The following is a 57,671-nucleotide window of genomic DNA, read 5'->3' as shown; positions in this document are numbered from 1 at the left end:
CACGGCGAAGACGGCGGCGAGCAGCGCCACACGGAGCACGTCCATGCCGAGCGGTGCGACGGGAAGGTCGCGGGCGATGCGGCGGCGGCGAGCGATGAGGCGGGCGGTGGCCGTGGCGACGACGACGAGGCCGATCACCGTCCACACGAGCCAGGCGGGAACGAAAGCCGTCTGGCTGAAGCGCACAAGCCACGAGTCGAGGGGCAGGTTCACGGATCCGGCGCGGCCCAGCAGCTGCCACTGGATTCCGGCGATCACCAGCAGCCCCGAGAGCGTCAGGACGAATCCGGGCAGTCCGACGTACGCGACGAGAACGCCGTAGATGAGCCCCGTCAGTGCGCCGGCGGCGAGGGCGACGACAACGGCGAGGGTGAGTGGCCACTCCCACTGCATGACGCCCACCGCCACCGTTGCAGCGGCGAGCCCGCTGACGGATCCCACCGAGAGATCGATCTGCCCGACGAGCAGCACGACCACGATGCCGAGGGCGATGATGCCGGTCGACACCGACTGCAGAGCGAGGTTGACGAGGTTCTCGGCACTCCAGAACGTCGGGGCGGCGGCGCCCAGCGCGAGCCAGACGACGGCGAGGGCGACGAGGACAGGAACGATGGGGCGTTCCCCGTCGCGGAACTGCTGCCACAGCGCGCTGAGCGTCATCGGGGGTTCCTTCCGAAGCGGGAGTCGGCAGGGGCTGTGGCTCCGGTGATGGCTCCCAGCAGCTCTTCGCTGCTCGTCTCTGCGGCGTCGAAGACATCGACGAGGTGTCCCAGGCGCAGCACGGCGATCCGGTCGGCGACGGCGAGAACGTCGGTGATCGCGTGGCTGGCGATGACGACCGCGTGCCCTTGGGCGCGGAGTCGCCCGATGAGGGTGAGGATCTGTGCGGTCTGGCGGACCCCCAGGCCTGTCGTGGGTTCGTCGAGCAGGATGACGCGCGGATCGCTGAGCAGGGTGCGGGCGATGGCCACGCTGCGCTGCTGCCCTCCGGAGAGCGCGTCGACGGGGACGCGGACATCGGGGATCCGCGCACCGAGGCTCTCCAGTCGGATGCGCGCCTCGTGCTCCATCTCGACTTCGTCGAGGAATCCACCATGGGTCACCTCATGACCGAGATACAGGTTCTCGACCGCGTCGAGGTTGCCGCAGAGCGCGAGCGATTGCGGGCACGCGGCGATGCCGAACCGGCGCGCCTCGGCGGGGGATCGCAGCGCGACAGCGCTTCCGTCGATCAGGACGCGACCGGAGGCGGGCGCGATCGCTCCCGACATCACGCCGATCAGCGTGGATTTTCCGGCGCCATTATCTCCCATCAGTGCGAGGACCTCACCGGCGCGCACCTCCAGATCGACGTGCACGAGGGCGTGCAGCGCGCCGAAGCTGACGTTCACGCCGTGCAGAGCAATGGGGGCGGTCATTCGGAGTCCTCCTCGATGAGGCCGAGATCGATACACGCAGCGGCATACGAGGCCGTGCAGATGTCGTGCACATCGTGCATGCGCCCCTGCACGACCACACGGGCGAGGTCGTCACGGAACGCGACGGTGGGGGCCAGGACGAAGCTGGCCACACCCCGAATGCGGGTGGGGGCCAGCGGGTGCTCGCCGCGGACCAGACGGACGGCCACTTCTGCGGCCGTCCGGGCCTGATCATCTGCGGCCTTCGCGACCGTCATGAGCTGTTCGCCGGCCACGATCCGCTGCACCGCCGACAGCTCGGCATCCTGTCCGGACACGGGAGGAAGCGGATGGATACCTGCCGCGTTGAGCGCGGCGATGGCACCGCCGGCGAGTGCATCGTTCGCGGCGATGACGCCGTCGATGCGTCCGGGGAAGCGGGCGATCTGCGCGGTCGTCCACTCCTGCGCCCGTGCAGAGCTCCAGCCGGGGGTGTCCAGCTCGGCGAGCACCTCGATGCCGCTGCCCTTCAGCGCCTGCAGTGCGCCGGTGCGCAGTGCCGCGGCGTTCGGGTCGGTCGCGGATCCGTTGAGGAGGAGGACCCCGGGATTCGCAGTCCCCGTGCCCTCGATCGCCTCGCGGACGGCGGTGGCCTGCTGTCGGCCGATCAGTGTGGAGTCGAACGACACGTAGGCGGTGACCCCCGGTGCATCGATGAAGCGGTCGTACGCGATCACGAGCGCGTCGTTGCGGGTGGCTGCGGCGACGATGCTGGCCGCGGCGACCGTGTCGACGGCGTCGAGAACGAGCACTTTCGCGCCTCGAGCGAGCATGGTCTCGGCCTGCTCCTGCTGACGCGCCGCATCCGATCCCGCGTTCGCGTACAACAGGCGGCACTCCGGGCAGCGCTGCGCAGCGACGCGCTCGAACATCGGACGGTCTGTGCTCTCGTACCGTGCGGTGTCGGTGTCGGGGAGGAGCAGCGCGATCGTGCCGCCGCGGGGTTCGTCGCCTGTGGCATCCGAGGCGGATGCGCACGCGGAGAGAACGAACGCGGCGGCGAGCAGCGCAGCGATGGCGGTGCGGCGGATCATGTGAGCACCCCCAGCGATCCCCGTTCTCGGGCGAGATCGAGCGCCGCGGTCAGGGCGCCGCGCAGCTCGGACTCCTCACCGAACTCCGAGGCGACCACGTCGGGCGGGCCGCCCGCGGAGGGCAGCACCAGCGCGTCGACGGTACTGCGCACCGCATCGAGGAAGACCGCGCCCGCGTCCGCGAGCGTGCCACCGATGATGACAGCGTCCGGGTCGAGCAGTGTGCACGCGTTGGCGACGGCTGCTCCGAGCGCCCGACCGGTGTCGGCGAGCGCGCGGCGGCATCCGAGGTCGCCGTCGCGGGCGCGTGTGATCACGTCGTCGAGGGTGAGCGGGCCGTGACTCGTGCGCAGCATCGCGAGGATCGCCGCGGATCCGGCGATCGTCTCGAGACAGCCACGACTGCCGCACCGACAGACGGCGCCGTCGGGGTCGACGATCGTGTGGCCGAGTTCGCCGGCGCCACCCTGACGACCGTGCAGGAGGTGACCGTTCAGGACGATACCGGCGCCGATCGTGTGCGAAGCGTGCACGTAGAAGACCGAGTCCCGACCGACACCGCTGCCATAGCGCGCCTCGGCGAGCGCGCCGAGGTTGGCGTCGTTGTCGACGGCGACCGGGACGCCGAGCACGCCCCCGAGAAGCTGTTCGACGACCGCGCCGTCCCAGCCGCGCAGGAGAGCGGTCGAGATGACGGTGCCGGTGCGGACATCGACGGGAGCGGGCACGCCGACGCCGATCGCGAGAAGCTCGTCCGGGGAGGCATCCACGGCCTCGATCATCTCCGCGACCAGCATCCCGGCCCGCTGCAGGCTCATGTCCGCGCGATGATCCGGGGCGAGCGGGAGCGTCTCGGTCGCCAGAATCTGCAGGGAGACATCGGCGAGAGCCACGCGCATCGTGCGAGCGCCGACATCGATCCCGACGACGAGCCCGGACGCGCGGGCGAGGGTGACCAGACGTGCGCGGCGGCCGGATCGGATGGAGGGACTCGTGTCGAGAACGCCGGCGTCGGAGAGCTCGGTGACGATGTTCGAGACGCTGGCGGGGGAGAGGCCGGTGATGCCGGCGAGCTCGACCTGCGTCAGGGCGCCATGCTGCTGCACAGCACGAACGATGCGGGCCCTGTTGGCCTCACGCAACGACGTCTGCGACCCCGGCATCGCTTGTGTCTGGCGCACACTCTGCACGATACCGGCAATCCCACTGAGTTCAGAAGATAACGCAAGTGTCACTTTCTGCGCTGTCTTGAATTTACTTCTTGACATCAAGATGCAGGGAGTCGTTGAATGGCGACAGCGAGAGCGCCCGACGCTCTCCGCACACTGATGTGCGATCGAATCGGCAGAGAAGGCGATGAAAATGCGTAGGCAGAAAGTGATCATGGCCACGGCCGGAGCGGCGGCTCTCGCCCTCGGCCTGGCAGGCTGCACGAATGGTGGATCTGGTGACACGGGGGGAGACACCGGAGGGGACGGCGCCGCATCCGAGGTGGAGGTCTTCACCTGGTGGGCCGCGGGCAGTGAGAAGGCCGGACTCGACGCCCTCGTCGGCGTCTTCAACGAGCAGCACCCTGATGTGGAGTTCATCAACGGTGCCGTCGCTGGCGGTGCGGGATCCGCGGCCAAGGACCTGCTGCAGTCCCGTCTGCAGGCGGGCGACCCGCCGGACACGTTCCAGGCGCATGCCGGAGCGGAACTCCAGGACTACATCGACGCAGGCCAGGTCGAAGACGTCTCCGACCTCTACGACGAGTTCGGTCTTCGCGATGCGTTCCCGAAGGACCTCGTCGATCGGCTGACCGTGGACGGAGCGATCTACTCGATCCCCTCCAACATCCACCGCGCGAACGTCGTCTGGGCGAACCCGGCGGTGCTCACCGAGGCGGGACTCGACCCCGCGGCCGAATACGCCGACCTCGACGCGTGGTTCACCGCGCTCGACGCCGTCAAGGCCACAGGCAAGACCGCGCTCTCGGTCGCGACGACCTGGACCCAGGTGCACCTGCTCGAGACCGTGCTGCTGTCGGAACTGGGCGCCGAGGGATACACGGGCCTCTGGGACGGATCGACCGACTGGAAGGGCGCGGAGGTCACCGACGCGCTCAAGAGCTTCGAGAAGCTCATGACCTACACCAACACCGACCGTGACGGCCTCGACTGGCCGGACGCCACCCAGCAGGTCATCGACGGCCAGGCGGCCTTCAACGTGATGGGCGACTGGGCAGAGGCGGCTTTCGCCGAGGCAGGGCTCTCCTCGCCCGCGGACTACATCTACTTCCCGGTTCCCGGGACGGACGGTGTGTTCGACTTCCTCGCCGACTCGTTCACGCTTCCCGTGGGCGCCCCGCACCCGGACGGTGCGAAGGCATGGCTGGAGACCGTCGGATCGGCGGATGGCCAGGCCGCGTTCAACAAGGCCAAGGGATCCATCCCGGCCCGCACCGACGCCGACACCAGCGACTTCAGCCCGTACCAGAAGACAGCGATCGAGTCGTTCGCCGCAGACACGATCGTCTCCTCGCTGGCACACGGTGCGGCAGCGCCCGTGGCGACCTTGAACAAGGTCTCCGACGCCACCAGCAAGTTCACCACCGGAGCATCCGACCTCGCGACCTTCCAGTCCGAGCTCGCAGCCGCCGTCGGCTGATGCACCCGCTGCCGCCCGGCGCCTCGCCGGGCGGCAGCTCTCCGGAAGGAACACCATGCTGAAACGCCTGAAGAAGGCGGGGCCGCCGCTACTGCTGCTCGCCCCCTCACTGATCCTGCTGGCCGTGTTCGTGTACGGCCTGCTGTACGCGAACTTCCAGACCTCGATCACTGACAATCACACCGCAGCACAGGCGACAGGCCGCAAGCCCACCGTGCTCGTGTGGTTCGACAACTACGTCGAGCTCCTGCAGAGCAGTGCCTTCCAGCACTCGCTCATGAACCTGCTGCTGTTCACCGTCGTGTTCCTCGTCGGCACAATGGTGATCGGCTTCTGCTGGGCGTGGCTCATGGACAAGCCCAGCAAGGGGGAGGGATTCTTCCGCGCGATCTATCTCTTCCCGATGGCCGTCTCGTTCGTGGCATCCGGCGTCGTCTGGCGCTGGCTGCTGAACTCCAATCAGGGCGAGAACGCGAGCGGACTCAACCGTCTGTTCCAGAACCTCGGCCTCGACTTCCTGCAGAACCCCTGGTGGAACGACGTCACCTTCGGCATCATCGCCATCGCCCTTCCTGCGATCTGGCAGCTCGCCGGCTACGTGATGGCACTGTTCCTCGCGGGCTTCCGGGGCATCCCGGATGAGCTGCGCGAAGCCGCCCGCATGGATGGCGCGAGCGAATGGAAGCTGTATCGCTACGTGCTCTTCCCGCAGCTGTCGCCGGTCGCGCTGTCGGCGCTCATCATCATCGGGCACATGTCGCTGAAGTCGTTCGACCTCATCATGTCGATCTCGAAGCCGGCGAACTACCAGACCAAAGTGCCCGCGGTCGACATGTACGTCTTCAAGTCGAGCTTCGACTACGCGAACGCCGCAGCCGTCGGCACCATCCTGCTGGTGATCGTCGCGGTCATCATCGTTCCCTATCTGGTCGCCACCAACCGTCAGGAGAAGCGATGACCACCGCACCCGCCGCGACGGCGACAGAAGCGCTCATCGTCCGGGGCAAGAAAGCCCGGGCCCCGCGTGAGCGGTTCACCCTCTCGCGCACGATCAAGTACGCCGTGATGATCCTGTTCGTCCTGATCGTGCTCACGCCGGTCTACGTGCTGCTCGTGACCAGCTTCAAGGGCGCGGGCGATGCCTCTCCGGTCCGGGCGTGGAACCTGCCGGAGATCTGGACGCTCGACAACTGGGTCGGCGCGTGGAACGCGCTCGCTCCCTCGATCGGACGCTCGTTCCTCATCGTGATCCCGGCAGCGCTCATCTCGGCGATGCTCGGCTCGATGAACGGCTATGTGCTGTCCCTGTGGACGTTCCGGGGCGCGAACCTCGTGTTCACGCTGATCCTGTTCGGCATGTTCATCCCGTACCAGGCCGTCATGATCCCCCTCCTGCAGCTCATGCTGGGGGCGGGGGTGCCCAGCGGCGTGCCGGCGCTCATCCTGCTGCACGTGATCTACGGCATCCCGATCACGACGCTCATCTTCCGCAACTACTACCAGACGGTGCCGAAGGAGCTCATCGAAGCAGGGCGTGTGGATGGTGCCGGGATGCTGCGCACATACTGGTCGGTCGTGCTGCCGATCTCGATCCCGAGCTTCGTGGTCGTGCTGATCTGGCAGTTCACGAACGCGTGGAACGACTTCCTGTTCGCCGTGTTCTTCTCCTCCAGCCAGAACGGCCCTGTGACGTTGGCACTGAACAACCTCGCCAACGGCGCGCTGCTGCAGGACTACGGCATCTCGATGGCCGGTGCTCTGCTCGCCTCTCTGCCGCCGCTGCTCGTGTACATCCTGCTGGGGAAGTACTTCGTCGGCGGGCTCATGTCGGGCTCGGTGAAGGGATAACGCGCGTCGCGCGGCGTCTCGCGCCTCGCGTTGCGCCTCCTCAGCCTTGTGGCCACGTCCACATCGCGGGCGGTCCCAGAAACGCCGCGCGGCTGCAGCGGGGCGGGCGAAATCTGCACACGCGAGTGGGCGAGAGATCTGTACACCTAACGCGCGCCACCCGGATGGTCGGCTGACCGCCCATGGTCCACTGAGCGGATGCTGCACACCGACGCGTTTCTCCGAAGTGCGGCGCTCGCCGCAGGCAACACCCGTGCCCGTGTCGACGGCCCGCGCTTCGAACGTCCGTTCTCAGGGGTGCGGGTACCGCGTGATTCCTGCGTTCGGGACCCCGACTCCCCAGAGGCATGGCTGAGGACGCAGTGTGCACGCTTTGCGCTTCGCCTCAAGCCGGGCCAGTACTTCAGTCATGGCACGGCGCTGGCGCTCTGCGGTGTCCGGGTTCCGACGTGGGAGCGTGATGTGATCCACGTCAGTGCGCATCGACCGGATCAGGCCCCGCGTACGCGCGGTGTGATCGGGCACCGATTGCGCGCGCGGGAGGTCGTCGTTCGGAGCATCCACGGAGTACCGGTCGTTCACCCGGCGGTTGCGTGGGTGCAGGTTCTCGGGGAATGGCCGCACGACGATCTCGTGATCGCCGGGGATCAACTCATCTCCCCTCGCCGACGTCTCGCCACGATTGAACAGCTGTGCGAGGAGGCGGTGCGGGCTCGGCGCCTCACACGCGCGAAGACAGCGATCGCCGAGATGCGGGAGGGAGTGAGTCCGTTCGCGAGACGCAGCTGCGTCTGCTCATCACGCGGGAGGGGCTACCCGAGCCGCAGTTGGCGTACGAGCTCTTCGGGCGACGCCGCGAGTTCATCGCACGCCTGGATCAGGCGTACCCGGAGTTGCGATTGGGGATCGAATACGACGGGCGGCAGCACGCCTTCGACGTGGCCCAGTTCCTACGCGATGCGGATCGCTGGGAGGCCGTTCGCGACGCGGGGCGGCCGGCACTCCGTCTCATCCGAAACGGGCTTGGTCGTCGCGCTGCCGGACTCTGAGCGGTCCCAGAAACTCGGTGCCGGATGCGCAGCTGTGAAGAGTTTCTGGGACCAGCCAAGAAGCTGACTGTCGCGCACCACCGACCGGTCCCAGAAACTCGGCGTCGTGGGTGGCTTCGGCCGGGGGAAGTGGGACCGGACGGGAAAGCGGACCGGAGGGGACGTCGGGGCAGCCGCGAACGGTGAGAGCAGCGCTAAGGGCGGCGAGGCGGACCTGGACGCTCCCGGAGTGCGACGCCGAACGCTATCGGCGGGCGACGCCCGGGTGCGTGGCGAGATACTCGTCGAACGCCTCGCTTGACGTCCGTGCGGGGGTGAAGCCGAAGTCGCGCTTCAGGCGCGTGTTGTCCAGCACCGGACGATAGCGCAGGAAGCGCACCTTCTCTGGGCCATGCACGGTCAGGCGCAGCATCCGACCAATGCGCAGCGCGAGCGACAGCGCGCCCGCCGGAACCGTGAGGAGCGGTTTGCGGAGGCGCGCAGCGATCTCGGTCACGCTCAGGGCGCCGTCGCCCGCGACATTGAAGATCCCGGCGGGACCGTCGGTCGCCGCGTGCACCATCGCCGCCGCCACGTCCTCCACCCAGACGAAGACGAAGGGGGAGTCGGAACCCGCGATGCGAAGGATGCGTGGCCCGTCCCAGAGTGCGGTGATCTGGTTCTGCACGGAAGGACCGAGAATCGTCCCGATGCGGAAGATCACCTGCGAAAGCTCCGGATGCGAGACGCGGTAGCCGGCCAGCATCTCTTCGACGAGCCGCTTGTGGCGTGAGTACGGGAACTCGTCGTTGCCGCGGATCGGCGCGTCCTCCGTGATCCAGGTGGGGTTGTCGGCGTGATACCCGTAGGCCGCACCCGAACTCGACACGACGAGGCGACGCACGCCCGCTTCCGCGCAGGCGGCGAGAACGTGCGCCGACCCCTCGACGTCCACTCGGTGTTCGAGATCGACGTCTCGTCCGGGATTCACGATCGCGGCGAGATGCACGACTGTGTCGATGTCGTAGCGGCGCAGGAGCGGAGCGAGCGCCGCCGCGTCTGTGACGTCTGCGACGACATCGATGACTCCGGGACGCGCGTCCGCGCCGATGCGGACATCACCCGAGACCACGAGCTCCACGTCGTCACGGGCAGCCAGCTGTCGGGCCACGTGCGAACCGAGAAAACCACCTCCGCCGGTGATCAGGATCCGCGTCACGGGCGCGCCTCGGACGCGGTCGTGCCCGTAGTCCTGTGTGCATGCGGGGTCGCGTCGCCCGTGGCACTGCCGGTGCGGCGCTTCGTGTGCCGGGCCCAGAGCCCCGCGAGGATGAGCCCGGCGACGATGTCCCAGATTCCCCACCAACCGGCGACGACGGCCATGCCGCCCAAGCCGCCGAAGAAGGCGAAGACGAGACCGAGGCCGAGACCTGCGTTGCGGATGCCGACCTCGAAGGTGATCGCCTTGCGCTCGCGGGTGCCGAGTCCGCCGAGTACGGCCGTCCCATAGCCGAGAGCGAGCGCGACGGCGTCGTGCAGAGCGACGACCGCGAGCACGACGCCGATGACGCTGAGGAAGACCGCCCAGTTGCCCACGAGCGCGCCCACGATGAACCCGACCAGGGCGATGAGGCTGAACCACTTCACGAACGGTTGCACGCGCGCGGCGAAGCGCGGGAACTTCGCGCGCAGCAGCAGCCCCACGGCGAACGGCAGGCCGATGATCAGGAAGATCTCAAGCAGCATCGTCCAGGGGTTGAGGGCGACCTCGTGCAGCAGGAGGCGCGCCGTCGGATGCAGCGACCCCCAGAACGCGATGCTCAGAGGCATCGCCACGATGTACAGGAGATTGCCGACGGCGGTCATCGACACCGACAGGGCCACATTGCCTCCGGAGCGATGCGTCAGCACCTGTGAGATGTTGCCGGGAGGACAGCACGCCACCAGGATCATCCCGAGCGCCATCGACGGTGTCACCGGCAGCACAAGGGTGAGCAGGAACGTCACCGCCGGCAGCAGGACCAGCTGGGCGCCGATCGCGATCGCGAAGGGCTTCGGATGCTTCGCGACGACCCGGAAGTCGCGCGGCGCCGTATCCAGCGCGATGCCGAGCATGATCAGCCCGAGCACGACATTGAGGATCATCAGGGTGCCGGGAGTGAAGTTCAGCACCACGTCATCGACGTTCATGCGTCCTCCAGCTTCTTCTTCTCGGCGCGCATCGCGCCACGGTAGGCGTCTTTGTTCACGTAATACGACATGCGGTCAAGCCCCAGGTAGTTGTAGCCGCCGGTCACATCCGGCCAGGCCTCGTTCGCGACGCGAGCGCGGAACCGCGAGGCGGCATTCGGAGCTGTGGCGACAGCGCGGAGATAGGTGGCGAGGAGCTCGGCCTGCTCGTATCTGCCCTGCCAGCCGATGCCGGATGCTTCGATCATCCCGACGACGAACAGCCCGTTGAAAGAGGCCGGAAACATGTTGAGGAACAGCCGCGGCGAGGCTCCGCGCCAGGCGAGATGCTCCTTCGCGACGAAGGGGTAGTCCAGTGTGTAGCCGGTGGCGAGGAGGACGAGGTCGTATTCATCGCTGGATCCGTCGCGGAAGTGGACCGTGTGTCCCTCGAAACGGTCGATGTCAGGACGGATGCGCAGGTCGCCCTGGCCGAGATGGTTCAGGATCAGCGTGTTGACGATCGGATGCGACTCGTAGATCTTGTAGTCCGGCTTCGGGAACCCGAAGCGCTCGGGGTCGCCCGTGAAGGCGCGCAGAATGCGCGTGTCGATGAACTGCTTGATCCTCGCGGGCAGGGGCTTGCCCTGATTGAGGGTGTCGCTCGGACGACCGAACAGGTAGCGGGGGACGAAGTAGTAGCCGCGTCGCACACTCATGTCGATCGATGCCGCATGGTGCACGGCGTCCACGGCGATGTCGCATCCGGAGTTGCCGGCGCCGATCAGCAGCACACGCTTTCCAGTGAGCAGAGACGCGTCCTTATAGGCGCTCGTGTGCAGGATCTCGCCGTCGAAGGTGCCGCGGAAGCCCGGCACATTCGGCTCTGCGAGCGTGCCGTTGGCGAGGATGACACCGTCGTACCACTGCGTGCTCGATCCGGAGGCGTCCTCGGCTGTGAGATCCCAGCCCCCGTCGCGGGGCTCGAGATGTGTGACGCGGGTGTCGAAGCGGAAGCGCTCGCGCAGTCGGAAGTGGTCGGCGTAGTCGCCGAAGTAGCCCTGCAGGACACGGTGTCCGGGGTAGTCGACGCGGCTGCGCATCGGGAACTCAGTGAACTCGGTCGTCGTGCGTGAGGAGATGAGATGCGCCGATTCATACATCGTGCTGCGCGGATTCGTGATGTCCCAGAGGCCGCCGACATCGTGCGAGGCCTCGAATCCGTCGAAGGCGACGCCGGCCTTCTGCAGCGCGCGGGCGGCGGCCAGGCCCGAGGGGCCGGCGCCGATGATGGCGTAGGTACTCATACGTCTCCTGCACGTCGTCGTGCTCCCGGTTCGGGTACCGGGATGCTTCCCGCGGGAAGTGTCTCTGATGTTAGCGGTAATTAACCGAAGAGCGCGATGCTCGCCCGTACGAGGACGACGATCGCTCCCGCCCAGGCGAAGAACAGCATGGCATGGCGGGCGATGTGCGGGGGAACGACGCGCACCAGGAACGCGCCGCCGATGATCCCGAGCGCGGTGGCAGCAGCCAGCACCGCCACATCGAGCGGAGGGGACACGGGCATTCCGCGGAGGAGCACCGAGGCGATTCCGAAGCCGAGGAAGATCACCTGCGCGCTCGCGGCGAATCGGCGCTGGTCCCAGCGATCGCCGACCGCGAAGGCGGCGAGGGCGGGACCGGAGAGTCCGCTCGCGGCGTGCATGAAGCCCGCCACCGCGCCGGAGACGGCAGCGCCGCCACGGCCCCGCAACACCTGCGACACGGACGAGAGGCGGCTCGCGGTCAGAGCCAGCACCGCCATCGCTCCGATGAGGAAGAGCAGGGCAGGCTCCGGGAGTAACCGGGTCACGAGCGCGCCGAACGGAGCTGCGAGCACGCCGGCGCCGAGCAGCCACAGCGTGCGCCGCCAGTCGACGTCGCGCCACGCGGAGGGCACGGCGATGACCGAAGCGATCACCGCGAGGAAGACGGCGAGCGTGACGCCCTCGATCGGCCCGTACGCGAGGACGATCGGGCCGATCAGGACGAGCACGAAGGCGAGTCCGGTGATGCGCTGGATCAGCGCCGCGATCAGTGCCGCGACGCCGACGAGGGCGAGGGTCACCGGTGCTCAGGAAAGCGCATCGAGCAGAGCGCGCACGCCTGTCTCAAGCGCGGCGACCTGTCGCTGTGCATCCGCCGTCGTGACCGCGCGCGCATCGATGTAGACCTTGAGCTTGGGCTCGGTGCCGCTGGGCCGAACGATCACGCGGGACCCGTCCGACAGCCGATAACGCAGGACATCACCCGTCGGGCTTCCCGGAGCCGCCTGGAGCAGGTCCTCCGCCGAATCGATCGGCGTGTCCCCGACCGCGGTCGGAGGAGACTGGCGCAGCGCCGCCATGATGCGACCGATGAGGGAGACATCCTCGACCCGGATCGAGACCTGACCACTCGCGAACGCACCGATCTCGGCGGTCAGCTCGTCGAGCAGATCGGCGATCGTTACTCCGCGGGCGCGGGCATCCGCCGCCATTCCGAGCAGCGCCACGGCCGACGAGATACCGTCCTTGTCGCGCACGGTCTCCGGGTTCACGAGGTATCCGAGGGCCTCCTCGTAGCCGTAGACGATGCCGGGAGCACGGGAGATCCATTTGAAGCCGGTGAGCGTCTCGTGGAAGTCGAGTCCGTAGGCCTCGGCGATCGCGCCGAGCCCGGGGGAGGAGACGAGCGAGCAGGCGAGGGATGCTCCGGGCGTGCCCTGCGCGGCGCGTGCGGCGCGCCAGCCGAGCAGCAGTCCGATCTCGTTTCCGGACAGGCGACGCCAGCCGCCGGTGGCCGTCTGGTCGGGAATCGCGACGGCGAGGCGATCCGCATCCGGGTCATTGGCGATGATGAGCTGCGCGCCGACGGCGCGGGCGCGGGCGAAGGAGAGCTCCATCGCGCCGGGCTCCTCCGGGTTGGGGAACGCGACGGTGCGGAAGGACGGGTCGGGCAGCAGCTGGGCGTCCACCGTGCGCGGTGCCGGGTAGCCAGCGTGTGCGACGACGCGGGAGAAAGTCTCCCAACCGACGCCGTGCATGGCGGTGTAGACCCAGCGCAGGCCCGCCGCAGCCTCGGGAGCGGGCGCGACAGCGGCCGTCGCGCGGATGTACGCGTCGATGACGGACTCATCCGCGGTCTCGAACTCCGCAGAGCGCGGGAGGGCGGTGATGTCACCGAGTGCGGCCACGCGTTCGATGTGCGCCGCGATCTCGGCATCCGAGGGCGAGACGATCTGTGCGCCCTCGTCGGATCCGCCGAGATAGACCTTGTAGCCGTTGTCGTTCGGCGGGTTGTGGCTCGCAGTGACCATGACTCCGGCATCCGCGCCGAGGTGACGCACAGCGAAGGCCAGCACCGGCGTCGGCAGCAGCCGCGGCAGGAGGATCGTGCGCAGCCCGGCGCCGGCGAAGAGCTCCGCCGAGTCCGTGGCAAAGGTGCGCGAGTTCTTGCGGCCGTCGTAGCCGATCACGACCGTCGGACGGCGCCCGGTCCCGGCGCGCTCCACGAGGAACGCCGCGAATCCGGCGGCCGCCTGGGCGACGAGCACGCGGTTCATGCGATTGCTGCCAGCCGCGAGCGCGCCACGCAGGCCCGCCGTTCCGAACTCCAGACGCGAGCCGAAGCGGTCGTCAAGGTCGGCGAGTGCCGCGGCATCGCCACTCGCCGCGCGCGTGATGATGCCTGCGAGCTCGTCGCGCGTCTCGGGGTCGGGGTCCTGGCGCATCCACGCCCGCGCCTGCGCGATGCGTTCGTGACCGGCGGCGCTCACAGCGCCTCGATGATCTGCGCGAGCAGCGACGAGATGACGGGCTCGGCTTCGCGGCCCGCGGCGATCACCTCTTCGTGGCTGAGGGGCGTGGTCTGGATGCCTGCGGCCAGATTCGTGATGAGCGACATCCCGAGCACTTCCATGCCCGCCTCGCGCGCGGCGATGGCCTCGAGCGCCGTGGACATGCCCACGATGTGTCCGCCGATGATCTTCGCCATCTGCACCTCGGCGGGCGTCTCGTAGTGCGGACCGCGGAACTGGCAGTACACGCCCTCGTCGAGAGAAGGATCGATCCCGCGCGCGATGTCGCGCAGACGGGACGAGTACAGGTCGGTGAGGTCCACGAACTTCGCACCCTCGAGCGGCGAGTCGGCCGTCAGGTTGATGTGGTCGCTGATGAGCACCGGAGTGCCCGGCTTCCACGTCTCCTTGATGCCTCCGGCACCGTTGGTCAGCACCATCGTGCGTGCGCCGGTCGCGGCGGCCGTGCGTACGCTGTGCACGACGCGGCGGACACCGTGCTGCTCGTAGTAGTGCGTGCGTGCGCCGATCACGAGGACGCGCTTGCCGGAAGGCGTGAGGATCGAGCGCAGCGTGCCCGAGTGTCCGACGACCGCGGCAGCGGTGAACCCGGCGACCTCCGTCGCGGGGATCGCGGCGACCGTCTCGCCGAGGAGATCGGCGGCCTTGCCCCAGCCGCTTCCGAGCGTGACGGCGATGTCATGGCTCTCGACGCCGGTCAGGCGCGCGATGTCCGCGGCGGCCTGCGCGGCGATCTCCTGGGGGAGTGCGGCGGGGTCATCGAGAGGGTTGTGCCATTCAGTCATGAGATACACCCTAAGACGCCGGGGCGCATTTCCGGCAGGTCGCGCGCGCATGAGCGCGTCTGCCGCCTCGTGCCCGCGCGCGGTCGGCGTGTCCGAGTGCGGGGTGGGACAATGGAGCCATGGCGTCTTCTCCTTTCGAGCGTACTCAGCGTGTTGCCGTGCTCGGCGGCGGTCCCGGTGGATATGAGGCGGCGCTCGCCGCAGCCCAGCTCGGCGCAGAGGTCACGCTCGTCGAGCGCGTGGGGGTCGGCGGATCCGCGGTGCTGACCGATGTCGTTCCGTCGAAGAGCCTGATCGCGACAGCCGATGCCGCGGTCGCGATCTCCGAGGCATCCGATCTCGGCGTGCAGTTCTACGCAAAGGGCGGCGACGGCAAGCCACTCAAGCCTCAGGTCGCCATCAACCTCGCCGCCGTCAACAAGCGCCTGCTGGCCCTCGCGCGTCAGCAGTCGGATGACATGCGCGCCACGCTGATCGAAGCCGGTGTGCGCCTCATCTCCGGTCACGGCCGTGTCGAGGGCCCCAACGCCGTCGTCGTCTCGACCGGCCCCGGAGGAACCGATTTCGATCGGATCGAGGCCGACACGCTCGTCGTGTCGGTGGGTGCGTCGCCGCGTGAGCTCGACTCCGCCAAGCCCGATGGCGAGCGCATCCTCACCTGGACCCAGCTCTACGACATGAAGGCGCTGCCCGAGCACCTCATCGTCGTCGGATCCGGCGTCACCGGTGCCGAGTTCGCCTCCGCCTACATGAACCTCGGTGCGAAGGTCACGCTGATCTCCAGCCGCGACCAGGTTCTCCCCGGTGAGGACGAAGACGCCGCGCACGTGCTTGAGAAGGTCTTCAAGCGCGGCGGGATGCAGGTGCTGGCGAAGTCCCGCGCCGACAAGGTCGAGCGTCAGGGAGACGGCGTCGTCGTCACGCTCTCCGACGGACGCACCGTCGAAGGCAGCCACTGTCTCATGGCGGTCGGTTCGATCCCGAACACCCGGGGAATCGGTCTCGAAGAGGCGGGTGTCGAGCTCACCGAGTCGGGCCACGTGCGCGTCAACAAGGTGGCCCGCACGTCGGTGCCGAACATCTACGCGGTCGGTGACTGCACGAACTTCTTCCCGCTCGCATCCGTCGCCTCGATGCAGGGACGCACCGCCGTCTTCCACGCGCTCGGCGACATCGTGATCCCGCTGGAGCAGCGCAAGATCACCTCGAACATCTTCACCGCACCCGAGATCGCGACGGTCGGCTGGGGCGAGGCGGATGTCGAGGCGGGCGTCGCCGACGGCATCGTCTACAAGCTGCCCCTCTCCGCCAACCCGCGGGCGAAGATGATGGGCATCAAAGACGGCTTCGTGAAGATCGTCGCGCGCAAGGGCTCCGGGACGGTCATCGGCGGCGTGATCGTCGCCCCCAAGGCATCCGAGCTCATCTACCCGATCGCCGTCGCCGTCGAACGGCGTCTGACGGTCGATCAGGTCTCCCGTGTCTTCGCCGCCTACCCGTCGCTGTCGGGCAGCATCACGGATGCGACGCGAGCGATGCACCTCTTCAACATCTCCTGAGCCCACCGGGCACGAGAAAGGCGCTTCCGCATTCGCGGAAGCGCCTTTCTTCGCTGATCAGGAGATCGTCAGAAGCTGGTGTCCGGCGGATACCGTCTCACCGGCGGTGGCGTTCACGTTGCCGATGACGCCGTCCTTGTGCGCCTGCAGCGGCTGCTCCATCTTCATGGCCTCGAGCACAACGACGAGGTCGCCCTTGACGACCTGCTGGCCCTCTTCGACGGCGAGCTTGACGACCGTCGCCTGCATGGGCGACTTGACGGCGTCGCCCGAGGCGCCCGCGGATGCGGTGGTGGCGTGGCTGCGACGCGAGGGCGGCACGGCGGCGGGACGGCCCGCGGTCCCTGCGGCCACGGCGACGCGGTCGGGGAGTGAGACCTCGAGGCGCTTTCCGCTGACCTCGACGACGACCGTGTGGCGCCCAGAGGTGACGGCGGGATCCTCCAGCTCGCCGTCCCATGCCGGGATGTCGTTGACGAACTCGGTCTCGATCCAGCGCGTGAAGACGTCGAACTTCTCGCCGTCACCCACGAAGGCGGGGTCGCGGACGACCTTGCGGTGGAAGGGGATCACCGTCGGAAGGCCGGCGACCTCGAACTCGTCAAGGGCGCGGCGTGCGCGTTCCAGCGCCTCATCGCGGTCCTTGCCCGTGACGATGATCTTCGCCAGCAGCGAGTCGAAGGCGCCGGAGACGGCGTCGCCGGCGGTGACGCCGGAGTCCAGACGGATGCCGGGGCCGCCGAAGGTCTTGAAGACGTGGATCGGACCCGGCTGGGGAAGGAAGCCTCGGCCGGGGTCCTCGCCGTTGATGCGGAACTCGAAGGAGTGGCCCTGCGGCGTTGGGTCGTCGTAGTCGATGAGGCCGCCTGCGGCGATGCGGAACTGCTCGCGCACGAGGTCGATGCCCGTGATCTCCTCCGAGACGGGGTGCTCGACCTGCAGACGGGTGTTGACCTCGAGGAAGGAGATCGTGCCGTCGGCGCCGATGAGGAACTCGCAGGTGCCCGCACCGACGTAGCCGACCTCGCGCAGGATCGCCTTGGAGGCCTCGTAGAGGATGCGGTTCTGCTCGTCGCTCAGGAACGGCGCGGGCGCCTCTTCGACGAGCTTCTGGTGGCGACGCTGCAGCGAGCAGTCACGCGTCGAGATGACGACGACATTGCCCGCGGAGTCCGCGAGGCACTGGGTCTCGACGTGGCGCGGCTTGTCGAGGTACTTCTCGACGAAGCACTCGCCACGTCCGAAGGCGCTGATCGCCTCGCGGGTCGCGGATTCGAAGAGCTCGGCGACCTCGTCGAGTTCGCGGGCGACTTTGAGGCCGCGGCCGCCGCCGCCGTAGGCCGCCTTGATGGCAATGGGCAGGCCGACCTCCTGCGCGAAGGCGATGACCTCGTCGGCGCCCGAGACGGGGCCGGGGGTGCCGGGAGCGAGTGGTGCGCCCACCTTCTCGGCGACGTGGCGTGCGGTGACCTTGTCGCCGAGCGCCTCGATCGCCTCAGGAGAGGGGCCGATCCAGATCATGCCGGCACCGATGACGGCGCGCGCGAAGTCGGCGTTCTCAGCGAGGAATCCGTAGCCGGGGTGCACGGCGTCGGCACCGGAGCGGCGGGCGACCGAGAGGATCTTGTCGATCTGCAGGTAGGTCTCGGCGCTCGTCGCGCCGCCGAGGGCGTAGGCCTCGTCGGCCAGACGCGCGTGCATGGCGTCGCGGTCCTGGTCGGCGTAGACGGCGACGGACGCGAGTCCGGAGTCGCGGGCGGCACGGATGATGCGGACGGCGATCTCGCCGCGGTTGGCGATGAGCACCTTGGCGATTTCAGGCATGAATGTCAGCCTAGCGACGTGCGAGGCGATCGTTTTGACGACTCCCCACAAGAAATGAGCGAAGTCGTGTTCTAAACCCTACGAGCGCTCGCGGACGCGCGATGCGTTCAGCCCTGCGAGCGGTTCCACAGATCAGTCCAGGTCACTCCGAGTTCGCCCGTGAGTCGCCGCAGCGTCGACAGCGACATCCCGACGACGGTGGACGGATCGCCCTCGACTCGGTCGATGAAAGCGCCGCCCAGACTGTCGATCGTGAAGGCCCCAGCGACGAACAGCGGTTCGCCGCTGGCCACGTACGCGGCGATCTCCGCATCGCTGACGTCAGGCGAGAACGACACGGAAGCCTCCGCGATCGCGTGTGCTTCGACGGCCGGCTGCCCGGGGCACACGCGGTAGACGCTGTGCCCGGAGTGCAGCACGCCGGTGCGCCCGCGCATCTCCGCCCACCGCCGGGTCGCCTCTTCTGCCGTGTGCGGCTTTCCGTAGACGCGGCCGTCGAGCGCGAACATCGAGTCGCCGCCGATCACGATGCCGTCGAAATCCGGCTGGTCCGTCTGCAGTCGCCCGACGACGTCGGCGGCCTTGGCGCGACCGAGGAGGAGGACGACCTCCTCCGGTGACAATGGCGCGCCGCGTTCGGCTTCCGCGGCATCCGCGACAGCATCCTCATCCACCTCGGGAGCCATCGTGATCGGCTCGATGCCGCTCTGCCGGAGCAGGGCGAGTCGGGCGGGGGAGGTCGAGGCCAGGCAGACGCGCATGCACCCACGCTACTGCGTGGGCGCGCACAGGTTCAGGTGCAGGAAGTGTGGGATTCTGGAGGGATGACTTCTTCTGCCGCATCCGCGCCCGTGATCGAGCTTGAGGTGACCGGCATCGCCCACGGCGGCGTCGGCGTCGCCCGTCACGACGGACGCGTCGTCTTCGTCTCGGACGCGATCCCCGGGGAACGCGTGCACGCGCGCGTCAGCGACGACTCGAAGGCGTCGTTCTGGCGTGCGGAGACGGTGGAGGTGCTGGATGCCTCCGCGCATCGGGTCGCGCACGTCTGGCCGGAGGCAGACGTGGCGGTTGCGCCCGAGCAGCGACCGGGCGGAGCCGAGTTCGGTCACATCGCCCTGGCCCATCAGCGCACCCTGAAGCAGACCGTCCTGCGGGAGTCACTGCAGCGCATGGGCAAGGTCGAGACGGACCCGACGATCGTCGCTGCGGGCGGCGAGGGTGAAGAGAGCGCGGATGGGACGGGCTGGCGCACACGCCTGAGCCTGCACGTCGACGAGGCGGGCCGGGTCGGCCCCTACGCTGCGCGCAGCCACTCCGTGATCGAGGTCGGATCCCACCCGCTCGCGGTGTCGGGAATCGAGTCCGTCGCCCTCACGCTGGACGGCCTGGAGCCTGGCCGCGTCGACCTCGTCCAGGCATCCGACGGCATGGTGCGCGTCCTCTCGCGTCCTGAGCCCGCGGGCCGACGTGGCCCCGCCGGGCAGGGCCGCGCGAAAGACACCCCGCGCGGCGACCGTCGCCGCCGCGGACGAGGCGCAGCGGCACGCTCCGAGCGTCCCGCCCCGCGTCCGCTCGATCCGCAGCTGTTCTCGACGATCATCGAGCGCGTGGGCGACCGCGAGTTCTCGCTCGACGCCGGTGGATTCTGGCAGGTGCACCGGCTCGCACCGGCCACGCTCACGCGAGCCGTCACCGATGCGGTTGCCACGCTCGACTTCGACCCGGAAGCCGCCAACCTCGATCTCTATGGCGGTGTGGGGCTTCTCGCCGCGGCGCTGGGTGACATCGGCGGGTCCGGCACACGCGTCACGAGCGTCGAGGCGGACGCACGCGCGACCGAGCACGCCGGTGAGAACCTCGCCGAGTGGATCGGCGCCCGCGCCGAGACCTCCCGTGTCGACCGCTACCTGGCACGACTGCTCGCGGATGCGAGTCCTCTGGAGCGCGCACGTCTGCGCCGCGGCACCGTCGTTCTCGACCCGCCGCGCTCCGGCGCCGGCGCCGAGGTCGTGCGGTCTCTCGCCCGGCTGCAGCCGGATGGCATCGTCTACGTCGCCTGCGACCCCGTCGCGCTGGCGCGTGATGTCGCGACTTTCGGCGAGGCGGGCTACCGCCTCCGTCAGGTGACGGCGTACGACCTGTTCCCGCATTCGCACCACGTCGAAGCCGTCGCGGTGCTCTCGCGGTGAGTTCGCTGGTTGTGGAGACGTTTCCGGGCGAAATGGGTCTGCGCCGCTAGGCTGACTCCATGAGTTGCATCGCCCTGATCGACGATCACGAATCCGTGCGCCTCGGCTTGGCCGCAGCACTGGAGAGTGCAGGCTTCACCGTGGTCTTCTCGGGCGCCGGTGTGGGTGAGTATCTGGCTGCGCGTCGGCGCACGGTGCCGACGCCTGCCGATGTCGTGCTGCTCGACCTGACGCTCGGTGACGGTACGACCGTGACAGAGAACGTGACCCGTCTTGTCGTCGACGGGTCGAGCGTCGTGATCCACAGTGTCGCGGATCGCCCGGCGGCCGTGCGGGAGGCGCTGGCCGCGGGTGCTGCCGGTGTCATCAGCAAGTCGTCCCCGCTCGATGACGTCCTCGCCGCAGTGAAGACCGTGGCTCGCGGCGAGGCACTGAACAACGTGGAGTGGGCGAGTGCCGTCGAGGGCGACCGTGCGTTCGCGGATGCGCAGCTGTCGGGGCGCGAGCGTGAGGTACTGCGCCTGTACGCCACGGGTCTTCCTCTCAAGGTCGTCGCGGAGCGTCTCGGTGTGGCGTACTCGACGGCGAAAGAGAACATCACCCGCATTCGTGTGAAGTATGTCGATGTGGGGCGTCCGGCGCCGACCAAGGTCGACCTGCTTCGGCGAGCGATGGAAGACGGCATCCTCACCGCGCCCAAGGACTCGGTGTCGCTCGACACCGTGCCGCTCGACGTCGTGGCGGATGTCGCTGACGCTGCACCCTCCGCGGGGAACTGACCGCGTGTCCGCGGACGCGTCTATTCGCCTGGCCTGGGGGCAGATCCCCTCGCCAGGAGAGGTGGGCAGCGAACTCGAGCGCTTCGCCGGACGGCGCATGGATCGCATCATCGCGATCGTCGTCGGGGTGGGGTCGCTGGCGCTCGGTGTGCAGGCGCTGCTCGCGGCGCTCGGCGGGATGCAGAAGGCCACGTTCTCGCACTCCCTCGTGATCATGCTCGTCTTCGTGCCGTGGGCTCTGATGCTCATCACGTGCGTGATCGGTCGAGGCATGCGCGTGGCTGCGGGTGTCTTCGCTTCGACTTACCTGATCGTCCTGCTGCTCTGGCCCTTCGTGGCGATCCGCGCAGGAGCCGACCCGGCGGATCAGCCGTGGATCTTCTATCTCGTGAACGTCGCCGGAACGGCCACCGTGGTCGCCTTTCCGCTCGTGCTCCAGGTCGCCTGGGTGTTCGTCGGACCCCTGCTGTACGGAGCGGTCCGGCTGATCCAGGGCGGGTTCCAGCCGGAGTTCTGGATCACGACCGCGTTCGACGTGTCGTTCACGCTGATCCTGGGTGGGGTCCTCGTCGCCCTGGGATGGATGTTCCGCTCGGTGGCCGCCGGTGTCGACGATGCCCGCGGACGTGCGGTCGCGTCCTACGCAGACGCGGCCTCCGCCGCGGCACTCGAGGAAGAGCGCGTCGCGGTGGCGGCGCTCATGCACGACAGCGTGCTCGCAGCGCTGATCTCAGCCGAGCGCGCACACAGCGACCGTGAGCGAGACCTCGCCGTCGGCATGGCCAGGGAGGCGCTGACGCGCCTCGCGAACGCCGAAGCATCCACTCTGCAAGAGGGCAACGATACACCTGTCCAGATCGAGCGCATCGTGGACGACCTCTGCAGTGCTCTCGCGGAGCAGGACGTCGCTCCGGTGGTGGAGCAGTTCGGAACCGGTGTCGTCCCCGATCGCGTGGCCCGCGCGATCGCTCTCGCCGCGCGCCAGGCGATCGGCAACGCCGCGGAGCATGCGCAGGCGCGCGGTCTCGAGGTCATCGTCGAAGGCCATGGTGACACCGGGCTGACGGTGAAGGTGAGTGACCGCGGAGATGGCTTCGACCCGGATGAGGTGCCGGCCGACCGCCTGGGCATTCGCGGATCGATCCTGGCGCGCATGGCCGCCGTGGGCGGCACCGCAGCGATCGAGTCCGGGGCGGATGGCACGACGGTGACGCTGGGGTGGTCCGCGCGATGAGGCTCACCGTTCGCACTGTCGTCACGCTGCTCGCGCTGGGATTCGCGGTCTACTTCGCCTCGCGTGCGCTCTGGTGGACGATCCCACCGACCGAGCCCGTGCTGCTGATCGCGGCGATCCTGCTCTTTCTTGCCGTGGTGGTGTTTGCGGTGGCCGTCGGCGTGCGACGCAGCCGTCGCCTTCCGCTTCCCGCGACGCTCGTGGTCGTGGCGGCCTCGGCGCTGATTCCGAACATGGTGAACCTGGCTCTGCCGGCCGAGGCCCTTCGTGCGCCCTTCGCGACCTGGTACATCGGCGGTGTGGGCATTCTCTGCGTCGTCATCGCGGTGCGCCAGCGTCTCATTGCGGGGTGGGTCGCGCTGGGGCTCTTGGCTCTGTCTGCCGGGCTGTGGCTCGGTCTCGGCGATGCCTTGTCCCTCGGACTCGTCGGCTCGATCGTCTGGATGGTCATCGCGCACCTGCTCGTCACGTTCTGGGCGCGCGCGGTGCAGGACACCGAGCGTCTCGCGGGCATCCAGCAGGCCTCGTCCGCCTGGCATGCGACGCAGCAGGTCCGTCAGCGAGAGCGCCGCCTCCGGGTGCAGTATGCGCTCGCCGTCGCCGGACCCAGCCTCGCTCGCGTCATCGAGACGCGTGGTGACCTGCTTCCCGAGGAGCGGATCGAGGCACGCGTGGCGGAAGGGCGTCTGCGTGATGAGATCCGCGGCTCGAACCTGCTCAACGAGCAGGCGCGAGCGGCGATCGAGCGGTTGCGCAGGCACGGCGCCACTGTCACGGTCTTTGACGAGGGCGGCCTGGAAGACCTGAACGAGGTGCAGCGCGAGCGTGTGCGCACCGAACTCGCAGAGGTCATGCAGGCGGCGACATCCGCGCGCATCATCATTCGTGCACCGCGCGATGCGCAGCTCGTGGTGACGGTTGTGGGACGCTCGGCATTGGCGGAGTCAGCGGACGAGGATTCGGTGGAGCTCTGGCATGAGATCCGCCGTGACGATGCACCGCCGACCGGGGCCCCGAAGCGCTGAGCCAGAAGGCAGTCGCTCCTCCTACTCGTCCAGGGTGAGCCTCGCGGATTCCGCTGGGCGTCGACGGGGAAACCCGCCGAGTACGACGAGCACGACCGCGAGCAGCACGGCCAGGGCGAAGATCGCCGCCCACCACGGGAAGCCGGGGACATCGGGGGCCTGTCCGGCCTGTTCGATGTCGCGGATAGGGGTGGGGGTCACGCGTTCCGCCGTGACGAGAACGCGGTGCGTGTTGATGCCCAGGGGGGTGCAGGTGACCAGCGTGATGAGGTCCTCGCCCGCGACCGGCCGGAGCGTGTCGGTGTCCTGAGGCTCGACGACGCGAGTGTCGAACACCTCATAGGTGAGCACCTCGCCGAAGATCTCCACCGTGAACCGGTCGCCGATGCCGACGTGATCCAGGTCGTTGAACAGCGTGGCCTCGGGAAGGCCGCGGTGTGCGGTGAGCACGGAATGCTGCGAGCGCCCTCCGATCGGGAGCGATGTGCCCTCAAGGTGCCCGACGCCTTTGGCGAGGATGGCATCTGCGGTGCCGTGGTAGATCGGCAGATCGACATCGATGGTCGGAATCCGCAGACGCCCCATCACCCCCGTCGAGGTCGCATTGAGAAGTGAACTGTACTCGAACTGGCTAACCTCCTCGGAATCGGAGATCGGCTTGTTGGAGTTGGCTGCGAGGAGAGCCCCGCTCTCGAGCAGCTTGTTGTACTGCTCCGCACGGGAGAGCTCGTCCGCGAGATCAGGGAGAGGCATCGCGTTCTGCTCCCCGGAGACATCGACGATGAGCTGCGATTGGTAGTACTGCGAGAACCAGCTGGCGACCTGGGGATACTCCAGCACCCCTACGCCGATCAGCATCACGATGACCGCAGCCAACGTCGCCCATGGAGTGCGCCAGCGCTTCTGCTCGATGGTGAGCTCGGACTCCGTCGGTGCAGGGTGTGTTCGCGTCATCTTCGTTCCCTCCTCTGAGAACAGGGACGGGAAGGATGTGCCCTTCCCGTCCCTGTCAGCCCTGCCTTCAGCAGATCAGTGCTGGTTCCGTCGGGCCATCATGAGACCGCCAGCGGCGACGAGCAGCAGCGCGATGCCGCCGACGGCGAACCAGAGCGCGCCGTCCCCACCGGTCATCGGAAGGATGGGCCCGTTGACCGGCGTGTTCGCGACATCGATGTGCGCGAGTGTGGTTGCGGTTCCTTCGGCCTTGACGGTGATGGCGCGCGGGGTGGTGTCCTTCACGAAGCCCACGGGCTCCTGCGTCTCCACGACGCAGTACACACGCGAGGCCGTCTCGTTGTTCTTGCCCACGTAGAGTCCCGCGATGCTGACGATGCCGTTCGCGCCCGAAGTGAACTCCGTCTGACCATTGACGCTCAGTGCCGCACCGAGCGTTCCGGTGCAGTCGGTGCCGTTGACGGAGTCATACACGGAGAACTTCGCGCCCTGCAGCGTCTTGGCCTTGTCTCCGGCCTGGTGCTTCAGGATCTCCGCAGGACCCCATTGGGTGGAGGCCTCCCCGAGCGTGACATCGTCACCACCGGAGTTCTGGAACGCTTCGTTGTTGATGTCGCCGACGCCGGTGACGGTGGTGCTGAACGACAGCGTGAACCGGGTGCCCGCCGGGAGTGTGTTCGCCCAAGCGATGCCATCCGGCGTGAGTGCTGCCGTGATCGTTCCGCCAGCGCCCGGAGGCGTGCTGAGCGAGTAGTTCGCGGCTGCGACGGCAGCAGGCGCGCTGCCCGGCGTGGTGTACGTGAAGGTGGACGCCGGCGTCGCCGCGTACGTCAGTCGGCTGTCGAGGTTGTCGATGAGCGAGAAGCTCGTCAGCGGGGCTCCGTCGTCGAACGAGCCGAGCGGCTTGGAGGTGAGTGTCCACGGCACCGTCGAACCGAGTCCGTGTCCGGTCGCATCCCCGACGGTCTTGGAGCCGTCGCCATCGACATTGTTCTTCGGGTACACGTGCACGGTGTAGAGCCAATCCACGGTGCTGGCGCTCTGGTTGGCATACGGCAGGGTGACGAGGAACTCCACCGAGGGGGTCGTGCCCGCAGGGGCAGCCGTCTCATCGACGTAGTAGAGGCCGAGCGGCAATCCGGAGAACGTCAGCGCGCCCGTGGCATCCGTATCACCGGAGACGGTTTCTGCCGTCGCCAGGCAGTAGGGCGCGGACACCGGAAGTGCCACGGCCTGTGCATCTGTCCATCCGGCAGCGGTCCCGAGATCCAACGGCACGCAGTCTCCGCCGGCGAGCATGCCGATGGGGGTGACCTCGAAGGTGACCCCGGCGAGCGGAGGCCGATTGATCGTCTGCTGAGTGCCGTCCGCCGGCTGTGACGTGCCGGAGCCGGCGTACTTGTGGATGACCAGCGAACCTTCCGTCGGTGCGCCGGGCTGCCCGGGGCCGACGTCGGCACTTGCCATGCTGGCGGTGCCGAGGACTCCGATCGTTGCGAGGGCGAGTACTCCCACCCCTGCAGTCAGCCGCCGAAGCGGCGTCTTCATGGTGTTCATGTGTTCTTCCTTTTCCCCTGTGCCGTCCCCAGACGGCGATTGAATGGTGTCAGTGCGGTGATACAGGTGTGTCGCGGGCGCAGTGCGCCACGGCGTGACGTCAGGCGCCGATGTCGTGAGACGTGCGAGCCCACAGGCGGCGAGTCGTGAAGAGCGTCAGCGATAGCAGCAGCACGCCGAGTCCAAGGAGTGCGTAGAAGTCCCTGCCGAGCCCGCCGGTGAGTGGCAGTGTCGGCGGCGGAGCGAGCGTGTTCTCGAAGGTGCCGACGACAATGTGCTGCGTCGTCGCGTCGACGGCGAAGGTATGCGGCGTCGTGTCGAGGAGGTAGCCCAGCGGGGCGGACGATTCGACAAGGGTGTAGTTGCCCCACGCGAGGTCGACGATGCGGAACTGCCCGGCGAGCCTGTCTCTGTCGAGCCCAGTGCATGCAGCATCGGTGGTCTCGATGCAGTCCCGCACCACGTTGTCGGGAGCCGTCATTCCCGGTCCGGTCAGAGTCCACTCAGATCCGCCGAGGCGTGTCGTCGTGCCGGTGATGACCTTTGTCCACGTCGCCGTGCCGAGGATCCGCGCGTTCACGACCGGGGCGGTGCTGGCACCGGCGACGGCGTTCGCTGCGGTGATCGTGATGGTGCGTGGCGTCGTGTCGGGCTGGAAGCCCTGAGGGGCAACAGTCTCGACGAGCGTGTACTGCCCCCACCCGAGGTTCTCGACTCTCAGGTATCCAGCCCTTGCGTCTTTGTCGGCGGCCGCTGCGCAGTCGGACGCGGACGCGCCCACGCAGTCGGCCACCGTGATCGTCGCTCCGCCGGCACCGGGACCCTGTAAGGTCCAGGTGCTGCCGCCGAGGTGTGTGGCGGGTGCATCGTTCGAGACCTTCTCCCACGAGATCGAGCTGGCGATCTGCTTGTTCACGTAGGCGCAATCGACGCGGCTGCCCGGGGCCACGCCGGTCAGTGCCTGTGGCGCCGCGGAGGAGAGTGCGACCTCGAGGGGCTCCCCGACGGGAGGCGTGATCGTGCACGTGCCGCTGACGAACTGGTAGCCAGTCTGCTGCGTTTCCGAGACGGTCACGGTGGCTCGTGCGCTCGGTGTGCCGAAGGTCAGCCCCCAGTTCGCGACCCCGACACCGTTCGTCTGCAGCGAGTTCGCGGGTGAGCGTGTCACCGACCCCGAAGTCGCGGTGGTCGCCGCGTTGACCGTCCAGCCTGCGGCAGGTGCCGCGTTCTGCCCGTAGGCGTCTTGCACCGCCTTGGAGATCGAGACGGATGCCGTCAGAGGCGAGTTCACGAACTCGCACACGATCGCTTCGCCGACGCTGGGGATCGTGATCGACCCTGATGTCGTCGTGCCTGTTACGGCCGGACTCATAGGTTGTCCGTCCACCAGGCACTGGTAGCTCGTGGCGTAGTTCGATGCCTGCGCGCCACCGGCGAACGCCTCGGCGAACGTGAGCGTCGCGCCGCGGACGACCGGAAGAGGTCCGACGACCTGCGGCTGTACGCCTGTGGCACTGCCGCTGGTCGTCGTCGTTCCGAGTACGGTGCTGCCCTGCTGCAGCGTCAATGTGAACTGGTCCGTCGAGACGGCGCGTCCCTGAACGACCTTCTGCAGCTTGATCGTGGCCGGGGACGAGCAGGAGGCGAGGTCTGTGCTGTTGTCGAGGTTGCTCGTCACCAGCGCCGAGTTGGTCCACGCTGGCATGTCGTACGACCGCAGCTGACTGCTGGAACCCAGGTAGCCCTTGCCGCTCGCATCGAAGGCGATGCCGTTGACGTCGGAGCTGCTGGTTGTGATCGTCGCGCTCTGCGATGCGGCGATGACGCCGCCGCTGGCGGCGTTGAAGTTCGCAGCAGTGACGCTGAACACCGTTACGGCGCTCCCACGGCCGTGGATGACGAAGAGGTCGCCGGCCGCGTTGAAGGCGATATCGCCGTTGTTGCTGCCGCTTCCCATGTTGGTCTGGATGTAGCCGAGCTTCGTGAACGTGCCCGATCCCGCGTTGTAACGCCACAGATGAAACTCGTTGCCGTTGGACGTGTATCCGCCGAAGACGTAGGCGCCCGTGTTGAGGTTCACCGCTCCCGCGACGAGTGAGACGCTCGTCGCCTGGGAGTGCCCGGTGCTGTTCCAAACGCCCGTCGTGGTGTTGAACGTGTAGATGTTGGCGTCGGTGGCGTCATCTGTGCGGTTCATCGCATAGACCGTGCTGCCCCCGGCGCCGATCCCGAGTCCGTTCATGCTGCTCTGACCGGCAGAGGTTCCCACGTTTGTGCGAGTCCCGCCGGAAATGCGCTGCAGCTGCCCACCCTGGCTGATTGCGTAGACGTTCCCCGGGGTGCATACCGGCGCCATGCTCGGCAGGGTCTCGACGGCGAAGGTGCCGAAGTCGTGTCGATCGCCGGGCCATTGATCCGCGCCAGCGGTCTGGCGGTTTCCGGTCATCTCGATCCAGCTCGTGGTCTGCGTGAAGCGGTAACCGGCGGGTGCCTGCGCCTGCTGCACGCGATAGCGCCGCGTCGTCGACACCGTGTGCGTGCCGATCGTCTGCACGAGGAATTCGCCGTTGTCGGGATCCAGGTCTCCGGGACCGTTGTCAACGATCGTCGCGGAGTTCGCCGTCCAGCTGGGGTTGTTGTTGCTGTTGTCACGCGGGCCCTGGATGTTGAAGCTCGCTCCGCCGATGAGGGTCCCGTTGGGGTCTTTCACACTCCAGTAGACGTACGGTGTTGCCACCCCGGGGCCATCAGGTCCGACGAGCATCGGCGCGATCTCGACGGCTTCTCTGCTGGCGACGGGTGGCGGCGTCATCGTGATGTCTGAAGCGAGGAGGGTCTCGTCGGCGATGACGGCGACAGAGGCCCAGCGCGCATCGTCGCCGACGGCGAATCCCTCGGCGTCGATCGCGCGCACCCGGTAGTCGTGCTCCGGGAGCACGGGCATCGAGACGGCCTGCTCGTCGCCGTCGTCCGCGAAGGACTCCACACGGAAGACGCCGGGGGCAGGATCGAGATCGTCGCCCGCGTAGTCGGCGGCTCCGATATTGTCCTCGATCGAGGCCTTCGGAGCTGTCGCCCACGGTTCATCATCGCCGAGGTCGGTGACAGACGGCTCCCGTGGGCCCTGGACCATCACGGTCGCCCCGGCGACCGGCTTCCCTGTTTCGTTGACGAGTCGCCAGCGCAGCGCGGGAACTCGGGCCGCCTCCGGTGCCTTCAGGGCCTCGTCGGGCGCAGACTCCGGTGTCGTCACCGGGACGGTGGCATCTTCCTCTGGCGCAACCGTCGTCCCCGCATCCGGTTCTTCGGCAACCGGCGAGGGGGCGACCGGAGTCTCCTGTGCTGGTTGCTCCGACTGCGCAGCGTCTCCCGCGGGGATGCTCACCTCGGGTGTCGGAGTCGTGTCGTCGTCTGGCTGAGCGCTTGCTTCGGCGCCTGGTGCTGTCGCCGGGTCTTCCTCAGCGAGCGCGACTCCTGTGCCGCTGAATACGAGCGCGCCGGCGATCAGGCCGACGATGGCGGCTCGCGCTGAACGCGCGACAAATACCGTCGTGTTCCCCATGTGTGGGTCCCCAAACCCTCATCTGACGTATGGGATCGAACCGCCCCCAATGGCGGTCCAGATACGTCAGCCCCAGCTTGCGTGAACCATCTCCCAGTGACGGTCGGTGCAAGTGCGGTAAAGCTACTCGGTGCGCCGAAGAAAGGAGAACACCGGATCACGCTTCGTTATGAACTCGTGACATTAGCGGAGTCGTGGTTGGTGTGACTCAGCGCTCGTGCTGTAGAGAAGAGGAACGCTTGTGCGATAGAGAAGATGGGTGAGGGGCGGCGGAACCGCTCGCCCCTCACCAGTGCGGAACGATTACCCGAAAATCGTCCGCTTGTGGCCGGGATTCGTCTGTCTACCCTGGACAGAGAACCGGCCGAACGCGAAGCGTTGCAAGATCAATTGTGCGCGGGCGTAACCCTTATGTCTGTAGGTATTTTGGGGGACACGTCAGAACACGCCTTTTGGGATGATGGAGTGATGATGACGGATGATGCCGCGCTGCGGCGTGGCACGAATCAGCCGCGTATGGGCGACTTCAACCAGTCGGTGGTGCTGGAGGCCATTCGGCGTGCGCCGCAGGGGCTGAGCCGTGTCGAGCTCGCCGAAGGCACGGGGCTGTCGGCGCAGGCGGTCACGAACATCACACGCCGTCTGCTGGAGCAGGGCCTTGTCGTCGAGGCGGGGCGCACGATCCGCGGCCCGGGCAAGCCTCGCACGATGCTGCGCCTCGATCCCACGCGGCAACTCGCGATCGGCGTGCACCTGGATCCCGCCGTCATGACGTTCGTGCTCTTGGATCTCGCCGGTGACGTCATCGCCCAGGCGACCGAGCGCACTCCGACGGGAACACCGCGTCGCATCATCGATGCGATCGTGCGAGCGATCGAGGAGCTCGTCGTCCGCTCTGGGGTGGACCGGACGCTCATCGTCGGCGTCGGCGTCGCGTCCCCCGGGCCGCTCGATGTCGCGGGCGGCACCGTGATCGATCCGCCGAAGCTCGCCGGCTGGCATCGCGTGCCCCTGCGCGATGCCATCAGCGCAGCGACCGGCTTGCCGCTGCTGCTCGAGAAGGACACGACGGCGGCAGCCGTGGCCGAGCTCTGGCGCGGCAGCGATCAGGATGTGCCGTCGTTCCTCTTCGTCTATCTCGGCACCGGCATCGGCGTGGGCCTGGTGCGTCGGCACGAGATCGTGCGGGGCTCTTCGGGCAACGCGGGTGAAGTCGGGCACATCATCGTCGATCCGGATGGCCCGCTCTGCGGCTGTGGCCTCCGCGGATGCCTCGGGGTCGTGTGCACTCCGCAGGCGCTTGTCGAACGCGCAGAGCATGCGGGGGTCCTCGAGGACACCCGACTGGGCAGTGACCCGGAGAGCGTGGATGCGCGCTTTAACGAGCTCTGTCGTCGCGCCTCAGCAGGGGATGCTGCAGCACAGCGCCTGCTGGACCGCAACGCCGAGCAGCTCAGCGTGGCCATCTCTGCGCTCACCAACGTGCTCGACATCGATCGGGTCGTCTTCGGGGGGCCGTACTGGTCCCGCCTTGCCGACACCTACCTGCGTGTCGTGCCGCAGCGGCTGCAGGAGCAGAGCGCGACGCGCGCGATCCGCCGTCTTCCTGTGGCGGGGACAGTAGCGGGCGACGACGTTGCGGCGATCGGCGCCGCATGTGCTGTTCTGGACGCCGTGCATTCGCCGCACACGTCGAGCCTGTACCTGAGCGGCCTCGAAGCCTGAAGCTGCCGTCGCGCGGTTTTCGAGGTTCGGGATAGCTCTTGTCTGAATAACTACAAGCGATGTAGTATTCAAAACTGTCCCGCATCGGAGCACGATATGCACGGCTCAGCCACTCTCACTGCAGCGCGAGTTCAGCGCTTCATCGAAGAGCGCCTGAACGCGGCGGTCTACTCAGAGGCTCGTGCGCTCACGCTCACAGCGACGGTACTGGCGGGGGAGCCCCTACCGTTTGCGGAAGCGACGAGGCGCGAGTTCAGGCCGTTTGCAACGGGCACACCGTGGGGCGCGCCGTGGAGCACCATGTGGGTACGGATGACGGGCACCGCGCCAGATCTGAGGGAGGGACAGCGCGCGGAGCTCGTCATCGATCTCGGCTTCACCGAGGCGCAACCGGGCTTTCAGGCGGAGGGGACCGTCTACCTGCCAGATGGCACGATCGTGAAGGCCGTCGAGCCCCGCAATCGTGCGGTGCCGGTGCACGCCGCGCCGGGGGAGGCGCTGGAGTACTACCTTGAGGCGGCCGCGAACCCTGATGTCGCCGAGGGGTTCCGCTTTCGTCCTACGGCTCTTGGCGATCGCGCAACCGCAGGAGACGCACCTCAGTACACGTTTCGGCAGGCCGACGTCGCCGTGCGAGAAGAGGCGGTCTGGGAGCTGCTGCAGGACGCTCGGGTGCTGCTCGATCTCACGACGGAGCTCGATCCCTCGAGCGCGAGGCATGCCGAGATCCTCCACGCCCTCGACCGCATGGTCGACCTCATGGATCCCGACGACATCGTCGGCACGGTCGGTGCCGGACGCGCGGCGCTGCATGAGGTGCTCACTCGCCCCGTCGCGGCATCCGCACATCGGATTCATGCCGTAGGGAACGCGCATATCGACTCGGCCTGGCTCTGGCCGGTGCGAGAGACTCAGCGCAAGGTCGCGAGAACGTTCGCGAACGTCCTCGCGCTGCTCGACGACTACCCCGATCTCACCTTCGCCGCGTCCTCCGCCCAGCAGTTCCTGTGGCTCAAGAACGCCCATCCCGAACTGTTCGAACGAGTCCGCGACGCCGTCGCCAACGGCAACATCGCACCCGTCGGCGGCATGTGGGTCGAGAGCGACACGAACATGCCAGGCGGAGAGGCACTCGCCCGGCAGTTCGTCCGGGGCACGCGTTTCTTCGTGGAGGAGTTCGGGATCCAGCCCCGCGAGGTATGGCTGCCGGACTCCTTCGGATACTCGGCTGGTCTTCCGCAGATCGCGCGTGCGGCGGGTGCACGTTGGATGCTCACGCAGAAGATGTCGTGGAACGAGACGAATCGGATGCCCCATCACACGTTCCTGTGGGAGGGGCACGACGGCTCACGGATCTTCACGCACTTCCCGCCTGTTGACACCTACAGTGCTGAGATGTCCGCCGCCGAGCTGGCGCGCGCCGAGCGGCAGCACAGCGAGAAGGCACAATCCAATTCATCGCTCGTCCCGTTCGGGTACGGCGACGGCGGCGGCGGACCCACGCGGGAGATGCTCGCGGCGGCTCTGCGGCAGCGTTCGCTGGAGGGGTCGCCTGCCGTGACTCTCTCGAGCCCCGCGCGCTTCTTCACTCAGGCGGAGACCGAGTACGCGGATCCGCCGCAGTGGCAGGGCGAGATGTACCTGGAGTTCCACCGAGGAACGTACACGTCCCAGGCGCGGATGAAGCGCGGCAACCGTAGAAGCGAGCACCTGCTGCGTGAGGCGGAGCTCTGGGCCGTGCACGCGGCGCTGCAGGGCGCGGCGTACCCCTACGACGAACTCGACGCTGCGTGGGAGACCGTTCTCCTGCAGCAGTTCCACGACATCCTCCCGGGCACCTCCATCGCGTGGGTGCATCAGGAGGCCGAACGCCGCTACGACGAAGTGAGGGACTCGTTGGAGCGGATCATCGCGCAGGCACTGGGGGTCGTCGCCGGTACGGGGACGACAAGGCTTGTCGCGAATGCGGGTCCTTATACGCAGTACGGTGCCGCGGGGTTGGGGATCTCCGCGGCGCTGAACAGCACCGGAGGATCCGCCACCGCATCGCGGACGGCGAACGGGTTCCGACTCGAGAACGATCACCTCGTAGTCGAGCTCGATGAGGCGGGACTCATCACCTCGCTCGTCACCCGCGACGGCGGACGGGACGCGATCGCACCCGGGGGGCGGGGAAACCTCCTGTCGGTGCATCGCGACACCCCGACGCAGTGGGATGCCTGGGATATTGACGAGCACTATCGGCGCTCGGTCGACGAACTGAGGGACGCGATCTCGGTCGAGATCGTGGCGGCATCTGACGTCTGCGTGGTGCGCGAGTGGGGGGCCACGCGCATCACGCAGACCCTGCGCCTGGAGCCGGGCGGCCACGCTCTGCAGATCGAGACCAAGATCGACTGGCGTGAGCGGCAGAAGCTGCTCAAACTCGGTTTCGACTTCGATGTGCACGCGGATGCGGCGACATCAGAGATCCAGTTCGGTCACGTGCACCGCGCGACCCATGCGAACACGTCGTGGGATGCTGCTCGTTTCGAGACCGTGGCGCACCGATGGGTGCATGTGGCGGAGCCGGGCTACGGTGTCGCGGTGGCGAACGATGCGACCTACGGGCACGACATCTCCGCGGTGCCGCGTGCGGGGGGCGGGCGGGCGACGTCGGTGCGATTGTCGCTGCTGCGGGCGCCCACGTATCCGGATCCCGCGGCGGATCAGGGCGAGCACGTGTTCCGGGTGAGCGTGCGACCAGGAGCACAGATCGCCGACGCGGTCGTCGAGGGGTACCGACTGAACGTCCCGGCACGTCGCATCGAGGGTGCGGCTCCGGTGCCGAGGTTGCTCACGCTCGACAATCCTGCCGTCGTGGTCGAGGCCGTGAAGCTCGCCGAGGACCGCAGCGGGGATGTGATCGTGCGGCTCTACGAAGCCTGGGGAGGGCGAGCGGATGCCACGCTCTCCACGGCCTTCGGGTTCAGCGAGGTTCGAGAGACCGACCTGCATGAGACGACCGCGCCCGCACGTGCGATCACCGGCAGCGAGGGCACACTGCTGCAGCTGTCGCTACGGCCGTTCCAGCTCGTGACTCTGCGATTCGTCGCGCCCCGGCTGCACTGAGGCCTAGCCCGAGAAACGCCCCCAGGGGATGTCGCGGCGCAGGGATGTGCGCAGCGGACGCTGTGTGCGCGCCCACGCCGAGACCCGAGCGGTTTCCGCGACGGCGGCTGCCGTCTCGGCGGCGTGCGCGTCGGATAGCACGGCGATGAGGGCCGCGAGCTCTTCCTCTGTGGCGTCGCCGCGCACGATCTGCAGGGAGACGAGGTCGCCGTCGCCCGGAGTCTCTTGAGGGGCGTCGTGACTCACAGCGGGATGTTTCCGTGCTTCTTGGGCGGAAGCTCGGCACGCTTCCCACGCAGGGAACGCAACGCCTTCGCGATCGCGACGCGGGTGTTCGCGGGCTCGATGATGCCGTCCAGCTCACCGCGTTCGGCGGCGAGGAACGGGGAGGCGACGTTGTACGTGTACTCGTTCGCGAGGCGTGTGCGCACGGCCGCGACATCCTCGCCGGCCTCCTCAGCCCGCTTGATCTCTCCGCGGTAGAGGATGTTCACGGCGCCCTGGCCGCCCATGACGGCGATCTCGGCCGTCGGCCAGGCGAGGTTCACATCGGCGCCGAGCTGCTTGGAGCCCATCACGATGTACGCACCGCCGTAGGCCTTGCGCAGGATGACGGTGACCAGTGGCACCGTGGCCTCGGCGTAGGCGTACAGCAGCTTCGCGCCACGACGGATGACGCCGGTCCATTCCTGGTCGGTGCCGGGCAGGTAGCCGGGCACGTCGACGAGCGTGACGATCGGAATCGAGAACGCATCGCAGAAGCGCACGAAGCGGCTGGCCTTCTCGCCCGCCTCGATGTTGAGCGTCCCGGCCATCTGCGAGGGCTGGTTGGCGATGATGCCGACGGATCGCCCTTCGACGCGACCGAAGCCGATCAGGATGTTCGGGGCGAACAGCGGCTGCACCTCGAGGAAGTCGCCGTCGTCGACGACGCGTCCGATGACCTCGTGCATGTCGTACGGCTGGTTCGGCGAGTCCGGGATGATCGTGTTGAGGCCGCGGTCGGCATCCGTCGTCTCGAACTCGAAGGCGGCGTCGTAGCTGGGGATCTCTGCCATGTTGTTGTCGGGCAGGAAGCTGAGCAGCGTGCGCGCGTAGTCGAGCGCGTCATCCTCGTCTTCGGCGAGGTAGTGCGCGACGCCCGAGCGGGTGTTGTGCGTGTAGGCGCCGCCGAGCTCCTCCATGCCGACGTCTTCGCCGGTCACGGTCTTGATGACGTCGGGGCCGGTCACGAACATCTGGCTGGTCTTGTCGACCATGATGACGAAGTCAGTGAGGGCGGGCGAGTACACCGCTCCTCCGGCAGCTGGGCCCATGATGATCGAGATCTGCGGGATGACGCCCGATGCGCGCGTGTTCAGTCGGAAGATCTCGCCGTACTTGCCGAGCGCGACGACGCCCTCCTGGATGCGGGCACCGCCCGAGTCGAGGATGCCGATGCACGGCATGCCGCCCGCGAGGGCGTACTCCATGACCTTGATGATCTTCTCGCCGGCGACCTCGCCGAGCGAACCGCCGAACGTCGAGAAGTCCTGCGAGTAGACCGCGACGGGGCGGCCGTGGATCGTCGCGACGCCGGTGACGACAGAGTCGCCATAGGGGCGGGACTTGTCCATGCCGAAGGCGGTCGTGCGGTGGCGCACATACTCGTCGAATTCGACGAAGCTGCCGTTGTCGACGAGGAGCTCGATGCGCTCGCGGGCAGTCATCTTGCCCTTGGCATGTTGCTTCTCCTTCGCCTTCGCTTCTGCGTCGACGACGGCTTCGCTGTAGCGAGCGCGGAGGTCGGCGATCTTGCCGGCAGTGGTAAAGAGGTCGGGCTGATCCGTCACGGATTCCACACTAGCGTCGCCTCGCACGCAGTCGTTGGATGCTTCGCACAACGACCTTGCTGATCCTCTGTCGTTTCTCGCGGTTCTGCCCGGCGGACGCGCGCCACCGCGCAATAGTGTGGCTACATGAACCTTCCGCACACATCGGCCGCCGCCGCCCGCCTTGACATCGCCGAGGCGACCGGATCGACGAACGCGGATCTGCTGGCAGATTCGTCGGATGCTGCGGCATTCCCGCACTTCAGTGTTCGTATGACGGACGACCAGCGTGCCGGGCGCGGACGCCTCGATCGAGAGTGGATGGCACCCGCCGGAAGCGCGGTGGCCGTGTCGGTGTTGCTGCGCGATCTGGAGATCGTGCCCGATCAGCGCGGGTGGATTCCGCTGGCCGCCGGCGCGGCGATGGCCGAGGCGGTCGCCGCACAGCTCCCCGATGCGCAGGTCGGGGTCAAATGGCCCAATGACGTCCTCGTCGATGGACAGAAGATCTGCGGCATTCTCGCGGAGGCTGCTGGCAGCAGTGTCGTCGTGATCGGCGCGGGCGTGAACACGGAGATGACCGCCGAGCAGCTACCGGTGCAGACCGCCACCTCCTTCCGCCTGCACGGGGTGAACTGCGACGTCGATCTCCTTCTGGCGGGCTACCTCGCTCGTCTGGACGCACACCTCGCGGGTCTTGCGGAGCACGGAACGGCGATCGCGAGTGGGCTGCGTCGTGCTGTCAGTGCTCGCTGCCTCACCATCGGACAGGCGGTCATCGCGCACCTGCCCGGCGGGGGAGAGATTCGCGGAGAGGCCGTGCGACTCGCTGCGGACGGCCAGCTGGTGCTGCAGACGGAGGATGGCGAGGCATCCGTCGCCGCGGGCGACATCGTGCATCTGCGCCCCGCCTCCTGATGCATCCCCGACACACCGAGGGCGGCCGCCGTTGCGCGTCATCCCGACACGACAGAATGAAGACATGACACAGCCCGTGGGACTCGGAGGGCGGCCCCTCATGCCGCCGCCCGGCGCGCCCACGGAAGAGCGGCTCATCGCCCGATTCCACCGCAACGCCCGCCACTTGTTCTGGTCGGCGCTCGTGCTCGTCGTCGTCAGCGGCACCACGGCTTACTTCTATGACAATCTGCCGGCACCGTTCACCAACGGCATGCTGCTGGCGGCCGCCGGCCTCATCGTCCTGATCGCTGTCGTCGTGCCCTTTCTGATCTGGCTCTCGCACAGCTACTCCGTGACGACACGTCGGATCATCGCGCACAACGGAATCGGCGCTCGCCGCAGCCAGGAGATGTCCCACGCGCGGGGGTACACGATCACGGTGCGCCGCGGGTTGTTCCAGCGGATGTGGGGTGCCGGCACGGTCACCTTGACGAACGGCGTGGATGCACCGCTTCGCCTGGTCGACATCTCGACCGTGTCGCTCGTGCATGAGACGCTCGCCGACCAGATCGAGGTCGGCCAGATCCTCGCGCACCGCAACGCGCAGTCCGCGACGACCACGCCCGGCTTCTGACCGCACGCGGACAAACCGGTACGGGCGTGCTCCCCGGTGCGGAACAATAGAGAAGACCGTTACCGAGGAGGACCTGATGGCGTTGCGCGTTGGCGTGATTGGTGCAGGGCAGCTTGCACGCATGATGATTGCCCCTGCGGTCGAGCTGGGGCTCGACATCCGTGTCCTCGCCGAAGGCGAGGGGATGTCGGCGCAGCTCGCCGCAACCGCCGTCGGCGATTACCGCGACATCGAGACGGTGCGTCGCTTCGCCGCCGAGGTCGACGTCGTCACCTTCGATCATGAGCACGTCCCGCAGGAGGTGCTGCGCGCACTCGTCGCCGACGGCATCGCCGTGCATCCCGGTCCCGATGCGTTGCGATTCGCGCAGGACAAGCTCGAGATGCGCGCCCGACTCGCCGACCTGGGGGTTCCGCAGCCCGACTGGGCGCGCGTCGAGAACCCCGAAGCGCTGCAGAGCTTCCTCGACGCCCACGGCGGGCGCGGCGTCGTGAAGACCCCGCGCGGTGGATATGACGGCAAGGGTGTGCGTGTCGTCGACAACGCACAGGATGCCGCGGAATGGTTCGATCTCCTGGAGTCCGGCGAGGCCCTCCTCGTCGAAGAGCTCGTTCCCTTCGTGCGCGAGCTCGCTCAGCAGGTGGCCCGCCGCCCATCCGGCGACAGCGTCGTCTACCCGGTCGTCGAGACCGTGCAGCGCGGCGGTGTCTGTGCGGAGGTTCTCTCGCCCGCGCCTGGCGCAAGCGAGAAGCTCATCGAGGTCGCCGCACGTATCGGCCGGGAGATCGCCGAGGGGCTAGGCGTCACGGGCATGCTCGCGGTCGAGCTCTTCGAGACGGACGACGAGCGCATTCTCGTGAACGAGCTCGCGATGCGCCCGCACAACAGCGGGCACTGGAGCCAGGACGGTGCGGTCACCGGCCAGTTCGAACAGCACCTGCGCGCGGTCGCCGACCTCCCGCTCGGCGACACCTCGCTGCGCGCACCATGGGCCGTGATGGTCAACATCCTCGGCGGGCCGCAGGACGCCACGATGGGGGAGCGCCTCAACACGGTCATGCAGAAGCATCCGTCCGCTAAGGTGCACACCTACGGCAAAGACCCCCGTCCCGGACGCAAGGTCGGCCACATCAACGTCACCGGCGACGACCTCGATGACGCCGTCTACGAGGCGCGTTCCGCGGCCGCCTGCTTCGAGTGAGCGCGGGATTCGCCTCGCCACACCGTGTGCGCAGAGGCGAACTCCCAGCCCTGACCAATAGCCTTGTCGGGTGACTGGGCCACTGCATTCCTCCTCCGCGCCACTCGTCGGCGTCATCATGGGTTCCGATTCCGACTGGCGCGTGATGGCGGATGCCTCTCAGGCACTGACCGATTTCGGAATTCCGCATGAGGTCGAAGTGGTTTCCGCGCACCGTACCGTCGACAAGCTGGTGCGGTACGGACGCGAGGCACGCGCCCGAGGCATCCGGGTGATCATTGCGGGTGCGGGCGGAGCCGCTCACCTCCCGGGAATGATCGCCTCGACGACGGCGCTGCCCGTGATCGGTGTTCCGGTCCCGCTCGCCTACCTCGACGGCATGGACTCGCTCCTCTCGATCGTTCAGATGCCCGCAGGCATTCCCGTCGCCACCGTCTCGATCGGCGGTGCAAAGAACGCAGGCCTTCTCGCCGCTCGCATCCTCGGTACGTCCGACGCCGCACTCGCGGACCGCGTTGAGACGTACGCGCGCGAACTGGAGGGACAGGTCGAGGCGAAGAATCAGCGCCTGAAGGACTCTCTATGACCTCGCTGCGCGATCCGCTGTCCGCTTCGCGTGGGGGGCGCCGCACGCTGATCGAGACCGCGCCGATGCGCAATCCGGATGTCTCGTCGGTCGGCACCATGACCAAGCGCGGATGGTGGCTGCTCGCAATGAACGTGCTGCTGCCCGGATCCGCGCAGGTTCTTGCCGGCAACCGCAGGCTCGGCCGATTCGGGCTCGGTGCGACCCTGATCCTGTGGCTGATCGTGCTCGGCACCATCGGTCTCGCGCTCTTCGGCCGCCAGTTCCTGCTCTGGCTCACGATCGGCAGCGGCCCGCTGTCCTGGGTCGTGCTGACGCTCGCGCAGATCATTCTCATCGGCTACGCCGTGCTCTGGGTGGTCTTGACGTTCGACACGCTCCGTCTCGTGCGTCTCGTGAAGGTCGCGCCCGCCGCGAGGATCGCCATTCCCCTTGTGGCGGTGCTCATCCTCAGCCTCTTCGGGGGTGGCGCGGCCTACGCTGCCAACATCGTCGGCACCGGCCGGGGCACGATCGACGCGGTGTTCCAGCAGAGCGGACCGAGCCTTCCGCCCAGCGACGGTTACTACAACATCCTGCTCCTCGGCGCCGACAGCGGCGAGGGGCGCGACTCCATGCGCTACGACAGCATCTCGGTCGTCTCGGTCAATGCAGAGACGGGGGCCGTGACCATCACGGGTATTCCGCGAGACATGCCCGGATTCCCCTTCGCGCCGGGGCCGATGCAGGATCTCTACCCGGACGGCCACGAGAGCTATGACGACGAGGAATGCGGCTGGGGAAGTGGCATCAACCAGCTGCGTACCGAGGTCGAGATCTGTCGCAACGACTACAGCGGCGAGGGGCTCTATCCTGAGGCGGTCTCTCTGGGATCCGAGCCCGGGGTGGAAGCGACGAAGGACGCCGCAGAGGGCATCCTCGGTATCGAGATCCCGTACTACGTGTTCATCGATATGCATGGCTTCGCCGCGCTCATCGATGCGCTGGGCGGCGTGCAGATCTCGGTCGCCGAGCGGCTTCCGATGGGCGGCGGACCGTCCTATGACGGAGAGCCGGCAGAGGACTGGGCGATCGGATGGATCGAGCCGGGCGATCAGCTCATGAACGGCGACACCGCGCAGTGGTATGCGCGCTCGCGGTACACGACGAGCGACTTCGACCGGATGCTCCGTCAGCGTCAGCTGCAGGCAGCGATTCTCGCGCAGTTCACACCGCAGAACGTTCTGACCCGCTTCAATGAGGTCGCCGCAGCCGGTACTGCGATCGTCGCGACAGATCTGCCGCAGGACAAGCTTCCCGAGTTCTTCGATCTTCTGTTGAAGGCCAAGGAGCAGCCCTTCGGGGCGATTGAGCTGACACCGGACGGTGGGATCGACGAGTACGAGCCGGACTACGCCTACATCCAGCAGCTCGTGCAGCAGACGCTGCACCCGCCGACTCCAACACCTGAGCCGGAGGGGTGAGCGCAGCCTCAGCGCGGTCAGCTCACGCCGAGGGCCGACAAGGGCATGGGCGCGGGTCGATGCGCCGGAAACGCAGACCCGCGCCCATGCCGGAACGGCGGTGGCCCTGAGGGGAGGGGGAACCACCGCCGCCCGTCGGGCGGTCGCTAAGCGAGCCGCCCGTCAGACGCGAGAGCGGCGAACTACCCCAGTCGCCACAAACGCGCCACCAGATGCACCAACGATCGAGTTGGTGCCGATTGCCCACAGCGGCAGCACGCCGCGTGTGAATGCGGGTTCGCTGGCTGCTCGTGCGCGCACGCGTTTCATCTCGCCGTGAAAGAACCCTGCGTCGACGGCCGGACCGGCAACGTACGCACAGGGTGGCGATGGATCAGAGCCAGAGAGGCGCCGAGCTTTGTTGAGCATGTTTCTCCCCCAGTGAGATTCACGCGGAACCGCCTGAGCGCCACTCCCCAGCGTTGCTCAGTCGTCGGGTTCTTTCGCACCCCCACGGTGGTCAGAACCCGGTATCCCCAGATGTGGAACGAGCATACCTCACGACGACCTGCGCGTCACTAGTCGCAGCGGAGATTTTCTTGGGCATGCTCGGGGTTCCCGAGGAGGGGAGTGTGGCGCAGTTCTGTCAGCGTGAGACCGGCGCCCGGGCCGCGGAAATCCACCGTCACCTCACGACTCTCGCCCGGTGCGAGGACGATCGCGAACTGCACGAGCGGGCGTGCATCCCACGTCGTGCGCTGATCCGCTTCACTCTGCCCGTCACGCACAGCAGCGTCGACGGAGGAGCCGGCGGGACCGTACACGGCGACGAGAGTGCCAACGTCGCCGGGCGGAACTCCACGGACGCCGTCTCCTGTGACGAGCGGGGGCAGGGAAGCAGCATCCGCGGGCGCGTCGTTGCTCCAGTGGATCGTGACACGCGTCGTCGGCTCGCCGTGGCACTCTCCGACAGCCACGCTGAAGCGCGGGGCGGCGTAGTAGTCCATCTTTCCGCCGGTGGCGTCGTTGATCAGGATCCCGACCGTCGCGGAATCTGCGAGATCGTGAGGCAGCGCACCTCCGAGCGTCGACGTGTCCAGCACCTTCTGCTCCTCGGGGTGGACGCTCCAGATGCGAACCCGCTGTTCGGCTGCTGATGCGGCCAGAGCGGCCATGAGGTCTGCCGGCGGGGCCGCGAGCGCGGCGTTGAGAATGGCCGCGCTCGCTCCCACGAAGAGCGCGTCGCGAGCCGCCTGATCGGGGCTCGTCAGCGAGATCTCCGACGCCAGAGCATCGACCACGCTCTCACCGTCAAGCGCCAACGGCCCTGCCGTGACGGGACCGGTCGCCTCGAGCAGGTGCGCCGCAACCTGCACATCGATGGCGAGCACGCCGTCGACGGTACCGCCGAATGCGCTCTGCCACATCGCCGCGATCAGCGGTGCCGCCTCCGTGAAGTCGGGAATGCTCGTCGTGTTCTGGACGGCTCGGGCCGGTTCGTCCCCGAAGAGGGCGAGGACGGGATCCGAGAGCTCCAGGACCGGCTCACTCGGAGGGAGATCGAGCGGCGAGGCGCTGCGCACCAGACTGATCACTCCGGCCTCTGCGCGCAGCAACACTAGCGCGCCCACGGTGCCACCGGCGGAGCGCAGCTCGGCGTTGTTCTGCACGACCACGACGTACGTGCGCGGCCCGTCGCCGCCGAGCATCGTGGGGAGCAGTACGCTGGCTCCGTGCAGTGCACCGACGACACCGGATGCCCCGGTCACGGCCTCCTGAAGGTCGTGGATCATCTCGGACACCGGCGCGATCGTGGCATCCGCGTCGATGCGAAGAGCACGCGATGCTGCGTTCGACAGTGACGCGGCCGGTCCGCGCAGCCGCGACTCGACCTCGGCCAGAGGTCCGAGCTCCATCGTTCCCTGGATGAGTCCGAAGTGGGCGAGATCGATGTCGGATGCCGCGGCGATGACGGGGGCGAGGGACCCGGAAGTCACGTCGTCGGCCAGTTCGGCGGCCTCGCGAACGGCGGTGAAGTTCGCGCCGATCCACGGGACGACCTCGAACGTGCGCCACACGGGATCGGAGGTCAGCGTCTGTGCAGACTGCGCGCGCGCCGCGATCCGGGTCGCGATGCTCTTCGCCTGCGTGTACTCCGCTTCGGCGATCGCGCCCTGCAACGCGACGTCGTCATCTGCGATGCCGCGCAGGTTGTCCACAGCGCCCATGCCGCGCACGACGACCCATCCCACGGCGATTGCGAGCAGCAGGCCCGCAAGCAGGAGCGTCGTGACGACCCAGTGCGGTCGCTGCCGTGGAAGCCGCCCATCGCTCATGGGAGCATTCAAGCACGGTGGGGCGCGGGCGCAAGGGGAGACCGTGGCGGTTCCCGGAACGCCTCAGGACTCTCACGGCCGCCCGCCGCTACTCTCGAAGCATGGCTCAGCTCCGTGTCGTTCTCGACCAGACCGGATCGCCCACGGAGGGCGAACACGCATGGGTGGGACGATCCCTTGTGCAAGGGCTCATCGAGACGGCACCGACAGGCTGTGATGTCGCGGTGATCGCGCCGCACGGGGTAGAGGCTTCCACGCTCACGGGGCTCTCCGCTGTGCGGCAGCTGCGGCTGCCGCATCGAGAGCTCTCCGCCGCGTGGCAGCTCGGACTGCCGACCGGCGTCGGTGCCGGCATGATCCACGCGTCCTCCCTTCTCGCACCGCTCGTCCGGCACGATCGCGTGCATGACAACGATCAGACCGTGGTCACCGTCTGGGATCTGACTGCCTGGGAGAGCCCCGACAGCCTGCCCAGAACGGCTGTGACCTGGCAACGCGCCATGCTGCGGCGCGCCGTCAAGCATGCGGATGCCGTCGTCGTCCCTTCCCACGCGATGGCCGCACGGCTCGCGGAGCATGCGCCGCTCGGTGACCGCATCCGTGTGATCGCCGGTGCCGCGCCGGTGGATTTCGCTGTTCCGGCTGACGCGACGCAGCGCCGAGAGGATGCGTTGATCCCGGAGCGATATGTCGTGCTGGTCGGACGTGCTGGCGGTCTGCGCTCAGCGCTCGCCTCTGCGGTCGCTGCGAAGATCGAGGTGGTGGTCCTGGACGTGCCCCAGAACGAGCAGTCGATGCTCGTGGATCTCGCGGCATCTGTCAATCTGCCCGCACGGCACCTGCACTTGCCCGATTCGGTGGGCGAGCGGGACCGTGCTGCGATCATCGGTGGCGCCCAGGTGGTCGTCGTCACCGAGCGGCTGAGCGTGTGGCCGTGGCGAGCCGTCGAAGCCATGCGGCTGGGGGTTCCACTCATCGCGGTGCCGTCCGACGTGCACCGGGATGTCATCGCCGACGGGGCTTCGATCGTCGATGACGCCGACCTCACCGAAGCACTGCTCGATGCGCTCGGCGATGGTTCAGCCCGTCGACGTGTGCTTGCCGCGGATCGCGGAAGGGCGTTCACCTGGCAGAGCGCGGCGGAGCGGGTCTGGGCGTTGCACGCAGAACTGTAGGCGGATCTGCGGTCGGGGTATGCGCACCGCGCGTGTCCCGGGCGGTCTGGCGCGGCATCATCCGTCACACTAGACACATGCAAGGACTCGCCCCACGTCCACGACGAGCTTTCGCGCCTTATCGACGTCTGACGTCGCTGCTGGCCGTCGTTGCCGTTGTCGCGGCCCTTCTCGTTCCGAATCTCACGGCCGGCAGTCCTGCGGCCGCGGCCGAGCCGAACACGGCGGCACTGACGTCTGCCACGCCGGTGGACGCGGGAGTCACGCCGATGACGCTTGATGGCTTCGACGCGGGCAACATCATCTCCGATGAGGTGTTCTTCAACAAGGGCACCATGTCGGCGGCGCAGATCGACTCGTTCTTCAAGAGCAAGGTCAGCAGCTGCCAGCCGGGGTACACGTGTCTCAAGGACTTCCGGATGAACACGCCGACGCGTCCCGCCGACAAGTACTGCAATGGCTACACCGGCGGACAGGGCGAATCCGCGGCGACCATCATCTACAAGGCGTCGCAGTCGTGCGGAATCAACCCGCAGGTTTTCATCGTGATGCTCCAGAAGGAGCAGGGACTCATCACGCACACGTGGCCGAGTCAGTGGCGATTCGACATGGCTCTCGGCCAGGGCTGCCCTGATGACGCCCCCTGCGACCCCCAGTTCGCAGGGTTCTTCTACCAGATCTACGGCGCCGCACGCCAGATGAAGATCTACACCGAGGGCTACTGGTTCCAGTGGTTCGCGCCGGGCAACACATGGAACATTCAGTACCACCCGAACAAGGGCTGCGGTACGGCGCCGGTCTACATCGCGAATTCCGCGACAGCCGCTCTCTACTACTACACGCCCTATCAGCCCAATGCGGCGGCGATGCGTGCCGGCTACGGCGAGGGTGACGCGTGCTCAAGCTACGGAAATCGCAACTTCTACAACTACTTCACTGACTGGTTCGGTTCGACAGGTGCGGGGAACGCGGGCAAGGACAACCCCTTCGGCAACGTCGAGATGATCGAAGCGCGCCCGGGCGAGTTCGCCGTGTCCGGATGGGCCATCGACCCGAACACGAACGCGCCGTTGTCCGTGCACATCTACGTCGGAGATGTGGGACGAGCTTTCACCGCCAACGAGAGTCGGCCCGATGTCGGTGCCGCCTATCCTGCCGCCGGAAACAATCACGGCTTCTCCGCACGGGTGCCTGTCAACGGACCCGGCGAGACGGGGGTCTGCGTCTATGCGATGAACGCCGGCCCCGGAGCCAACGTCCTGCTCGGGTGCAAGACGCTTCTTTCGCTGACCGGCTCACCGGTCGGCAAGGTCGAGAGCGTGACAGCGGGCAAGGGCACGATCAACGTGGCCGGCTGGGCCCTCGACCCCGACACGGCCGACCCGATCGAGGTGCACCTCTACCTCGGAGGCGTCGGACGATCGTTCAAAGCGGACGTCGCGCGCACCGATCTCCCGGCTGCATACAAGGCCAACGGGAACCGCCATGGCTTTACCGCTTCGCTCCCCGCCGCCATAGGGACACACACGGTGTGCGCGTATGGGATCAACACCGGTCCAGGGTGGAACATCGACATGGGATGCTTCGAAGTGACCGTCACCGGGACGGCGATCGAGGAGAAGGGGCGCACCCCGATCGGCTCGTTCGAGACTCTGACATCCGACGGCGGACGCGTGACCGCGAAGGGGTGGGCGATCGATCCGGACACAGCTTCGCCTGTCAAGGTCCACCTGTACTACGGCGGAGTCGGGCGTGAGTACACCGCGAACAAGACGCGTACGGACGTCGGCGCGGCCAACCCGGGATATGGAAACGCCCATGGATTCGAAGAGACCTTCGCCGTCAGCGGCACAAAGGCGGAGGTCTGCGCCTACGCTCTGAACACCGGTCCCGGTGCGAACGCCTTCTTCGGTTGCAAGACCGTGGACGTCGTCGAGACGATCCCGGAGCAGGGGCGGGTACCGATCGGCGAACTCGAGGGCGTGACTGTCTCAGGAACGACAGCCACCGTCAAGGGGTGGACCATCGACCCCGACACCCGTGAGTCGATCAGGGTGCACCTCTATCTGAACGGCGTGGGTCGCGAGTACGTCGCGAACAAGGACCGCACAGACATCAGCGAGCGCTATCCGGCCTATGGCTACTACCACGGTTTCGAGGAGAAGCTGACGATCCCCACAGGAGAGTCGACGATCTGCGCGTACGGGATCAACACCGGTCCCGGAGGCCACACGTTCCTCGGGTGCAAGACCGTCACGGCGAGTTCGGACATCCAGGAGAAGGGGCGCGTTCCGATCGGCTCCTTCGAGGCCGTGCAGGCCTCGGGAACGAGCGTCACAGCCAGCGGATGGGCGATCGATCCGGATACGTCCTCGTCGATCCGGGTCCACCTCTACGTCAACGGCGTGGGCCGCGAGTACATCGCAGACAAAGCTCGAGCGGACGTCGGTGCGGCGAACCCGGGGTATGGCAACGCCCACGGATTCTCCGAGACGTTCACGTTGGATGTCGGCACATCCACGATCTGCGCCTATGGGATCAACACCGGTCCCGGCGGGCACACGTTCATGGGGTGCAAGACGATCAACGTGACTGCTCCTGTCGTGGACCGTGGTCGCCCGCCCTTCGGCAACTTCGAGCCCCTGACCGCTTCGCCCGGCCGCCTGAATGTCGCAGGCTGGGCAATCGACGCGGACACGGCCGATCCGATCGCGGTGCACATCTACGTTGACGGTGTCGGGCTCGCATACATGGCGGATATCGAACGAGCGGATGTCGCAGCGGCGCACCCCGGCTTCGGTACGAGCCGGAGGGGGTTCTACCAGAGCATCCCTGCGACGCCCGGCCCGCATGGCGTGTGCGTATACGCGATCAACAACGGTGCGGGCGGACACACCCTTCTCGGGTGCCAGAGCGTGACTGTGCCCTGAGCTGCAGGCGCGAGAAGGAGGGGCTGTCGAACTTCGGTTCGACAGCCCCTCCTCTTGAGATCAGTTCGCTACTCCGATGCGAGATAGGCGCGGAGCGCCTCCTGATGATCGGCGGGGGTATGGCCGGCGGCGATGATGCGATCGAGCGCGAGCGTGCTGTTGGCCGGTCGAGGGGCGACCGGTACGGCGGCTCCGGAGAAGTACTCTTCTGTCGTGACCCGTCCGACGCGCTGCGGGTCGTGCCCGACGGCGGAGAAGACCTCACGAGCGATCTCCGCCCAGGACCGGCTCTCACCCGAACCCGTGAGGTTGTAGGTGCCAAAGGGCGCGCCTGACTCGACGAGATGCCGGATTCCTGCGGCGATGTCGTTCGTGAAGGTGAGACGTCCGTACTGGTCGTCGACGACGTTCGGGTCGACGCCCTTTTCCGCGAGCATTGCCATGGTACGGACGAAGTTCTTGCCCTCACCGATCACCCACGAGGTGCGGATGATGTAGTGCCGCGGGACAGTCGAGACGATCGCGTCGCCTGCGGCCTTGGTCTGCCCGTACACACCAAGGGGCTGCACCGGGTCGTCTTCCGTGTATGCGCCGTCCTTCGTGCCGTCGAACACGTAGTCACTGGATACATGGACGAGCCTGATGCCGTTCTCGGCGGCGATGCTGGCCAGCGCGGCAACGCCGGTGACATTCGCTGCCCATGCATCGGCTCGCCCCTCGGGCGTCTCCGCGGTGTCGACGGCGGTGTATGCCGCCGCATTGATGATGGTCCCGTAGTCCCGCCAGCGCCGCGCTGCGACGAATGACGGATCTGCGAGGTCGAGATCGGCACGGGTCGCATACTCGACTGTCGATACATCGGCGTAGATCTTGCGCAACGCGAGACCGAGCTGCCCGTTGGCACCGATCACGAGTGTCTTCTTCGGTGCAATAGGAGTGACATCCGCCAGGCGAGGATGCGCGAGGTCCTTTGCAGAGATCTCAACGTCCGCGAGCGGGATCGGCCACGCGATGGCGACGGTCTCATCCGCGAGATTGAGGAACGAGTACTCCGCATCGGGCGACCAGTGATCGTTGACCAGGTACGCGTAGGCCGTGTCGGGCTCGAGAGTCTGGTACGAATTGCCCACGCCGCGAGGCACGAAGATGGCCCGCGAAGGGTCGATCTCGGCGGTGAAGACGGTGCCGAAGGACGGTCCCTCGCGCAGGTCGACCCAGGCGCCGAAGATGCGTCCGGTCGCCACGGACACCCATTTGTCCCAGGGTTCGGCGTGGATACCGCGAGTTGTGCCGACCTCATCATTGAACGAGATGTTGTTCTGCACCGGAGCGAAATCAGGAAGACCTGCGGCGACCATCTTCTCGCGCTGCCAGTTCTCCTTGAACCACCCGCGGGAATCCCCGTGCACGGGAAGCTCCACAAGAAGCAGCCCAGGGATCGGCGTGGGTGTGATCGTCAGGCTCTTGCCGAACGCTGTCATCACTGTCCCTTTGACGCGTAGAAGGCCTCGGTGGCGTCCTTCGCGGGTGCCCACCACGCTTCGTTCTGTCGATACCAGTCGATCGTGTTCGCGAGGCCCGATTCGAAGTCGACGTATTTCGGCGTCCACCCCAGTTCGGTGCGCAGACGCGTGTAGTCGATCGCGTAGCGCAGGTCGTGGCCTGCGCGGTCCGTCACGTGGTCGTATGCGTCGGCCGGCTGGCCCATCAGAGTGAGGATGAGTTCGACGACCGACTTGTTGTTCTTCTCTCCGTCGGAGCCGATCAGGTAAGTCTCGCCGATCTCGCCCTTGTCCAGGATCGTCAGCACAGCGGAGGAGTGATCATCCGCGTGAATCCAGTCTCGAACGTTCTGCCCCGCTCCGTAGAGCTTCGGGCGGATGCCGCGGATCACATTCGTGATCTGACGCGGGATGAACTTCTCTACGTGCTGGTAAGGCCCGTAGTTGTTGGAGCAGTTCGAGATCGTGGCCCGCACACCGAAGGAACGTACCCATGCGCGCACCAGGAGGTCGCTGCCGGCCTTCGTGGAGGAGTAAGGAGAGGAGGGGTTGTACGGCGTGCTCTCCGTGAACTTCTGGGGATCGTCGAGCTCGAGGTCGCCGTAGACCTCGTCGGTGGAGATGTGGTGCAGCCGGACATCGTGCTTCCGCGCCGCCTCGAGAAGCGTGTAGGTGCCGATGATGTTGGTGTCGAGGAATGGCTTCGGGTCGTGCAGCGAGTTGTCGTTGTGCGATTCGGCTGCATAGTGCACGACCGCGTCGACCGTGCCGAACAGACCATCCACCAGGTCGGCATCGGCGATATCGCCGTGCACGAAGGTGAAGCGGTCGGCGGGGAGGCCCTCGAGGGAGGACAGGTTGCCCGCGTACGTCAGCTTGTCGAGAACGGTGACATGTGCGTCGGTGTTCTCCAGAACATGGTGCACGAAGTTCGAACCGATGAATCCGGCACCGCCGGTAACGAGCAGTTTCTGCATGCGTCCCAGGGTATCGGTAGTTGTCTGCGCAGCATGTGAGCGTTTGGTTCACGGGCGGTGATCGGCAAGACTGATACCTATGCGCGGAATCATTCTCGCCGGCGGCACAGGCTCCCGGCTGCACCCGATCACGCTCGGCACGTCGAAGCAGCTGGTCCCGGTGTACGACAAGCCGATGATCTACTACCCGCTGTCGACGCTGATCCTCGCGGGTATCCGAGACATCCTCATGATCACGACGCCGCACGACGCGGAATCGTTCCAGCGGTTGCTCGGAGACGGCTCCCGGTTCGGCGTATCCATCACCTACAAGACACAGCCGTCGCCGGATGGCCTGGCACAGGCATTCATCCTCGGCGAGGAGCACATCGGCTCCGAACCGGTCGCGCTCGTGCTCGGCGACAACATCTTCTACGGCCAGGGGATGGGTACGCAGCTCCGCCAGTACACGAATCTCGACGGCGGTGTCGTGTTCGGCTACTGGGTGGACGACGCGACCGCTTACGGCGTCGTCGAGTTCGATGACGCGGGCAAGGTCGTGTCGCTCGAGGAGAAGCCGGCAGTCCCGAAGAGCAACTATGCCGTGCCCGGCCTCTACTTCTACGACAACGACGTGATCGAGATGGCGAAGGCCCTCAAGCCCTCGCCGCGCGGCGAGCTCGAGATCACAGACATCAACCGCGAGTACCTCGATCGTGGGAAGCTCAAAGTGCAGCTCCTCACACGCGGAACCGCGTGGCTCGACACCGGCACTTTCGACTCGCTCGCGGAGGCGACCGAGTTCATCCGCACCGTGCAGAAGCGTCAGGGGCTGTCGATCGGCTGCCCGGAAGAGGTGGCCTGGCGCATGGGGTTCCTCAGCGACGACGAACTGCGCGAGCGCGCGGAGCCGCTGGTGAAGAGCGGCTACGGTGAGTACCTGCTCAAGGCGCTCGCCCAGGGTCGCGGGCCGGTCGCGGTCTAAGCTGATCGGCGGCTCGCGCGCGATTCGGCGAGAGCTGTCCGCCGCGCGCGACCCGCGAGACTCCGGAGAGTTACCCCCATCATGACGAGTTCAGATCCTGCCGCTGGTGTGTTTGTGTCGGGTGGGCGGCGTTTGGTCGTTTATGTGGTGTATGACCGGCGTGGTGGGGTGGATGAGTACATTCCGTTTGCGTTGGCGGGTTTGCGTGAGCATGCGGCGCATGTGCTTGTCGTGGTGAATGGGTCGTTGTCGGATGAGGGTCGGGCGAGGCTCGAGCCGGTGTCGGATGAGATTCTGGTGCGTGAGAATGTCGGCTTCGATATCTGGGCGCATAAAGAGGCGTTGGAGCATGTGGGGTCGCGGATCTCGGAGTTCGATGAGGTTCTGCTGACGAATGACACGTGGTTTGGTCCGGTGCGTCCGTATGGTCCGGTGTTCGAGCGGATGGGGGAGCGTGCGGTTCATTTCTGGGGGATGACGGATCATGCCCGTGAGGTGCCGAATCCGTTCACGGGCAAGGGTGTGCTTCCGTATCATCTGCAGTCGTTCTGGATCGCGGTGCGGCGGGAGATGTTTCTTTCGGAGGCGTGGGATCGCTACTGGGCTGGGCTTCCGGAGATGTCGTCGTATTTCGATGCGGTGCTCAAGCATGAGGTGGTCTTCACGGAGCACTTCGCGCAGCAGGGTTTCACCCACGATGTCGCATACCCCGCAACCGACTATCCCACCGATCATCCCGCTCTCTTCAACGCCGATCTGCTCCTGAACGACGGGTGCCCTCTCCTCAAGCGGCGGCAGTTCTTCCATTTCCCCCCGTATCTCGATCGCCACGCCGTGATCGGCCGGCGTGTGCTCGCCGATGTCGAGCGCCACGGCTTCCCTCTGCCGCTGCTGTGGCAGAATCTCGCGCGCAACGTCGCTCCGAAGTCCCTGCATGCGGATGCCGGAATGCTGGAAGTGCTTCCGGACCTGAACACGACCTATGACGCGACTCGTCCGTTCCGCATCGCCGTGATCGCGCATGTTCCGCGCGGCGCGGACATCACGGAAGTGCTCGCTGCAACCGACCGGCTTGCTCAGCACCACGAGCTCGTGGTCACCACGAACTCGGACGACGACTCCCGGATCATCAGCGTGGCGCTTGACGAGCACCCATCGGCGCACCGAGATGCCTCAGAGGTGCGAATCGTGCCGACCCGAGGCCGTGACATGAGCGCGTTCTTTGTGGGCGCGCGTGACGTCCTCACAAGTGATCGCTTCGACCTCATCGTCAAGATCCACACGCGCCGTCCGAAGAAGCGGTCGGCCAACGCGATCCGCTACTTTCGGCGCCATCAGATCGAGAACCTGCTGAACAGCCCTGGATACGCGGCGAACATCCTCGGTCTCTTCCAGCGTGAGCCGGGCCTCGGCATCGTGATGCCGCCAATGATTCATATCGGGTACGCGACTCCGGGCAAGGCCTGGTCGTACTATCTTCCGCGCGCGAAGGAGCTCGGTGCCCGTCTGGGCATCCGCGTTCCTTTCGACGGCGTCTCTCCGCTCGCCCCTCTCGGCGGCATGTGGATCTGCCGACCTGAGGCACTCGCGCCGCTCAGCAGCATCGAGTGGACCGTCGGCGAGTTCGACAAGCCGACGACGCGCCGGAAGGCCGACCTGGCACGCGTGCTTGAGCGGATGGTCGTCTACGGCGCGGGTGAAGCCGGCTACCACACCCGAACGACACTCACCCTCGAGCATGCCGGCATCAGCCATACCTCGATGGAGTACAAGCTCGACCAGATGGCTTCGACCACTCCGGGCTACCCGATCGATCAGATCCAGTTCCTGCAGCGCGCGGGCTGGACGGGGCGCGGGGGAATGGTGTCGATCCTGAGGATGTATCTCAGTCTCAACCACCCCGGAATCATGAATCGTCTGCGCCCCGTACTCAAGCCCGTCGCGCGCGTGGCACGCGGTGGGCTGCGCGGCGCGAAGACGCTGGCGCAGCAGCCCGCGGCTCTCCTGCGAAAGGGCAAGCGATGACTCTCACTCCTGGTGTGTTTGTGTCGGGTGGGCGGCGTTTGGTCGTTTATGTGGTGTATGACCGGCGTGGTGGGGTGGATGAGTACATTCCGTTTGCGTTGGCGGGTTTGCGTGAGCATGCGGCGCATGTGCTTGTCGTGGTGAATGGGTCGTTGTCGGATGAGGGTCGGGCGAGGCTCGAGCCGGTGTCGGATGAGATTCTGGTGCGTGAGAATGTCGGCTTCGATATCTGGGCGCATAAAGAGGCGTTGGAGCATGTGGGGTCGCGGATCTCGGAGTTCGATGAGGTTCTGCTGACGAATGACACGTGGTTTGGTCCGGTGCGTCCGTATGGTCCGGTGTTCGAGCGGATGGGGGAGCGTGCGGTTCATTTCTGGGGGATGACGGATCATGCCCGTGAGGTGCCGAATCCGTTCACGGGCAAGGGTGTGCTTCCGTATCATCTGCAGTCGTTCTGGATCGCGGTGCGGCGGGAGATGTTTCTTTCGGAGGCGTGGGATCGCTACTGGGCTGGGCTTCCGGAGATGTCGTCGTATTTCGATGCGGTGCTCAAGCATGAGGTGGTCTTCACGGAGCACTTCGCGCAGCAGGGTTTCACCCACGACGTCGCATACCCCGCAACCGAGATCGGCACTGTCAATCCGTCGCTGTATCGCGCCGAGGCGCTGCTGGATGCGGGATGCCCCTTGCTCAAGCGGCGACCCTTCATGCAGTGGCCGCCCTACCTGGACCGCCATGCGGTCGTCGGACGCTGGACCCTGGAGAAGGCGGAGCAGTACGGCTATCCGATGGAGCTCTTCTGGCAGAACGCCGCTCGGACCATCGCACCCAAGGACCTGAACACGGATGCCGCCATGCTGGAGGTGCTTCCGGACATCGATGTCTCGTACGATCCGAGTGCTCCGCTGCGGACGGTCGTGATCGCGCACATCTTCTATGTCGAGATGACGGACGAGATGCTCGACCATGCGGATACGCTCCCGGGTGAGTACGACCTGGTCGTCACGACTCCCGACGCGGAGCGTGCTGAGCAGATACGCGCGGTGATCGCGCAGCGGGAACCGCGTGCGGGTCGTGTCGATGTTCGCGTCCTTCCGTCTAACGACGGTCGAGATCAGAGTGCGTTCCTCATCGAATGCCGGGATGTCCTGCTCTCCGGCGAGTATGAGCTGTTCGTCAAGATCCATTCGAAGAAGACGCCGCAGGACGGATTCAACGTCGGTCGTCATTTCAAGGAGCAGCAGTTTGGCAATCTGCTGCACAGCGCGGGGTACACGGCGAACCTCGTGGCTCTGTTCCAGCGCGAACCCGGGCTGGGGATGGTCTTCCCGCCGATGATCCACATCGGATACCCCACGCTGGGGCGCGGATGGTCGGTCAACAAGCCGGGTGCGGAGACACTCACCGCCGAGCTGGGCATCAAGGTTCCGCTGGACGACATCTCTCCGCTGGCGCCGTTCGGCTCGATGTACATCGGTCGTCCCGCGGCTCTGCGGCTGCTCGTGGAGCATGAGTGGCGTTATGCCCAGTTCGGCGGAGCTGAGGCGTACAAGGACGGTGGTCTCGCCCACATCCTGGAGCGGCTCCCGGCGTATGCGGCAGCGGAGCTGGGCTTCCACTCGCGCACCGTCGCGAACACCGAGTATCTCGCGATCAGTCACACGGCGCTCGAGTTCAAGCTCGACGAGATGTCGGTCACGACGCCGGGCTACGCATACGAGCAGATCGAGCTGCTGCGCCGAGCCGGCTACGTCGGTTCGGGTAGCGCCGCAGACTTTGCAAGAATGTACATGCGCATCAATTTTCCCGGAACAGGTGCGCGCTTGCGTAAGGTCTTGGCGTCAGAGGGCATCACGGGCAAAGTCGCCCGTGCGGTTCGACGTCCTGGAGCCGCGGTTCGCCGCGTCCTCGGCCGTTTTTCGCGCGCTCGGTAGCAGGACGACACAGGTGAAAGTGAGGATCGTGGAAACGACGGATCGGTTTGCGCGACTGGCCAAGGAGCCATTCTCCACGATTGACTCCCGTGGTCTGCGGGTGCAAGGCGGGAAGCTGCGCGAGATCTTCGCTCGACGCGAACTGCTCGGGCTGCTGATCCGTCGCGACCTTCAAGCCCGCTATCGCGATAGCTTCCTCGGGTTCCTGTGGACGGTCATCCGCCCGCTGATCCAGTTCCTGATGTACTACATCGTCCTGGGGCAGTTCCTGCGGGCAGCAGAGGGCATTCCGGATTTCGCGATCTATCTCTTCTCGGGCCTGACTCTCTACGTCTTCTTCAACGACATGATCGCCGGCGCGACCGCGTCGATTCTCAACAACTCTGCACTCGTGAAGAAGATCTACCTCCCGCGCGAGGTGTTCCCGTTGGCCAGCATCGGCGCCGCCGGTTTCATGGCGGCCGTGCAGCTCGGCGTGCTGCTCATCGCGGCTCTTCTGTTCCGCGCGTTGCCGAGTCCCGTGCAGATGCTGTGGTTCTTCCCCTCGCTGCTGCTGATCACCGTCTTCGGGCTGGCGCTGGGCCTCCTTCTCTCCGCGGCGAATGTCTACCTGCGTGATATGCAGTATCTGACCGAGATCGTTCTGATGCTCGCGATGTGGGCATCGCCCATCGTCTATTCGTGGGCGATGGTCAAGGACGTCATCGCGCGCTTCTCGCTCCCGGAATGGGTCATCGAGGTCTACGCGGCGAACCCGCTCACGATCGCTGTTCTGGGCTTCCACAAGGCATTCTGGGGCGCGGGGACTCCGGAGAACTATCCGGAGGGACTGGGGCTTCGCATGCTCATCGCCACGCTTGTGGGCTTTGTTCTCCTCTGGATCGCACATCGGGTCTTCACCCGCGTGCAAGGCAACTTCGCTCAGGAGCTGTGATGACGACCACTACGCAGGCACCCGACATCGTTCGTCTGAACGCCGTCACCAAGCGCTTCACTGTTCGCAAGGACAACAGCCTCAAGGATCGCATCGTCCACTTCGGGCGCATGGGCAAGGAGTTCCGCCAGGACTTCGTGGCCGTAGACGGGGTCTCTCTCGATATTCAGGCGGGAACGACCGTCGGTCTGCTCGGAGCAAACGGCTCCGGCAAGTCCACGCTCCTCAAACTGATCGGCGGGATCATCTCTCCGACGACGGGAACCGTGCAGTCCCGTGGTCGTATGGCGGCGCTTCTCGAACTCGGCGCAGGGTTCCACCCCGACCTCAGCGGTCGAGAGAATGTGTATCTCAACGCGTCGATCCTCGGCCTCTCGCGTCAGGAGACGGACGAACGATTCGAGGAGATCCTCGAGTTCAGTGGAATCGGCTCCTTCATCGACACCGCAGTGAAGTTCTACTCCTCAGGGATGTACGTGCGTCTCGCCTTCGCTGTCGCCGTGCACACCGATCCCGACCTGCTGCTCGTCGACGAGGTCCTTGCGGTCGGCGACGAGACCTTTCAGCGCAAGTGCATGGATCGTATCGCGCAGTTCCGCGCCGAGGGACGCACGATCGTTCTCGTCAGTCACTCGGCGCAGCAGGTGGCAGAGCTCTGTGACCGCGGAATCGTGCTCAGCGAGGGACGCATCGTGCACGATGGTGACACGAACGAGGCGATCCGAGCTCTGCGTACGTCGCTCGATCTCAAGCGCAGGAAGTCCACGAGCGCATCGGATGCGCAGCCTATCCACGTGACCAAGATCGAGGTGCTCGACGCGGACGGAGAGACCGCGGACACGATCAGGAGCGGTGACCCGGTGACGATCCGCGTGCACGCCGCGTCGGTGCGCAGATTCGATCGGTGGGATGTCGGCTTCAGCATCGATACGCCGTTCGGGCACATGGTGCTCGCCTCGAACACAGAGCTTCTCGGACGGGAGCTTCCACCGCTCGACGGCGAGACCACCGTCGACCTGAAGATCGAGAGCCTGAGTGTCGGCCGCGGTCAGTACTTCATCAACGCCAATGTCGCGGGGGTGAGCGAGATCAGCACGCACGCGCTCATGCAGGGCGCGCTTCTCAACGTCGACGGCGGCGAAGGCACGATGGGCTCATCGTCCGCGGTGATCAGCGTCCCCGGGAGCGAAGAGCGCGCCTGACGGCAGGGACCTTCGGCGTCAGTCGGCGTATCCGTGCGGATTCTGCGACTGCCAACGCCAGGCGTCGCGTGCCATGGCGTCGATGCCGCGCGACGCGCGCCAGCCCAGCTCGGTCTCGGCGCGCGTCGTATCTGCCCACGCCTGTGCGAGGTCGCCCGCGCGACGCGGCTGGACCTCATATGGGATGGATTTACCGCAGGCTGCTTCGAACGCCTGAATCAACGCGAAGACCGAGGTGGCGCGCCCCGTGCCGAGGTTCCACGCTCGCACTCCGATGGGCTCGCGGAGTTTGTCGAGCGCGGCGACGTGTCCCTCAGCCAGATCGACGACGTGGATGTAGTCCCGCTCGCCCGTGCCGTCCGAGGTGGGGTAGTCCGCTCCGAAGACGCCTACCTGGGGGAGGCGTCCGATCGCGACCTGCGAGATGTACGGGGCGAGGTTGTTCGGGATGCCATTGGGGTCCTCGCCGATCAGTCCGCTCTCGTGCGCCCCGATCGGGTTGAAGTAGCGCAGCAGCGCGATGTTCCATCGCGGGTCGGCGTGCGCGATATCGCTGAGGATCCGCTCGAGCATGACCTTGGTCTGTCCGTAGGGGTTGGTGGCGTGCAGCAGCCCGCCGTCCTCGGCGTACGGCGCCTCCTGGCCCTCGCCGTAGACCGTGGCCGAAGAGGAGAAGACGAGGTTGTGAACGCCGTGCGTCGTCATCGTGCGCAGGAGCGCGAAGGTCGAGTCGAGGTTGTGCGAGTAGTAGCGCAGCGGCTCGGCGACGCTCTCACCGACGGCCT

Annotated in this window: 44 protein-coding genes (2 of these 44 running past the window's edge); 23 read left to right on the top strand and 21 right to left on the bottom strand. The window is 66.9% G+C overall.

Annotated elements, in window-relative coordinates; all coding sequences use genetic code 11:
* The 4 genes in view from AC1REM_RS14555 to AC1REM_RS14540 are tightly spaced (each overlapping or abutting the next) and all read right to left on the bottom strand, a layout consistent with a single transcriptional unit that may run on beyond the window.
* Positions 1-660, bottom strand: partial view of a sugar ABC transporter permease gene (locus tag AC1REM_RS14555; protein WP_492515254.1) — the 5' portion only. 504 nt of this gene lie to the left of the window's left edge; only the first 660 of its 1,164 coding nucleotides appear in the window; its start codon is at positions 658-660; the stop codon falls past the left edge of the window.
* On the bottom strand, positions 657-1,418 hold the full coding sequence (locus AC1REM_RS14550) for an ATP-binding cassette domain-containing protein (RefSeq protein ID WP_492515253.1): 762 nt from the start codon (positions 1,416-1,418) through the stop codon (positions 657-659). The genes AC1REM_RS14555 and AC1REM_RS14550 overlap by 4 nt, the downstream gene beginning before the upstream one ends.
* Positions 1,415-2,491 carry a substrate-binding domain-containing protein gene (locus AC1REM_RS14545; protein ID WP_492515252.1) on the bottom strand — a complete coding sequence of 359 codons (1,077 nt, stop codon included), beginning with the start codon at positions 2,489-2,491 and terminating at the stop codon, positions 1,415-1,417. Before AC1REM_RS14545 ends, AC1REM_RS14550 begins: the two co-directional genes overlap by 4 nt.
* Positions 2,488-3,654, bottom strand: coding sequence for an ROK family transcriptional regulator (locus AC1REM_RS14540; RefSeq protein WP_378788985.1), 1,167 nt, complete (start codon positions 3,652-3,654; stop codon positions 2,488-2,490). The genes AC1REM_RS14545 and AC1REM_RS14540 overlap by 4 nt, the downstream gene beginning before the upstream one ends.
* Positions 3,655-3,853: 199 nt before the next feature.
* Between AC1REM_RS14540 and AC1REM_RS14535 the strand changes: the two genes are divergently transcribed.
* From AC1REM_RS14535 to AC1REM_RS14520, 4 genes are all read left to right on the top strand, one after another.
* Positions 3,854-5,140, top strand: coding sequence for an ABC transporter substrate-binding protein (locus tag AC1REM_RS14535; RefSeq protein ID WP_492515251.1), 1,287 nt, complete (start codon positions 3,854-3,856; stop codon positions 5,138-5,140).
* 55 nt (positions 5,141-5,195) lie between these two features.
* On the top strand, positions 5,196-6,098 hold the full coding sequence (locus tag AC1REM_RS14530; RefSeq protein ID WP_492515250.1) for a carbohydrate ABC transporter permease: 903 nt from the start codon (positions 5,196-5,198) through the stop codon (positions 6,096-6,098).
* Positions 6,095-6,988 carry a carbohydrate ABC transporter permease gene (locus tag AC1REM_RS14525; RefSeq protein WP_492515249.1) on the top strand — a complete coding sequence of 298 codons (894 nt, stop codon included), beginning with the start codon at positions 6,095-6,097 and terminating at the stop codon, positions 6,986-6,988. Before AC1REM_RS14530 ends, AC1REM_RS14525 begins: the two co-directional genes overlap by 4 nt.
* 692 nt (positions 6,989-7,680) lie before the next feature.
* The gene (locus AC1REM_RS14520; protein ID WP_492515248.1) at positions 7,681-8,037 is read left to right on the top strand and encodes a putative endonuclease domain-containing protein; all 357 of its coding nucleotides are present in this window, start codon (positions 7,681-7,683) and stop codon (positions 8,035-8,037) included.
* A 244-nt stretch (positions 8,038-8,281) separates the two neighbouring features.
* Here the strand turns inward: AC1REM_RS14520 and AC1REM_RS14515 are convergent, their stop codons facing one another.
* The 6 genes from AC1REM_RS14515 to AC1REM_RS14490 form a co-directional block, all read right to left on the bottom strand.
* Positions 8,282-9,235, bottom strand: a complete 954-nt coding sequence (locus AC1REM_RS14515; protein ID WP_492515247.1) for an SDR family oxidoreductase — start codon at positions 9,233-9,235, stop codon at positions 8,282-8,284.
* Complete coding sequence (locus AC1REM_RS14510; protein WP_492515246.1) at positions 9,232-10,206, bottom strand: bile acid:sodium symporter family protein; 975 nt, start codon at positions 10,204-10,206, stop codon at positions 9,232-9,234. Before AC1REM_RS14510 ends, AC1REM_RS14515 begins: the two co-directional genes overlap by 4 nt.
* Complete coding sequence (locus tag AC1REM_RS14505) at positions 10,203-11,492, bottom strand: flavin-containing monooxygenase (RefSeq protein WP_492515245.1); 1,290 nt, start codon at positions 11,490-11,492, stop codon at positions 10,203-10,205. Before AC1REM_RS14505 ends, AC1REM_RS14510 begins: the two co-directional genes overlap by 4 nt.
* 80 nt (positions 11,493-11,572) lie before the next feature.
* On the bottom strand, positions 11,573-12,295 hold the full coding sequence (locus tag AC1REM_RS14500) for a sulfite exporter TauE/SafE family protein (RefSeq protein ID WP_492515244.1): 723 nt from the start codon (positions 12,293-12,295) through the stop codon (positions 11,573-11,575).
* Between the two features lie 6 nt (positions 12,296-12,301).
* Positions 12,302-13,939 (bottom strand): phospho-sugar mutase, encoded by a 1,638-nt coding sequence (locus tag AC1REM_RS14495; protein WP_492515504.1) that lies wholly within the window; start codon positions 13,937-13,939, stop codon positions 12,302-12,304.
* A 41-nt stretch (positions 13,940-13,980) separates the two neighbouring features.
* Positions 13,981-14,811 (bottom strand): purine-nucleoside phosphorylase, encoded by an 831-nt coding sequence (locus AC1REM_RS14490; protein WP_492515243.1) that lies wholly within the window; start codon positions 14,809-14,811, stop codon positions 13,981-13,983.
* Positions 14,812-14,930: 119 nt separating this feature from the next.
* Between AC1REM_RS14490 and AC1REM_RS14485 the strand changes: the two genes are divergently transcribed.
* A complete protein-coding gene (locus AC1REM_RS14485; RefSeq protein WP_492515242.1) occupies positions 14,931-16,370 on the top strand; it encodes an NAD(P)H-quinone dehydrogenase in 1,440 nt (479 codons plus the stop codon).
* A gap of 57 nt (positions 16,371-16,427) precedes the next feature.
* Here AC1REM_RS14485 and AC1REM_RS14480 read toward each other — a convergent pair whose 3' ends face one another.
* Positions 16,428-18,194, bottom strand: coding sequence for an acetyl/propionyl/methylcrotonyl-CoA carboxylase subunit alpha (locus tag AC1REM_RS14480; protein ID WP_492515241.1), 1,767 nt, complete (start codon positions 18,192-18,194; stop codon positions 16,428-16,430).
* A gap of 107 nt (positions 18,195-18,301) precedes the next feature.
* Positions 18,302-18,955, bottom strand: coding sequence for a Maf family protein (locus AC1REM_RS14475; RefSeq protein ID WP_492515240.1), 654 nt, complete (start codon positions 18,953-18,955; stop codon positions 18,302-18,304).
* Between the two features lie 63 nt (positions 18,956-19,018).
* Between AC1REM_RS14475 and AC1REM_RS14470 the strand changes: the two genes are divergently transcribed.
* The 4 genes from AC1REM_RS14470 to AC1REM_RS14455 all read left to right on the top strand — a co-directional run bounded on the left by AC1REM_RS14470 (position 19,019) and on the right by AC1REM_RS14455 (position 23,424).
* On the top strand, positions 19,019-20,386 hold the full coding sequence (locus AC1REM_RS14470; RefSeq protein WP_492515239.1) for a class I SAM-dependent RNA methyltransferase: 1,368 nt from the start codon (positions 19,019-19,021) through the stop codon (positions 20,384-20,386).
* Between the two features lie 59 nt (positions 20,387-20,445).
* Positions 20,446-21,165 carry a response regulator transcription factor gene (locus AC1REM_RS14465; protein WP_492515238.1) on the top strand — a complete coding sequence of 240 codons (720 nt, stop codon included), beginning with the start codon at positions 20,446-20,448 and terminating at the stop codon, positions 21,163-21,165.
* 61 nt (positions 21,166-21,226) lie between these two features.
* A complete protein-coding gene (locus tag AC1REM_RS14460) occupies positions 21,227-22,399 on the top strand; it encodes a sensor histidine kinase (RefSeq protein WP_492515237.1) in 1,173 nt (390 codons plus the stop codon).
* Positions 22,396-23,424 carry a DUF8320 family protein gene (locus tag AC1REM_RS14455; protein WP_492515236.1) on the top strand — a complete coding sequence of 343 codons (1,029 nt, stop codon included), beginning with the start codon at positions 22,396-22,398 and terminating at the stop codon, positions 23,422-23,424. The genes AC1REM_RS14460 and AC1REM_RS14455 overlap by 4 nt, the downstream gene beginning before the upstream one ends.
* Positions 23,425-23,445: 21 nt before the next feature.
* Here AC1REM_RS14455 and AC1REM_RS14450 read toward each other — a convergent pair whose 3' ends face one another.
* From AC1REM_RS14450 to AC1REM_RS14440, 3 genes are all read right to left on the bottom strand, one after another.
* Positions 23,446-24,378, bottom strand: coding sequence for a class C sortase (locus AC1REM_RS14450; RefSeq protein ID WP_492515235.1), 933 nt, complete (start codon positions 24,376-24,378; stop codon positions 23,446-23,448).
* Between the two features lie 75 nt (positions 24,379-24,453).
* Positions 24,454-25,935, bottom strand: coding sequence for a SpaH/EbpB family LPXTG-anchored major pilin (locus AC1REM_RS14445; RefSeq protein WP_492515234.1), 1,482 nt, complete (start codon positions 25,933-25,935; stop codon positions 24,454-24,456).
* Between the two features lie 100 nt (positions 25,936-26,035).
* Complete coding sequence (locus AC1REM_RS14440; RefSeq protein WP_492515233.1) at positions 26,036-29,497, bottom strand: MSCRAMM family protein; 3,462 nt, start codon at positions 29,495-29,497, stop codon at positions 26,036-26,038.
* A 468-nt stretch (positions 29,498-29,965) separates the two neighbouring features.
* Here AC1REM_RS14440 and AC1REM_RS14435 point away from each other — a divergent pair, with 468 nt between their 5' ends.
* Together AC1REM_RS14435 and AC1REM_RS14430 are read left to right on the top strand one after the other, a co-directional pair.
* Positions 29,966-31,222 (top strand): ROK family transcriptional regulator, encoded by a 1,257-nt coding sequence (locus AC1REM_RS14435; RefSeq protein WP_492515232.1) that lies wholly within the window; start codon positions 29,966-29,968, stop codon positions 31,220-31,222.
* A 96-nt stretch (positions 31,223-31,318) separates the two neighbouring features.
* Positions 31,319-34,333, top strand: a complete 3,015-nt coding sequence (locus AC1REM_RS14430; protein ID WP_492515231.1) for an alpha-mannosidase — start codon at positions 31,319-31,321, stop codon at positions 34,331-34,333.
* 3 nt (positions 34,334-34,336) lie between these two features.
* On the opposite strand, the gene AC1REM_RS14425 is transcribed toward AC1REM_RS14430, so the two are convergent.
* Complete coding sequence (locus AC1REM_RS14425) at positions 34,337-34,579, bottom strand: acyl-CoA carboxylase subunit epsilon (protein WP_492515230.1); 243 nt, start codon at positions 34,577-34,579, stop codon at positions 34,337-34,339.
* The gene (locus tag AC1REM_RS14420; RefSeq protein ID WP_492515229.1) at positions 34,576-36,165 is read right to left on the bottom strand and encodes an acyl-CoA carboxylase subunit beta; all 1,590 of its coding nucleotides are present in this window, start codon (positions 36,163-36,165) and stop codon (positions 34,576-34,578) included. The genes AC1REM_RS14425 and AC1REM_RS14420 overlap by 4 nt, the downstream gene beginning before the upstream one ends.
* Positions 36,166-36,291: 126 nt before the next feature.
* Between AC1REM_RS14420 and AC1REM_RS14415 the strand changes: the two genes are divergently transcribed.
* From AC1REM_RS14415 to AC1REM_RS14395, 5 genes are all read left to right on the top strand, one after another.
* Positions 36,292-37,062, top strand: coding sequence for a biotin--[acetyl-CoA-carboxylase] ligase (locus tag AC1REM_RS14415; RefSeq protein ID WP_492515228.1), 771 nt, complete (start codon positions 36,292-36,294; stop codon positions 37,060-37,062).
* A 64-nt stretch (positions 37,063-37,126) separates the two neighbouring features.
* Positions 37,127-37,678, top strand: coding sequence for a PH domain-containing protein (locus AC1REM_RS14410; protein ID WP_492515227.1), 552 nt, complete (start codon positions 37,127-37,129; stop codon positions 37,676-37,678).
* A 76-nt stretch (positions 37,679-37,754) separates the two neighbouring features.
* Positions 37,755-38,879, top strand: coding sequence for a 5-(carboxyamino)imidazole ribonucleotide synthase (locus tag AC1REM_RS14405; RefSeq protein ID WP_492515226.1), 1,125 nt, complete (start codon positions 37,755-37,757; stop codon positions 38,877-38,879).
* 118 nt (positions 38,880-38,997) lie between these two features.
* A complete protein-coding gene (purE, locus tag AC1REM_RS14400) occupies positions 38,998-39,465 on the top strand; it encodes a 5-(carboxyamino)imidazole ribonucleotide mutase (protein WP_492515503.1) in 468 nt (155 codons plus the stop codon).
* Positions 39,462-40,928: an LCP family protein gene (locus AC1REM_RS14395; RefSeq protein WP_492515225.1), complete on the top strand. Its 1,467-nt coding sequence runs from the start codon at positions 39,462-39,464 to the stop codon at positions 40,926-40,928. Before purE ends, AC1REM_RS14395 begins: the two co-directional genes overlap by 4 nt.
* A gap of 557 nt (positions 40,929-41,485) precedes the next feature.
* Here the strand turns inward: AC1REM_RS14395 and AC1REM_RS14390 are convergent.
* Entirely contained in the window at positions 41,486-43,243 is a 1,758-nt protein-coding gene (locus AC1REM_RS14390; protein WP_492515224.1) for a DUF4012 domain-containing protein, read from the bottom strand.
* Positions 43,244-43,344: 101 nt separating this feature from the next.
* Between AC1REM_RS14390 and AC1REM_RS14385 the strand changes: the two genes are divergently transcribed.
* Together AC1REM_RS14385 and AC1REM_RS14380 are read left to right on the top strand one after the other, a co-directional pair.
* Positions 43,345-44,418, top strand: coding sequence for a glycosyltransferase (locus AC1REM_RS14385; RefSeq protein WP_492515223.1), 1,074 nt, complete (start codon positions 43,345-43,347; stop codon positions 44,416-44,418).
* 77 nt (positions 44,419-44,495) lie between these two features.
* Positions 44,496-47,348: a hypothetical protein gene (locus AC1REM_RS14380; protein WP_492515222.1), complete on the top strand. Its 2,853-nt coding sequence runs from the start codon at positions 44,496-44,498 to the stop codon at positions 47,346-47,348.
* 68 nt (positions 47,349-47,416) lie between these two features.
* On the opposite strand, the gene AC1REM_RS14375 is transcribed toward AC1REM_RS14380, so the two are convergent.
* Together AC1REM_RS14375 and rfbB are read right to left on the bottom strand one after the other, a co-directional pair.
* On the bottom strand, positions 47,417-48,829 hold the full coding sequence (locus AC1REM_RS14375) for a sugar nucleotide-binding protein (RefSeq protein ID WP_492515221.1): 1,413 nt from the start codon (positions 48,827-48,829) through the stop codon (positions 47,417-47,419).
* Positions 48,829-49,827 carry a dTDP-glucose 4,6-dehydratase gene (gene rfbB, locus AC1REM_RS14370; RefSeq protein ID WP_492515220.1) on the bottom strand — a complete coding sequence of 333 codons (999 nt, stop codon included), beginning with the start codon at positions 49,825-49,827 and terminating at the stop codon, positions 48,829-48,831. The genes AC1REM_RS14375 and rfbB overlap by 1 nt, the downstream gene beginning before the upstream one ends.
* Before the next feature lie 79 nt (positions 49,828-49,906).
* On the opposite strand from rfbB, the gene rfbA reads away from it, so the two are divergent.
* The 5 genes from rfbA (at position 49,907) to AC1REM_RS14345 (ending at position 56,886) form a co-directional block, all read left to right on the top strand.
* Complete coding sequence (gene rfbA, locus AC1REM_RS14365) at positions 49,907-50,791, top strand: glucose-1-phosphate thymidylyltransferase RfbA (RefSeq protein ID WP_492515219.1); 885 nt, start codon at positions 49,907-49,909, stop codon at positions 50,789-50,791.
* An 81-nt stretch (positions 50,792-50,872) separates the two neighbouring features.
* Positions 50,873-52,816 (top strand): rhamnan synthesis F family protein, encoded by a 1,944-nt coding sequence (locus tag AC1REM_RS14360; protein ID WP_492515218.1) that lies wholly within the window; start codon positions 50,873-50,875, stop codon positions 52,814-52,816.
* Positions 52,813-54,750: a rhamnan synthesis F family protein gene (locus AC1REM_RS14355; RefSeq protein ID WP_492515217.1), complete on the top strand. Its 1,938-nt coding sequence runs from the start codon at positions 52,813-52,815 to the stop codon at positions 54,748-54,750. The genes AC1REM_RS14360 and AC1REM_RS14355 overlap by 4 nt, the downstream gene beginning before the upstream one ends.
* 28 nt (positions 54,751-54,778) lie before the next feature.
* Positions 54,779-55,684, top strand: a complete 906-nt coding sequence (locus AC1REM_RS14350; protein WP_492515216.1) for an ABC transporter permease — start codon at positions 54,779-54,781, stop codon at positions 55,682-55,684.
* On the top strand, positions 55,684-56,886 hold the full coding sequence (locus AC1REM_RS14345; RefSeq protein ID WP_492515215.1) for an ABC transporter ATP-binding protein: 1,203 nt from the start codon (positions 55,684-55,686) through the stop codon (positions 56,884-56,886). The genes AC1REM_RS14350 and AC1REM_RS14345 overlap by 1 nt, the downstream gene beginning before the upstream one ends.
* 18 nt (positions 56,887-56,904) lie before the next feature.
* Here AC1REM_RS14345 and galE read toward each other — a convergent pair whose 3' ends face one another.
* Positions 56,905-57,671 carry the 3' portion of a UDP-glucose 4-epimerase GalE gene (gene galE / locus AC1REM_RS14340; protein ID WP_492515214.1) on the bottom strand. It continues 250 nt past the right edge of the window, so the window shows 767 of its 1,017 coding nt (coding positions 251-1,017); its start codon lies off the right edge, out of view; the stop codon is at positions 56,905-56,907.

Source organism: Microbacterium sp. GW823-FHT02G05 (genome assembly GCF_058797175.1).
This window is presented reverse-complemented; position numbering and strand designations above follow the sequence as displayed.

Bases quoted from the DNA above. Each gene is read 5' to 3' on its own strand.
- AC1REM_RS14550 (WP_492515253.1), bottom strand. From the start codon at position 1,418: ATGACCGCCCCCATTGCTCTGCACGGCGTGAACGTCAGCTTCGGCGCG.
- AC1REM_RS14545 (WP_492515252.1), bottom strand. From the start codon at position 2,491: ATGATCCGCCGCACCGCCATCGCTGCGCTGCTCGCCGCCGCGTTCGTT.
- AC1REM_RS14540 (WP_378788985.1), bottom strand. From the start codon at position 3,654: ATGCCGGGGTCGCAGACGTCGTTGCGTGAGGCCAACAGGGCCCGCATC.
- AC1REM_RS14535 (WP_492515251.1), top strand. From the start codon at position 3,854: ATGCGTAGGCAGAAAGTGATCATGGCCACGGCCGGAGCGGCGGCTCTC.
- AC1REM_RS14530 (WP_492515250.1), top strand. From the start codon at position 5,196: ATGCTGAAACGCCTGAAGAAGGCGGGGCCGCCGCTACTGCTGCTCGCC.
- AC1REM_RS14525 (WP_492515249.1), top strand. From the start codon at position 6,095: ATGACCACCGCACCCGCCGCGACGGCGACAGAAGCGCTCATCGTCCGG.
- AC1REM_RS14510 (WP_492515246.1), bottom strand. From the start codon at position 10,206: ATGAACGTCGATGACGTGGTGCTGAACTTCACTCCCGGCACCCTGATG.
- AC1REM_RS14505 (WP_492515245.1), bottom strand. From the start codon at position 11,492: ATGAGTACCTACGCCATCATCGGCGCCGGCCCCTCGGGCCTGGCCGCC.
- AC1REM_RS14495 (WP_492515504.1), bottom strand. From the start codon at position 13,939: ATGCGCCAGGACCCCGACCCCGAGACGCGCGACGAGCTCGCAGGCATC.
- AC1REM_RS14490 (WP_492515243.1), bottom strand. From the start codon at position 14,811: ATGACTGAATGGCACAACCCTCTCGATGACCCCGCCGCACTCCCCCAG.
- AC1REM_RS14485 (WP_492515242.1), top strand. From the start codon at position 14,931: ATGGCGTCTTCTCCTTTCGAGCGTACTCAGCGTGTTGCCGTGCTCGGC.
- AC1REM_RS14480 (WP_492515241.1), bottom strand. From the start codon at position 18,194: ATGCCTGAAATCGCCAAGGTGCTCATCGCCAACCGCGGCGAGATCGCC.
- AC1REM_RS14475 (WP_492515240.1), bottom strand. From the start codon at position 18,955: ATGCGCGTCTGCCTGGCCTCGACCTCCCCCGCCCGACTCGCCCTGCTC.
- AC1REM_RS14470 (WP_492515239.1), top strand. From the start codon at position 19,019: ATGACTTCTTCTGCCGCATCCGCGCCCGTGATCGAGCTTGAGGTGACC.
- AC1REM_RS14465 (WP_492515238.1), top strand. From the start codon at position 20,446: ATGAGTTGCATCGCCCTGATCGACGATCACGAATCCGTGCGCCTCGGC.
- AC1REM_RS14455 (WP_492515236.1), top strand. From the start codon at position 22,396: ATGAGGCTCACCGTTCGCACTGTCGTCACGCTGCTCGCGCTGGGATTC.
- AC1REM_RS14450 (WP_492515235.1), bottom strand. From the start codon at position 24,378: ATGACGCGAACACACCCTGCACCGACGGAGTCCGAGCTCACCATCGAG.
- AC1REM_RS14445 (WP_492515234.1), bottom strand. From the start codon at position 25,935: ATGAACACCATGAAGACGCCGCTTCGGCGGCTGACTGCAGGGGTGGGA.
- AC1REM_RS14440 (WP_492515233.1), bottom strand. From the start codon at position 29,497: ATGGGGAACACGACGGTATTTGTCGCGCGTTCAGCGCGAGCCGCCATC.
- AC1REM_RS14435 (WP_492515232.1), top strand. From the start codon at position 29,966: ATGATGACGGATGATGCCGCGCTGCGGCGTGGCACGAATCAGCCGCGT.
- AC1REM_RS14430 (WP_492515231.1), top strand. From the start codon at position 31,319: ATGCACGGCTCAGCCACTCTCACTGCAGCGCGAGTTCAGCGCTTCATC.
- AC1REM_RS14415 (WP_492515228.1), top strand. From the start codon at position 36,292: ATGAACCTTCCGCACACATCGGCCGCCGCCGCCCGCCTTGACATCGCC.
- AC1REM_RS14410 (WP_492515227.1), top strand. From the start codon at position 37,127: ATGACACAGCCCGTGGGACTCGGAGGGCGGCCCCTCATGCCGCCGCCC.
- AC1REM_RS14405 (WP_492515226.1), top strand. From the start codon at position 37,755: ATGGCGTTGCGCGTTGGCGTGATTGGTGCAGGGCAGCTTGCACGCATG.
- purE (WP_492515503.1), top strand. From the start codon at position 38,998: ATGGGTTCCGATTCCGACTGGCGCGTGATGGCGGATGCCTCTCAGGCA.
- AC1REM_RS14395 (WP_492515225.1), top strand. From the start codon at position 39,462: ATGACCTCGCTGCGCGATCCGCTGTCCGCTTCGCGTGGGGGGCGCCGC.
- AC1REM_RS14390 (WP_492515224.1), bottom strand. From the start codon at position 43,243: ATGAGCGATGGGCGGCTTCCACGGCAGCGACCGCACTGGGTCGTCACG.
- AC1REM_RS14385 (WP_492515223.1), top strand. From the start codon at position 43,345: ATGGCTCAGCTCCGTGTCGTTCTCGACCAGACCGGATCGCCCACGGAG.
- AC1REM_RS14380 (WP_492515222.1), top strand. From the start codon at position 44,496: ATGCAAGGACTCGCCCCACGTCCACGACGAGCTTTCGCGCCTTATCGA.
- AC1REM_RS14375 (WP_492515221.1), bottom strand. From the start codon at position 48,829: ATGACAGCGTTCGGCAAGAGCCTGACGATCACACCCACGCCGATCCCT.
- rfbB (WP_492515220.1), bottom strand. From the start codon at position 49,827: ATGCAGAAACTGCTCGTTACCGGCGGTGCCGGATTCATCGGTTCGAAC.
- rfbA (WP_492515219.1), top strand. From the start codon at position 49,907: ATGCGCGGAATCATTCTCGCCGGCGGCACAGGCTCCCGGCTGCACCCG.
- AC1REM_RS14360 (WP_492515218.1), top strand. From the start codon at position 50,873: ATGACGAGTTCAGATCCTGCCGCTGGTGTGTTTGTGTCGGGTGGGCGG.
- AC1REM_RS14355 (WP_492515217.1), top strand. From the start codon at position 52,813: ATGACTCTCACTCCTGGTGTGTTTGTGTCGGGTGGGCGGCGTTTGGTC.
- AC1REM_RS14345 (WP_492515215.1), top strand. From the start codon at position 55,684: ATGACGACCACTACGCAGGCACCCGACATCGTTCGTCTGAACGCCGTC.